This is a genomic window from Mycobacterium kansasii ATCC 12478 (assembly GCF_000157895.3).
In the GTDB taxonomy this organism is placed as follows: Bacteria; Actinomycetota; Actinomycetes; order Mycobacteriales; family Mycobacteriaceae; genus Mycobacterium; species Mycobacterium kansasii.
The window spans coordinates 3,914,777-3,971,102 of record NC_022663.1 but is presented as its reverse complement, the minus strand read 5'-3'; the positions used below and the strand labels follow the sequence as shown (position 1 = coordinate 3,971,102).

54 protein-coding genes, 2 pseudogenes and 1 riboswitch (2 of these 57 cut by a window edge) are annotated in these 56,326 nt (G+C 68.0%); of the genes and pseudogenes, 28 read left to right on the top strand and 28 right to left on the bottom strand.

Annotated elements, in window-relative coordinates; genetic code table 11:
* Window positions 1-360, top strand: the 3' portion of a protein-coding gene (locus tag MKAN_RS17285; RefSeq protein WP_036394777.1) for a sigma-70 family RNA polymerase sigma factor. The gene continues 204 nt to the left of window position 1, outside the view; the window shows 360 of its 564 coding nt (coding positions 205-564); its start codon lies off the left edge, out of view; the stop codon is at window positions 358-360.
* The gene (locus MKAN_RS17280; protein ID WP_023370322.1) at window positions 357-1,055 is read left to right on the top strand and encodes an anti-sigma factor; all 699 of its coding nucleotides are present in this window, start codon (window positions 357-359) and stop codon (window positions 1,053-1,055) included. Before MKAN_RS17285 ends, MKAN_RS17280 begins: the two co-directional genes overlap by 4 nt.
* Window positions 1,056-1,117: 62 nt before the next feature.
* Here the strand turns inward: MKAN_RS17280 and MKAN_RS17275 are convergent, their stop codons facing one another.
* Complete coding sequence (locus MKAN_RS17275; protein ID WP_023370320.1) at window positions 1,118-1,975, bottom strand: hypothetical protein; 858 nt, start codon at window positions 1,973-1,975, stop codon at window positions 1,118-1,120.
* A gap of 21 nt (window positions 1,976-1,996) precedes the next feature.
* Window positions 1,997-2,539: a mycothiol transferase gene (locus tag MKAN_RS17270; protein WP_036444070.1), complete on the bottom strand. Its 543-nt coding sequence runs from the start codon at window positions 2,537-2,539 to the stop codon at window positions 1,997-1,999.
* A gap of 65 nt (window positions 2,540-2,604) precedes the next feature.
* On the opposite strand from MKAN_RS17270, the gene MKAN_RS17265 reads away from it, so the two are divergent.
* The 3 genes from MKAN_RS17265 (at window position 2,605) to MKAN_RS17255 (ending at window position 6,341) form a co-directional block, all read left to right on the top strand.
* Entirely contained in the window at window positions 2,605-4,332 is a 1,728-nt protein-coding gene (locus tag MKAN_RS17265) for an N-acyl-D-amino-acid deacylase family protein (protein WP_023370316.1), read from the top strand.
* Window positions 4,333-4,427: 95 nt separating this feature from the next.
* Window positions 4,428-5,885 carry a PPE family protein gene (locus MKAN_RS17260; protein ID WP_023370314.1) on the top strand — a complete coding sequence of 486 codons (1,458 nt, stop codon included), beginning with the start codon at window positions 4,428-4,430 and terminating at the stop codon, window positions 5,883-5,885.
* Between the two features lie 60 nt (window positions 5,886-5,945).
* Window positions 5,946-6,341 carry a hypothetical protein gene (locus MKAN_RS17255; protein WP_023370312.1) on the top strand — a complete coding sequence of 132 codons (396 nt, stop codon included), beginning with the start codon at window positions 5,946-5,948 and terminating at the stop codon, window positions 6,339-6,341.
* Between the two features lie 151 nt (window positions 6,342-6,492).
* Here the strand turns inward: MKAN_RS17255 and groL are convergent, their stop codons facing one another.
* Complete coding sequence (gene groL / locus MKAN_RS17250) at window positions 6,493-8,115, bottom strand: chaperonin GroEL (protein WP_023370310.1); 1,623 nt, start codon at window positions 8,113-8,115, stop codon at window positions 6,493-6,495.
* 313 nt (window positions 8,116-8,428) lie between these two features.
* Here groL and MKAN_RS17245 point away from each other — a divergent pair, with 313 nt between their 5' ends.
* Entirely contained in the window at window positions 8,429-8,923 is a 495-nt protein-coding gene (locus MKAN_RS17245; protein ID WP_023370308.1) for a cupin domain-containing protein, read from the top strand.
* Here the strand turns inward: MKAN_RS17245 and MKAN_RS17240 are convergent.
* Both MKAN_RS17240 and MKAN_RS17235 read right to left on the bottom strand, forming a co-directional pair.
* Complete coding sequence (locus tag MKAN_RS17240; protein WP_023370306.1) at window positions 8,908-10,347, bottom strand: flavin-containing monooxygenase; 1,440 nt, start codon at window positions 10,345-10,347, stop codon at window positions 8,908-8,910. The two genes, MKAN_RS17245 and MKAN_RS17240, sit on opposite strands and share 16 nt — an antisense overlap.
* Entirely contained in the window at window positions 10,338-10,817 is a 480-nt protein-coding gene (locus tag MKAN_RS17235; protein ID WP_023370304.1) for a VOC family protein, read from the bottom strand. Before MKAN_RS17235 ends, MKAN_RS17240 begins: the two co-directional genes overlap by 10 nt.
* Window positions 10,818-10,885: 68 nt before the next feature.
* Here MKAN_RS17235 and MKAN_RS17230 point away from each other — a divergent pair, with 68 nt between their 5' ends.
* The 8 genes and pseudogenes from MKAN_RS17230 (at window position 10,886) to MKAN_RS17195 (ending at window position 18,217) form a co-directional block, all read left to right on the top strand.
* The gene (locus MKAN_RS17230; protein WP_023370302.1) at window positions 10,886-11,836 is read left to right on the top strand and encodes an SDR family NAD(P)-dependent oxidoreductase; all 951 of its coding nucleotides are present in this window, start codon (window positions 10,886-10,888) and stop codon (window positions 11,834-11,836) included.
* A 17-nt stretch (window positions 11,837-11,853) separates the two neighbouring features.
* Window positions 11,854-13,059, top strand: coding sequence for a molybdopterin molybdotransferase MoeA (gene moeA, locus MKAN_RS17225; RefSeq protein WP_023370300.1), 1,206 nt, complete (start codon window positions 11,854-11,856; stop codon window positions 13,057-13,059).
* Between the two features lie 301 nt (window positions 13,060-13,360).
* Window positions 13,361-13,610 (top strand): annotated as a pseudogene (locus tag MKAN_RS29790) (molybdopterin molybdotransferase MoeA); the annotation flags it as partial.
* A gap of 120 nt (window positions 13,611-13,730) precedes the next feature.
* A complete protein-coding gene (locus MKAN_RS17215; RefSeq protein ID WP_023370294.1) occupies window positions 13,731-14,426 on the top strand; it encodes a phosphatidylserine decarboxylase in 696 nt (231 codons plus the stop codon).
* Window positions 14,423-15,283, top strand: a complete 861-nt coding sequence (pssA, locus tag MKAN_RS17210) for a CDP-diacylglycerol--serine O-phosphatidyltransferase (RefSeq protein WP_023370292.1) — start codon at window positions 14,423-14,425, stop codon at window positions 15,281-15,283. Before MKAN_RS17215 ends, pssA begins: the two co-directional genes overlap by 4 nt.
* Window positions 15,280-17,484, top strand: coding sequence for an AAA family ATPase (locus tag MKAN_RS17205; RefSeq protein WP_023370290.1), 2,205 nt, complete (start codon window positions 15,280-15,282; stop codon window positions 17,482-17,484). The genes pssA and MKAN_RS17205 overlap by 4 nt, the downstream gene beginning before the upstream one ends.
* Window positions 17,485-17,528: 44 nt before the next feature.
* Window positions 17,529-17,789: a ribbon-helix-helix domain-containing protein gene (locus MKAN_RS17200; RefSeq protein ID WP_036394775.1), complete on the top strand. Its 261-nt coding sequence runs from the start codon at window positions 17,529-17,531 to the stop codon at window positions 17,787-17,789.
* Window positions 17,786-18,217: a type II toxin-antitoxin system VapC family toxin gene (locus MKAN_RS17195; protein ID WP_023370286.1), complete on the top strand. Its 432-nt coding sequence runs from the start codon at window positions 17,786-17,788 to the stop codon at window positions 18,215-18,217. The genes MKAN_RS17200 and MKAN_RS17195 overlap by 4 nt, the downstream gene beginning before the upstream one ends.
* An 8-nt stretch (window positions 18,218-18,225) precedes the next feature.
* Here MKAN_RS17195 and MKAN_RS17190 read toward each other — a convergent pair whose 3' ends face one another.
* The 7 genes from MKAN_RS17190 to MKAN_RS17160 form a co-directional block, all read right to left on the bottom strand.
* Complete coding sequence (locus tag MKAN_RS17190; RefSeq protein ID WP_023370284.1) at window positions 18,226-18,873, bottom strand: LON peptidase substrate-binding domain-containing protein; 648 nt, start codon at window positions 18,871-18,873, stop codon at window positions 18,226-18,228.
* Between the two features lie 196 nt (window positions 18,874-19,069).
* Window positions 19,070-19,309: a hypothetical protein gene (locus MKAN_RS30600; RefSeq protein WP_155254706.1), complete on the bottom strand. Its 240-nt coding sequence runs from the start codon at window positions 19,307-19,309 to the stop codon at window positions 19,070-19,072.
* A gap of 71 nt (window positions 19,310-19,380) precedes the next feature.
* On the bottom strand, window positions 19,381-19,782 hold the full coding sequence (locus MKAN_RS30595; RefSeq protein WP_103797769.1) for a hypothetical protein: 402 nt from the start codon (window positions 19,780-19,782) through the stop codon (window positions 19,381-19,383).
* A gap of 82 nt (window positions 19,783-19,864) precedes the next feature.
* The gene (locus MKAN_RS17175) at window positions 19,865-21,028 is read right to left on the bottom strand and encodes a glutamate--cysteine ligase (RefSeq protein ID WP_103797770.1); all 1,164 of its coding nucleotides are present in this window, start codon (window positions 21,026-21,028) and stop codon (window positions 19,865-19,867) included.
* Window positions 21,009-21,725, bottom strand: coding sequence for a superoxide dismutase[Cu-Zn] (gene sodC / locus MKAN_RS17170; RefSeq protein ID WP_023370276.1), 717 nt, complete (start codon window positions 21,723-21,725; stop codon window positions 21,009-21,011). Before sodC ends, MKAN_RS17175 begins: the two co-directional genes overlap by 20 nt.
* 118 nt (window positions 21,726-21,843) lie before the next feature.
* Window positions 21,844-22,314, bottom strand: coding sequence for a LytR C-terminal domain-containing protein (locus MKAN_RS17165; RefSeq protein ID WP_036394685.1), 471 nt, complete (start codon window positions 22,312-22,314; stop codon window positions 21,844-21,846).
* Between the two features lie 64 nt (window positions 22,315-22,378).
* Window positions 22,379-22,687: a DUF3263 domain-containing protein gene (locus tag MKAN_RS17160; protein ID WP_023370272.1), complete on the bottom strand. Its 309-nt coding sequence runs from the start codon at window positions 22,685-22,687 to the stop codon at window positions 22,379-22,381.
* Window positions 22,688-23,059: 372 nt separating this feature from the next.
* Between MKAN_RS17160 and MKAN_RS17155 the strand changes: the two genes are divergently transcribed.
* The 5 genes and pseudogenes from MKAN_RS17155 to MKAN_RS32775 all read left to right on the top strand — a co-directional run.
* Entirely contained in the window at window positions 23,060-23,653 is a 594-nt protein-coding gene (locus MKAN_RS17155; RefSeq protein WP_023370270.1) for a peptide deformylase, read from the top strand.
* Window positions 23,653-24,537 carry an N-acetylglutamate synthase, CG3035 family gene (locus MKAN_RS17150; RefSeq protein WP_023370268.1) on the top strand — a complete coding sequence of 295 codons (885 nt, stop codon included), beginning with the start codon at window positions 23,653-23,655 and terminating at the stop codon, window positions 24,535-24,537. The genes MKAN_RS17155 and MKAN_RS17150 overlap by 1 nt, the downstream gene beginning before the upstream one ends.
* Window positions 24,538-24,554: 17 nt before the next feature.
* Entirely contained in the window at window positions 24,555-25,370 is an 816-nt protein-coding gene (locus tag MKAN_RS17145; protein WP_172836714.1) for an exodeoxyribonuclease III, read from the top strand.
* A 127-nt stretch (window positions 25,371-25,497) separates the two neighbouring features.
* Window positions 25,498-25,944, top strand: coding sequence for a hypothetical protein (locus MKAN_RS17140; RefSeq protein ID WP_023370264.1), 447 nt, complete (start codon window positions 25,498-25,500; stop codon window positions 25,942-25,944).
* A 490-nt stretch (window positions 25,945-26,434) separates the two neighbouring features.
* Window positions 26,435-30,292, top strand: a pseudogene (locus MKAN_RS32775) (HAD-IC family P-type ATPase); the annotation flags it as partial.
* Here the strand turns inward: MKAN_RS32775 and MKAN_RS32095 are convergent.
* Window positions 30,255-30,569, bottom strand: a complete 315-nt coding sequence (locus tag MKAN_RS32095; RefSeq protein WP_236947445.1) for an Rv1535 domain-containing protein — start codon at window positions 30,567-30,569, stop codon at window positions 30,255-30,257. The pseudogene MKAN_RS32775 and the gene MKAN_RS32095 overlap by 38 nt on opposite strands.
* 63 nt (window positions 30,570-30,632) lie before the next feature.
* On the opposite strand from MKAN_RS32095, the gene MKAN_RS17130 reads away from it, so the two are divergent.
* Window positions 30,633-30,908 (top strand): hypothetical protein, encoded by a 276-nt coding sequence (locus MKAN_RS17130; RefSeq protein ID WP_089025118.1) that lies wholly within the window; start codon window positions 30,633-30,635, stop codon window positions 30,906-30,908.
* Window positions 30,909-30,930: 22 nt separating this feature from the next.
* On the opposite strand, the gene MKAN_RS17125 is transcribed toward MKAN_RS17130, so the two are convergent.
* The 3 genes from MKAN_RS17125 to MKAN_RS17115 form a co-directional block, all read right to left on the bottom strand.
* On the bottom strand, window positions 30,931-34,797 hold the full coding sequence (locus MKAN_RS17125; protein ID WP_023370258.1) for a SpoIIE family protein phosphatase: 3,867 nt from the start codon (window positions 34,795-34,797) through the stop codon (window positions 30,931-30,933).
* Complete coding sequence (locus MKAN_RS17120) at window positions 34,794-35,174, bottom strand: STAS domain-containing protein (RefSeq protein ID WP_023370256.1); 381 nt, start codon at window positions 35,172-35,174, stop codon at window positions 34,794-34,796. Before MKAN_RS17120 ends, MKAN_RS17125 begins: the two co-directional genes overlap by 4 nt.
* Window positions 35,175-35,267: 93 nt before the next feature.
* On the bottom strand, window positions 35,268-35,909 hold the full coding sequence (locus MKAN_RS17115) for a PAS and ANTAR domain-containing protein (RefSeq protein ID WP_036394771.1): 642 nt from the start codon (window positions 35,907-35,909) through the stop codon (window positions 35,268-35,270).
* A gap of 137 nt (window positions 35,910-36,046) precedes the next feature.
* Window positions 36,047-36,157, top strand: a riboswitch (TPP riboswitch).
* Between MKAN_RS17115 and thiC the strand changes: the two genes are divergently transcribed.
* From thiC to MKAN_RS17100, 3 genes are all read left to right on the top strand, one after another.
* Entirely contained in the window at window positions 36,142-37,794 is a 1,653-nt protein-coding gene (gene thiC / locus MKAN_RS17110) for a phosphomethylpyrimidine synthase ThiC (protein ID WP_371686006.1), read from the top strand. It overlaps the preceding riboswitch by 16 nt.
* Before the next feature lie 74 nt (window positions 37,795-37,868).
* Window positions 37,869-38,696, top strand: a complete 828-nt coding sequence (thiD, locus tag MKAN_RS17105) for a bifunctional hydroxymethylpyrimidine kinase/phosphomethylpyrimidine kinase (RefSeq protein ID WP_023370250.1) — start codon at window positions 37,869-37,871, stop codon at window positions 38,694-38,696.
* The gene (locus MKAN_RS17100) at window positions 38,693-39,313 is read left to right on the top strand and encodes an alpha/beta hydrolase family protein (protein ID WP_023370248.1); all 621 of its coding nucleotides are present in this window, start codon (window positions 38,693-38,695) and stop codon (window positions 39,311-39,313) included. The genes thiD and MKAN_RS17100 overlap by 4 nt, the downstream gene beginning before the upstream one ends.
* Window positions 39,314-39,337: 24 nt before the next feature.
* Here MKAN_RS17100 and MKAN_RS17095 read toward each other — a convergent pair whose 3' ends face one another.
* The 7 genes from MKAN_RS17095 to MKAN_RS17065 all read right to left on the bottom strand — a co-directional run bounded on the left by MKAN_RS17095 (window position 39,338) and on the right by MKAN_RS17065 (window position 47,474).
* A complete protein-coding gene (locus MKAN_RS17095; protein WP_023370245.1) occupies window positions 39,338-40,849 on the bottom strand; it encodes an HNH endonuclease signature motif containing protein in 1,512 nt (503 codons plus the stop codon).
* Between the two features lie 351 nt (window positions 40,850-41,200).
* On the bottom strand, window positions 41,201-41,671 hold the full coding sequence (locus tag MKAN_RS17090; RefSeq protein ID WP_023370243.1) for an Rv1419 family lectin: 471 nt from the start codon (window positions 41,669-41,671) through the stop codon (window positions 41,201-41,203).
* A 257-nt stretch (window positions 41,672-41,928) separates the two neighbouring features.
* Window positions 41,929-43,425: a neutral zinc metallopeptidase gene (locus MKAN_RS17085; RefSeq protein WP_023370241.1), complete on the bottom strand. Its 1,497-nt coding sequence runs from the start codon at window positions 43,423-43,425 to the stop codon at window positions 41,929-41,931.
* A 190-nt stretch (window positions 43,426-43,615) separates the two neighbouring features.
* Entirely contained in the window at window positions 43,616-45,076 is a 1,461-nt protein-coding gene (locus tag MKAN_RS17080) for a M28 family peptidase (RefSeq protein ID WP_023370239.1), read from the bottom strand.
* Complete coding sequence (locus tag MKAN_RS17075; RefSeq protein ID WP_036444064.1) at window positions 45,073-46,569, bottom strand: M28 family metallopeptidase; 1,497 nt, start codon at window positions 46,567-46,569, stop codon at window positions 45,073-45,075. Before MKAN_RS17075 ends, MKAN_RS17080 begins: the two co-directional genes overlap by 4 nt.
* Window positions 46,570-46,709: 140 nt before the next feature.
* Window positions 46,710-47,135, bottom strand: a complete 426-nt coding sequence (locus MKAN_RS17070; protein WP_023370235.1) for a DUF2752 domain-containing protein — start codon at window positions 47,133-47,135, stop codon at window positions 46,710-46,712.
* 9 nt (window positions 47,136-47,144) lie between these two features.
* Window positions 47,145-47,474 (bottom strand): CD225/dispanin family protein, encoded by a 330-nt coding sequence (locus tag MKAN_RS17065; RefSeq protein ID WP_023370233.1) that lies wholly within the window; start codon window positions 47,472-47,474, stop codon window positions 47,145-47,147.
* Window positions 47,475-47,976: 502 nt separating this feature from the next.
* Between MKAN_RS17065 and MKAN_RS17060 the strand changes: the two genes are divergently transcribed.
* Window positions 47,977-48,498 (top strand): hypothetical protein, encoded by a 522-nt coding sequence (locus MKAN_RS17060; RefSeq protein WP_023370231.1) that lies wholly within the window; start codon window positions 47,977-47,979, stop codon window positions 48,496-48,498.
* Between the two features lie 3 nt (window positions 48,499-48,501).
* On the opposite strand, the gene MKAN_RS17055 is transcribed toward MKAN_RS17060, so the two are convergent.
* Genes MKAN_RS17055 through thiO form a run of 4 tightly spaced genes read right to left on the bottom strand, consistent with a single transcriptional unit; the run spans window position 48,502 to window position 51,251 of the window.
* The gene (locus MKAN_RS17055) at window positions 48,502-49,281 is read right to left on the bottom strand and encodes an SGNH/GDSL hydrolase family protein (RefSeq protein ID WP_023370229.1); all 780 of its coding nucleotides are present in this window, start codon (window positions 49,279-49,281) and stop codon (window positions 48,502-48,504) included.
* Window positions 49,278-49,982, bottom strand: a complete 705-nt coding sequence (gene thiG, locus MKAN_RS17050; protein ID WP_230589188.1) for a thiazole synthase — start codon at window positions 49,980-49,982, stop codon at window positions 49,278-49,280. Before thiG ends, MKAN_RS17055 begins: the two co-directional genes overlap by 4 nt.
* Window positions 49,983-50,034: 52 nt before the next feature.
* Window positions 50,035-50,232 carry a sulfur carrier protein ThiS gene (thiS, locus tag MKAN_RS17045; RefSeq protein WP_023370225.1) on the bottom strand — a complete coding sequence of 66 codons (198 nt, stop codon included), beginning with the start codon at window positions 50,230-50,232 and terminating at the stop codon, window positions 50,035-50,037.
* Complete coding sequence (thiO, locus tag MKAN_RS17040; protein WP_023370223.1) at window positions 50,229-51,251, bottom strand: glycine oxidase ThiO; 1,023 nt, start codon at window positions 51,249-51,251, stop codon at window positions 50,229-50,231. Before thiO ends, thiS begins: the two co-directional genes overlap by 4 nt.
* A 217-nt stretch (window positions 51,252-51,468) precedes the next feature.
* Here thiO and thiE point away from each other — a divergent pair, with 217 nt between their 5' ends.
* Window positions 51,469-52,128 carry a thiamine phosphate synthase gene (thiE, locus tag MKAN_RS17035; RefSeq protein ID WP_103799443.1) on the top strand — a complete coding sequence of 220 codons (660 nt, stop codon included), beginning with the start codon at window positions 51,469-51,471 and terminating at the stop codon, window positions 52,126-52,128.
* On the opposite strand, the gene MKAN_RS17030 is transcribed toward thiE, so the two are convergent.
* Complete coding sequence (locus tag MKAN_RS17030) at window positions 52,100-52,723, bottom strand: NUDIX hydrolase (RefSeq protein ID WP_023370219.1); 624 nt, start codon at window positions 52,721-52,723, stop codon at window positions 52,100-52,102. The genes thiE and MKAN_RS17030 overlap by 29 nt on opposite strands.
* 184 nt (window positions 52,724-52,907) lie before the next feature.
* Between MKAN_RS17030 and glnX the strand changes: the two genes are divergently transcribed.
* The 3 genes in view from glnX to MKAN_RS17015 are tightly spaced (each overlapping or abutting the next) and all read left to right on the top strand, a layout consistent with a single transcriptional unit that may run on beyond the window.
* Window positions 52,908-54,227, top strand: a complete 1,320-nt coding sequence (gene glnX / locus MKAN_RS17025; RefSeq protein ID WP_023370217.1) for a protein kinase G-activating protein GlnX — start codon at window positions 52,908-52,910, stop codon at window positions 54,225-54,227.
* Window positions 54,227-55,213: a glutamate ABC transporter substrate-binding protein gene (locus MKAN_RS17020; protein WP_023370215.1), complete on the top strand. Its 987-nt coding sequence runs from the start codon at window positions 54,227-54,229 to the stop codon at window positions 55,211-55,213. The genes glnX and MKAN_RS17020 overlap by 1 nt, the downstream gene beginning before the upstream one ends.
* Window positions 55,213-56,326: the 5' end (the start) of a serine/threonine-protein kinase PknG gene (locus MKAN_RS17015; protein WP_023370213.1), read on the top strand. The gene runs 1,271 nt beyond the window's last position; only the first 1,114 of its 2,385 coding nucleotides appear in the window; the start codon lies at window positions 55,213-55,215; the stop codon falls past the right edge of the window. The genes MKAN_RS17020 and MKAN_RS17015 overlap by 1 nt, the downstream gene beginning before the upstream one ends.

Here is a 56,326-nt window from a genome sequence, read left to right as displayed (position 1 = left end):
TACGACGCCGTCAAAGGCTCGCCGCTGGCCTGGTTGCTGACCATGGCACACCGACGCGCCATCGACCGGGTACGAGCCGAGCAAGCCGGCAGCCAGCGGGAGTCACGCTACGGCGTGGCCAACATCGACCCGGCGAGCGACGTCGTCGCCGACTCCGCGATCGCCGGTGACGAACGGCGCCGGGTCGCCGCATGCCTGGGCGGGCTGACCGACGCGCAGCGGGAGTGCATCGAAATGGCCTACTACGGCGGCCTGACGTACGCCGAGGTGTCGCACCGGCTGGCCACCAACCTGTCGACGATCAAATCGCGCATGCGTGACGCACTGCGTGGTTTGCGGAACTGCCTGGGTATGTCATGACCGAGCCGACCGATTTCGGACTGCTGGAGCTGGCGATCCCGTATGCCCTGCACGCGATGTCCGACGAGGAACGAGTCGACATCGAGCGCATGGTCGCCGCTGCACCCTCGGCGGTGACGGCCGCCTTCAACGAAGAAGTTCGCGCGGTTCGCGAGACCATGGCGATAGTGTCGGCGACGACGGCCACCGAACCGCCGGAACGTCTGCGCACGGCCGTCCTGGGCAGCGTCAATCCAGCCACCGGCCGCCGCCAGTCACGTTGGCGCACAGCTGTTTTCGCGTCCGCAGCCGCTGTGGTGGTGGGATTGGGCGCGTTCGGCCTGGGCACCGTGCTGCGGCCATCGCCACCCACCACGGTCGCCGAGCAGGTGCTGGGCGCACCGGATGTACAGACCGTCTCGCGCCCGTTGGGCAACGGGACCGCCACGGTGATGTTCTCCCACGACCGCAACGCCGGCGTGCTGGTGATGAACAACGTGCCACCACCGTCTCCGGGCACCGTGTACCAGATGTGGCTGTTGGGCGCCAACGGCCCGACCTCGGCGGGGACCATGGGCCCGGCGGCGGTGGCGCCGTCGACGAAGGCCACGCTGACCAACCTCGGGAACTCGACCGCGCTGGCGTTCACCGTCGAACCCGGCACCGGTTCCACGCAACCGACCGGCGCGATCTTGGCCGAGCTGCCGCTGCGGTGAGCCCCGGGTTCACCGAGATTGCCGCCACGGCTGCGATGCCGGTGTTAAACACGAAGTCCCGGTCACTTCCACAGGCTGCCCAGCACCGCGGCCAGCACGCCGAGCACCACCAGTGCCACACCGGCGACCAGCGTCAGGTTCAACCAGAGGTGCAGGCTGCTCTCCGCGGTACCAACCATGACGTCGGCCATCCGCCGGATATCGCCGGCGGTCCGGTCGAGCGCGTCGTCGACATAGTGGCTGCCGATTTCGATTCCGGCCCAGCCGGCGCCGCCGACGAGCAGCGCCGACACCCCAAGGCTGGCCAGCGCCTTGCCCCGGCGACGCGCGGTGAGCAGCATCAGCAACGCGCAGCTCGCACTCGAGGCCGCGGCGCCGACACTGATCCACGGCCCCCACACCGCCAGCCGCCGCAGCTGTCCCTGGTGCACCGGCTGAGGCGGCGACACCGTCAGCGGAACCTCCAGCGTCGCCGGCACCGTGACGTGGTAGCCGCTCAATACCTGCTGCATCGAGCTGTCGTTCAGCATCGGGGCCAGATCGACCACCCAGTGGTCACCGGTGCCGCCGGACCGCGGCTCGCCGAACAACCAGCCGTGCGCGACCCGGTTCGCCCGGGCGAACAGCGGCGGAAACGCCGGGCCGGCGGTGAAAGCGGCCGCGGCAGCGTGCACGGTCGAGCTGTCGACCGGATAGCTCGGATAGCTCGACCCCCTGCGCTCGGCGATGAGCGCGGTTGCGCGGGTGGTCAGTTCGGCCGCCATGGCGGACTGCAGAACGGGATCGGCCGCGGCGGTCCGGGCCAGCTCGGCGTAGCCGTCCTCGTCGATGATCGTGGTCTGCGCCCACGCCGCCGGCACCGCTACCGCCAGCGCGACCGTGGTGGCCAGCCAGAACACCACCGTCGCAACGAATCGCACGCTTTGAAACCTACTGGGCAGCTACTGCGCCTGCGGCACGATCCCGCGTAGGTAGGCGGCCTGGCCCAGATGTTGCGCGCAGTCGTCGATGATGCTGACCAAGCGCATGCTGGCGGTCACGGGTGGGTCCCAGTTGGTGTCGACCACGCGCGACAGCTCAGCTGCGGTCACTGCGGCCACGTACTCCAGGGTGAGCTGGTGGACCGCGTGGTAGTAACCAGACAGCAGGTCGGCCGGCGCGCGTACCTTGCCCACCTCGGCGGCGCTGTGCCCGTAGCCGGTGTCGTCGCGGGGCAGGTCCAGACCGAAGCGGTCGACCCAGCCGTCGCGGGTCCACACCTGCTCCACGCCGGCGATGTGCGCCACCTGAACGTCCTGGACGCGGGCGCTGTGCCAGAGCAGCCACGCAATGCTGTTGGCCTCGGGGGTAGGCCGGTAGTTGGCGACTTCGTCGGCGAGGCCGTCGGTGAGGTCGTCGGCGTGTTCGATCAACCGGGTGAACGCGTCGCGCAGCAGCTCCCGGGCCGGGGCATGGTTGGCATGGTTGGCATCGGGGCTGGCCATACCGGCGACCTTACGGGCGGAGACGGCCATGGCACCACCCGCCGTCGCGGTCGTAGATTAATTAGATGACCTACGACCTGCTCATCCGCAACGGCACCATCGTCGACGGGCTCGGCGGCGAGCCGTACGTCGGCGACGTCGCGGTGCGAGACGGCGTCATCAAGGGTGTTGGTGTTGTCAACGGCGGCACCGCCAAGAGAGAGATCGACGCGACCGGTCTGCTGGTCACCCCGGGTTTCGTCGACCTGCATACCCACTACGACGGCCAGGCCATCTGGTCCGACCGGCTGACACCGTCGTCGGCGCACGGAGTGACCACGGTGGTGATGGGCAACTGCGGGGTCGGCTTCGCGCCCTGCCGCCAGGAGGACCACGACGTGCTTGTCGACGTGATGGCCGGCGTGGAGGACATTCCCGGCGTGGTCATGACCGACGGCCTGCCGTGGACCTGGGAAACGTTTCCCGACTACCTGAACGCGCTCGAGGCGGGCAGGCGTGATATCGATGTGGCCGTCTACCTGCCGCATTCTCCGTTGCGGGTTTACGTGATGGGCCAGCGCGGCGCCGACCGCGAACCGGCCACCCCGCAAGACCTGGCCGCGATGCGGGCGCTGGCCAAGGAGGCGATCGAGGCCGGCGCGCTGGGGTTTGCGTCGTCGCGGCTGACCATCCACAAGACCGAGAGCGGGTCACCGATTCCCAGCTATGACGCCGCGCGGGAGGAGATCGAGGAGATCGCGCGGGGTGTGGTGGACGGCGGCGGCGGGCTGCTGCAGTTCGTGCCCGACATTCCGGCCGGCGGCTATCAGCCGGTATTGCAGATGGTGTTCGACGTCGCCGAGGATGTCGGGCTGCCGGTGACCTTCACCCTGGTGGTCGCCAACGTGGGTGACCCGACGTGGCCCGACGCCATCACGATGATCGAGAAGGCCAACGGGGCTGGTGGAGACATCACCGCGCAGCTGCTGCCCCGCCCGATCGGGCTGATCATCGGGCTGCAACTGTCCGCCAACCCGTTCGTGCTGTACCCGAGCTACCGCGAGATCATGCACCTGCCGCTGGCCGAGCGGGTAGCCGAGATGCGCAAACCCGACGTCCGCGCCCGCATCCTGGCCGACAAGCCCGGCGTGGGGCATCCGATCCTGTATGTGGCCCAGGCCTGGGACTGGATCTTCCCGCTGGGCGACAACCCCGATTACGAGCCGGACCCGTCGGGCAGCATCGGGGCCCGCGCCCGGGCCCGGGGGGTGAACCCGATGGAGGAGGCATACGACCGGCTGCTCGACGACGACGGTCGCGCCATGCTGCTGGTCGCCACGAGCAACCTGGAGAACAACTCGCTGGACACCGTCGGCAAACTGCTGCACCGCGACGACGTGGTGCTCGGCCTCGGCGACGGCGGCGCCCATTACGGCATGATCTGCGACGCCAGCTACTCGACGTACTTCTTGGCGCACTGGGCGCGCGACCGGGCGTCCGGGCGGTTCACGGTGGCCGAGGCCGTGCGCGAACTCACCTCGGTACCGGCCCGGGTGGCCGGGCTGGCCGACCGCGGACGCATCGCCGTCGGCTACAAGGCCGACCTCAATGTCATCGACCACGACGCGCTGCGGCTGCACAAGCCGGTCATCCGATACGACCTGCCGGCCGGCGGACGGCGCCTGGACCAGACCGCCGAGGGCTACGTCGCAACCGTCGTCTCGGGCGAGGTGATCGCCGAGAACGGGGTGCCCACCGCCGCGCGACCCGGCAAGCTGGTCCGCGGACGGCGGTCCGCTCCGGTCCCCGCCTGAGCACTTAGGGGGTTCCTGTGCACGGGGTATGGGATATGGAGTTTTCCTGCGCCGATATGGCCACCTCGAGGGGCTCGGACGGGTAGTTTGGGCTGGTGACAAACCCGCATTTCGCGTGGTTGCCGCCAGAGATCAATTCGGCACTGATGTTCGCCGGTCCCGGCGCGGGACCGCTCCTTGCCGCGGCCGGGGCCTGGAGCGGCCTGGCCGAGGAATTGGCGTCGTCGATGTCGTCGTTCAGCTCGGTGGTCGCCGAGCTGACCAACGGCTCTTGGCTGGGTCCGTCGTCGGCGGCGATGATGGCCGTCGCGACCCAATACATGGCGTGGCTCAGCGCGGCCGCAACCCAGGCCGAGCAAGTCGCGGCTCAGGCCGCGGCCACGGCGACGGCTTTCGAGGCGGCGCTGGCGGCCACGGTGCAGCCCGCAGTAGTCGCGGCCAACCGTGGCCTGATGCAGGTACTGGCGGCCACGAACTGGTTGGGGTTCAACACCCCGGCCATCATGGACATCGAGGCCGCCTATGAGCAGATGTGGGCGATGGATGTGGTTGCGATGGCGACATACCACGCCGACGCCTCCGCGGCCGCCTCGCTGTTGGCGCCCTGGCAACAGGTGCTGCGCAACCTCGGCATCGACATCGGCAAGAACGGCGCGATCAACCTCGGCTTCGGCAACACCGGCAGCGGAAACATCGGTATCGGCAACACCGGCAGCGGCAACCTGGGCATCGGCAACACCGGCAGCAGCAACATCGGCGGCGGCAACACCGGCAACAACAACGTCGGCATGGGCAACCTGGGCAACAGCAACCTCGGCATCGGCAGCACCGGCAATCATGACGTCGGTGTTGGGCTGACCGGCAATAACAAATTCGGTTTCGGCGGCCTCAATTCCGGCAGCGGCAACATCGGCTTCGGCAACTCCGGCACCGGCAACGTCGGCTTCTTCAACTCCGGCAACGGAAACCTGGGAATCGGCAACTCAGGCCTGCTCAATAACGGGCTTGGGAACTCGGGAAACATCAACACCGGCTTCGGCAACGTCGGCGGCATGAGCGCGGGCCTGTGGCCGTCGGTGATGCAAAACAACCTGCCGGGCTCGGCCGGCTTGGACGCGGGGTTGGCCAATTCCGCGAGCTATGCAACCGGTGGCACGGCAACCTTGAGCTCGAGCATCCTCAGCTCGGCCCTCGGTCAGACAGGCGCCCTGCACCCGGGTCTGGCAAACGCGCTCAACCCGGCCCCGGCCACGCCCCCGGCCGCTACGCCGATCACCCCTCCTGCCGGAGTCGACTCCAGCGCGAACACCGGCAACGCCAATGCCGGCACCGGCTCCCCGGCCAATGCCGGACCGCGCGGCGCGGGCAGCGGGTACACCAGTTTCTACAACTCGGGCAACAACGATCCCGGTTTGCGCAACACCACTGTTCGCGAGCCGGTCAGCGGCGCTCCGGTCCTTCCCGGGTCGGGCATCCCCAAGTCGACCTTCTACCCCAGCCGCGAACCGGCCGACCCCGGCACCGGCATCAAACTGCCGGTTCGCTCGGACTAGCCCCGACTAGCATCGGCAGCGCACGTCGGCCCGTCCGTACCGGCGCCTATCCTCGACTGCATGGGCGCCAAAAAGGTAGACCTCACTCGGCTGGCCGCCGCCTTGGCCGACTATCCATTCGCCTACCTGATCACCGTCGATGACGACTACCGCGCGCACACCGTGACCGTCGAGCCGGTACTTCGCGGGGCAGTCCTCGACGTGGGGCTGATCGGCGGAGGGACCCGCAAGAACCTGGCGCAGCGCCGCGACGTGACGCTGCTGTGGCCCCCGCGTGAGCCGGGCGGCTATTCGCTGATTGTTGACGGCAGCGCCGAAGTAGCAGGAGCCGGTGAGGAGACCGTCCGTTTGGGGGTCGTGCCCACCCGCGCGCTGCTGCACCGCGAGGCCGACCCCGACTCCCCCGCGGCGGCCAAGGGATGCCGCCACGACTGCGTGGTGTTCTCGGCGCCGTAGCGTGCCTTGCGCGCGCGTCCAGACTGCGGCCATTGCGTCGAAACTGCGGTGAGCGTCTATGTTGCCGCGGTCCTATGGCCGTGTACGCAGTCTCGGCGCGCGAAAAAGCCCGGCCCCATGACAGGGACCGGGCTCTTTCGTGTAGGGCGGACTAGAAGTCCATGCCTCCCATGTCGCCGCCACCGGGCATGGCAGCCTTTTCCTTCTCCGGCTTGTCGGCGACCACGGCCTCGGTGGTCAGGAACAGCCCCGCGATGGACGCCGCGTTTTGCAGCGCCGAACGGGTCACCTTGACCGGGTCGGCAACGCCGGCCTTGAGCAGGTCCTCGTACACGCCGGTCGCGGCGTTGAGGCCGTGCCCCGCGGGCAGGTTACGCACCTTCTCCGCGACCACGCCGGGCTCCAGACCCGAGTTGAACGCGATCTGCTTGAGCGGAGCCTCCAGCGCCACTTTGACGATGTTGGCCCCGGTGGCCTCGTCGCCATCGAGCTTGAGCTCGTCCAGCGTGGGCGCGGCCTGCAGCAGCGTCACACCGCCGCCGGCGACGATGCCCTCCTCGACGGCCGCCTTGGCGTTGCGCACCGCGTCCTCGATGCGGTGCTTGCGCTCCTTGAGCTCCACCTCGGTGGCGGCACCGGCCTTGATCACCGCAACACCGCCGGCCAGCTTGGCCAGACGCTCCTGCAACTTCTCGCGGTCGTAGTCGGAGTCGCTGTTCTCGATCTCGGCGCGGATCTGCGCCACCCGCCCGGCAATGGCGTCGCTGTCGCCGGCGCCCTCGACGATGGTGGTCTCGTCCTTGGTGACGACGACCTTGCGAGCCTTACCGAGCAGGCTCAGGTCGGCGTTCTCCAGGGTGAGGCCGACCTCCTCGCTGATCACCTGACCACCGGTGAGGATCGCCATGTCCTGCAGCATCGCCTTGCGGCGGTCACCGAAGCCGGGCGCCTTGACCGCCACCGACTTGAAGGTGCCGCGGATCTTGTTGACGACCAGGGTGGACAGCGCCTCGCCCTCGACGTCCTCGGCGATGATCAGCAGCGGCTTGCCGGCCTGGATGACCTTCTCCAGCAGCGGCAGCAGGTCCTTGACCGTCGATACCTTCGAGCTGACCAGCAGGATGTAGGGGTCCTCCAGAACCGCTTCCTGACGCTCGGCGTCGGTGACGAAGTAGCCGGAGATGTAACCCTTGTCGAACCGCATGCCCTCGGTGAGCTCGAGTTGCAGGCCGAAGGTGTTGGACTCCTCGACGGTGATGACACCCTCGTTGCCGACCTTGTCCATCGCCTCGGCGATCAGGTCGCCGATCGACTGGTCGCCGGCGGAGATGGCCGCGGTCGCCGCGATCTGCTCCTTGGTCTCGACCTCCTTGGCGCCCTTGAGCAGCGTCTCGGTGACCTTCTCGACGGCCTTCTCGATGCCGCGCTTGAGGCCCAGCGGGTTGGCGCCGGCCGCGACGTTGCGCAGGCCCTCTTTGACCAGCGCCTGCGCAAGCACGGTGGCCGTGGTGGTGCCGTCGCCAGCGACGTCGTCGGTCTTCTTGGCGACTTCCTTGACCAGCTCGGCGCCGATCTTCTCGTACGGGTCCTCCAGTTCGATCTCCTTGGCGATGGAAACCCCATCGTTGGTGATCGTGGGGGCGCCCCACTTCTTCTCCAGGACGACGTTGCGGCCCTTGGGTCCCAACGTCACCTTTACCGCGTCGGCGAGGGCATTCAGGCCCCGCTCGAGGCCGCGACGGGCCTCTTCGTCGTACGCAATTGTCTTGGCCATTGCGAAGTGATTCCTCCGGATTGGGAATGAAACTGGGGCCGCCGGGTGACGACAACCCCGTTACTTACGCTGGCCGGGCGCAGTGCCCGCGACGGACGATCACAGCGCGTGCTGGACCTCACCGTCCCGACCTAGCACTCGCCGGTGGAGAGTGCCAACGTCATTCTTAGCACTCGCCCCTGCCGAGTGCAAGGAACGGGTCGGTGATCGATGCGCGGCGCGTCCCGCCATGAATGGAACGCCACGGCGAATTCCCGGGCAGATTTTCGCCGTGGCGTTACGCTCGACGACTCGGCGCGGGCAAGCTAGCGATATGTCGCTCGTACTGCCCTCGTATCCCCCGCCGCGGTACACCGGCGACAATGGGGAAGTCAGTGCCCGGCTCACGCGCTCCGACGTACCGCCCGATCTCGCGTTCGGCGGCACCACCTACCGCTACCTGGCCACCAAGGAGTCCACTGACGGCGATTTCGGCCTCTACCGGGTTGACATCGCGCCCGCCGGCGGTGGCCCCGGTCCGCATTTCCACAAGACGATGTCGGAGTCGTTCTTCGTGCTGTCGGGATCGATGCGCATGCACGACGGACGGGACTGGGTCGACGCGTCCGCCGGCGACTACCTCTATGTACCGCCCGGCGGCGTTCACGGCTTCCGCAACGAGTCTCAAGAGCCGGCGTCGATCCTGATCCTGTTCACCCCGGGTGCACCCCGCGAAGGCTATTTCGAAGGGCTGCCCGGCCTGGCCGACATGACCGACGAGCAACGCCGCGAGTTCTTCATCGGTCACGACAACTATTGGATCCAGTAGTCGCCGGGCACCAAGGCCCGGGTGCGCTCGAAGAACGTCCGCCCGCTGTAGGGCAGCTGGGTGACGACCTTTCCGCTGGGATGACGGAAGTAGTTCGTACAGGCGAGCCACACCTTGCCCTCCATGGCGGCCTGGATCTCGTCGTTGTAGCGGCGCTGTGCGTCGGGCGTCACCTCGACGGTGCGCGCGCCCCGACCAACCATCACGTCGAGGACGTGACGGACGAACGTCGTCTGTGCCTCGTGGATGTAGATGATCGAGTTGACCCCGTTGGTGTTGGGGCCATACAGCATGTAGAAATTCGGATATCCGGTGACCAGCGTGCCCAGATACGCCTCCGCGCCGTCGCGCCAGTCCTCGCGGAGCCGGCGGCGGCCGGTCCCGTACACGTCGATGCTGGCCAGGTAGTCGGCGGCCTTGAACCCGGTGCCGTAGATGACGGTGTCGACGCGATGCTCGACGCCATCCACGGTGCGCACGCCGTAGTCTGTCAGCTCGGCGATGGCGGTCGTTTCCAGGCTGACGTTCGGCAGCGAAAACGTCGGGTACCAGTCGCGCGACATCAGTGGCCGCTTACAGCCGACCGGGTAATCCGGCGTCAGCTTGGCGCGCAGCTCGGGGTCGGCCACCTTGCGCAGCAGGTAGCTGCGGGCCAGTTCGGTCGCCTCCCGGGTCTGCGCCGCATCGACGTCGAAGCTGGACGACTCGTAGGAATCGAAGGCCTCGTCGCGCAACTGCCGGGCGGCAGCGGGGTCGCGCTCGAACAGGTCCTGCTGCTCGGCGGTGAACGGGATGTCGAATCGCGGCGAAATCCAGATCGGGGTCCGCTGGAACACCGTCAGATGCGCGGTCTGCGGGGCGATCGCCGGAACGTATTGGATTGCGCTGGCGCCGGTGCCGATGGACGCCACCCGCTCCCCCGCCGTCGACTTACCGTGGTCCCAGCGCGCCGAATGGAACTGCCGACCGCGAAACCGCCGGGCGCCCGGGATGTCGGGAATGTTGGGCACGTCGAGCATCCCGACGGCACTGACCACGACGTCGAATTCATGCTGGCGGCCGCCGTCGGTGTGCAGCGTCCAGCGCCGCCGGCTATCCGACCACCGGGCCGTGGTGACCGCGGTGCCGGGCTGCAGGTGGCCGGTGAGCCGGTGCTCGGCGGCGACCTTCTCCAGATACGCCAGGATCTCCGGCTGGTTGGCATACGTCTTGCTCCAGCGCGGGTTGGGCGCGAACGAATAGGAGTACAGGTGTGAGGGCACATCACAGGCGGCTCCGGGGAACGTGTTGTGCCGCCAGGTGCCACCGAAGCCGTCGGCGCGTTCGAAGATGGTGAAGTCGTAACCGCCGTCGGCGAGCTGGATGCCCATCGCGATACCGCCGGCTCCGGCTCCGATCACCGCGACCCGCGGCTTCAGTCCCATTGCGCGAAATAGGGTCGTTCCGGCCGGCTTTTCTCCACGAGGATGAACACCACGCCCCACGGGTCGGCGAACCAGGTGGTGCGCACCCGCGCCACCTCCGCGATGCCGTCGACCAGGAAACGCACCCCTTTGCTTTCCAGCTCGGCGCGGGTGGCGTCGAGGTCGTCGCAGATCAACCCGACGTGCGTCAGGCCGTGATCGCTCAGCGCCGCTGCGGCCCGTTGACCGCAACCGTCGACGTTGAGGTATTCGATGACCTCGAGGACTCGGTCGCCGTCACCCCCGAATCCCACGATGGCCGCCTTCATCGTCGGGTCGGACACCAGCTCACCCATGTCGTCGCGAATGGCGTTACCGGCCATGACGAACGGCGGCGAGAGCACTTCCAGGCCTAATACGTCCCGATAGAACGCGACTGCGGCAGCGCAGTCCGGTACGCACACTCCGGTGTGAGCCAACCCGGTAATCACGTTCTCAACTTTACCCAGGTGGCGACGCGTCGCGATGGGCGCCGTCGGCGTGAGTATCTTTGGGCCCCATGACCTCTGACGTCTCGAAGAACGCCACTGAGAACCGCAAGTGGTCGCGGGCCGACATTCCCGACCAGAGCGGCCGCGTGGTCGTCGTCACGGGCGCCAACACCGGCCTCGGCTACCACACCGCTGCGGTGCTGGCATTCCGCGGCGCGCACGTGGTGCTGGCGGTGCGCAGCCCCGAGAAGGGCAACTCCGCCCTGGCCCGCATCGTCGCAGCCAAACCACAAGCCGACATCACGCTGCAGGAACTCGACCTGAGCTCGCTGGATTCGGTGCGCGCCGCCGCCGAAGCGCTGCGCTCGACTTACCCCCGCATCGACCTGCTGATCAACAACGCCGGGGTGATGTGGACACCGAAGCAGACCACCAAGGACGGCTTCGAGATGCAGTTCGGCACCAACCACCTCGGTCACTTCGCGCTGACCGGCCTGCTGCTCGACCGGCTGCTGCCGGTGCGCGGTTCGCGGGTCGTGACGGTCAGCAGCCTGGGCCACCGGATTCGCGCCGCCATCCACTTCGACGACCTGCAGTGGGAACGCGGGTACGACCGGATCGCCGCCTACGGCCAGTCCAAACTGGCCAACCTGCTGTTCACCTACGAGCTGCAGCGCCGCCTGGCGGCAGATCCGGACGCCGCCACCATCGCCGTGGCCGCCCACCCGGGCGGCTCCAACACCGAATTGGCCCGCCACCTGCCACGGATTGTGCGGCCGCTGTCGAACATCCTCGGCCCGGTGCTGTTCCAAAGCGCGGAGATGGGTGCGTTGCCGACGTTGCGGGCCGCCACCGATCCGTCGGTGGCGGGTGGGCAGTACTACGGCCCCGACGGTTTCCTCGAGCAACGTGGCCACCCGAAGCTGGTGCAGTCCAGCCCGGCGTCCCATGACGAAGAGCTGCAACGCCGGCTGTGGGCGGTCTCCGAGGAACTCACCGGCGTCCGCTTTCCGGTGTAGCGGACCATAATGGCCGGGTGCGCTCAGTTGAAGAACACCAGCGGGTCGTTACCGGGATGGTCCAGCCGCGAGCGGCGGCCACGGTCGCGCTGAGCGAGGCCCAGGGCTTGGTCCTGGCCGGCGACGTGGTCGCGCGGCTGTCGCTGCCGGTGTTCGACAACTCGGCGATGGACGGGTACGCCGTTCGCTCCGAGGACACCGCGAGCGCGACGGACGAGCATCCGGTGCTGCTGCCGGTGGCCGAGGACATCCCCGCCGGGCGCACCGACGAATTGCGGCTGGCACGCGGCACCGCGCACCGCATTATGACCGGCGCGCCGATGCCGTCCGGCGCCACGGCCGTCGTGCCGGTCGAAGCCACCGACGGCGGCGTGCAGACGGTAGGGATCCGGCAACCCGCCGCGCCCGGTAAGCACATCCGGCGGGCCGGTGAAGACGTCGCCGCCGGCACCACCGTGCTGCACGCCGGCCAACCGGTGACGCCGGCCGCGCTGGGTTTGGCCGCGGCACTGGGCCTGGCCGAGCTGACCGTGATCCCGCGCCAGCGGGTGCTGGTGGTTTCCACCGGGTCGGAGCTGGTGCCGCCGGGCAGCCCGCTGCAACCGGGGCAGATCTATGAGTCGAACTCGATCATGCTGGCCGCCGCGGTCCGCGACGCGGGAGCCGTCGTGGCGGCCACCGAAACCGCCGGCGACGACGTCGCGCAGTTCGCCGAGATCATCGAGCGCTGCGCCGGCGATGCCGATCTGATCATCACCAGCGGCGGTGTCAGCGCCGGAGCTTACGAGGTGGTCAAGGACGCCTTCGGCCGTGACGGCGACCAGGGCGTGGAGTTCGTCAAGGTGGCGATGCAGCCGGGAATGCCGCAGGGCGTCGGGCGGGTGGCGGGCACGCCGATCGTCACGCTGCCCGGCAACCCGGTCAGCGCGCTCGTGTCCTTCGAAGTGTTCATCCGCCCGGCGTTGCGCAACGCCATGGGCCTGCCCGACCCGTTCCGGCCGCGACGGACCGCGATGCTCACCGAATCGGTGACCTCGCCGCGCGGCAAACGGCAGTTCCGGCGGGCGGTGCTGGATGCCGGCAGCGGGCAGGTCACCAGTTACGGGCCGCCGGCATCGCACCATTTGCGCTGGCTGGCCTCGGCCAACGCGCTGCTGGACATACCGGAGGACGTCGTGGAGGTGTTCGCCGGAACCGAGGTCGAGGTCTGGGATCTGTCCTGATCTCAGTCGACGGGTTGCTCGGCGTCGGCGGCGGGGGCGGCAACGGCGCCGCCGGCGGGTCCGGCGGCAGGTTTGGCGCCGCGGGCGGGCTGACCGGCGCCGGCGGCAGCGGCGGCACCGGCGGCGCCGGCGGTCTATTGGACGGCAAGACGGGACCAACGGGTAGTAGGACAGCCCGTTCAGCCGGAGCACCGCTGCGCCGTCTTCGCGCATGGAGCCCGCCGGATCTCCGAGCTGAGCGTGGGCGCCCCTGCAATTGCGCTATCGCGCGTCAGCATTTTTCTTGTGCGACGCCCACGTCGGGGACACCCCGTTGCGGCAGCACCCGGTGCTGTTGCCGGTCGCCGAAGACATTCCCGCCGGCCGTACCGACGACGTGGCGCTGGCGCCGGGCACGGCGCGCCGGTGAAGATGTCGCCGCAGGTGCCCCGGTGTTGCATGCGGGTCAGCGGGTGGCGTCGGCGGCCTTGGGTTTGGTCGCGGCACTGGGATTGGCTGAGCTGAGCGTGGTTCCGCGCCGGCGGGTGTTGGTGGTGTCCACCGGCTCGGAGCGGCATCGGCGGGCCGGCGGCAGCGGCAGCTTCCCTGCCGGTGCCGGCGGGGACTTACACCCCGAGCACACCATTCGACATGCGCTCACCAGTGGCCGCGACTCTCCGTAAGATAACCGCGTGGCACGACGCCCCCGCCCCGACGGCCCCCAGCACTTGCTAGCCCTGGTGCGCTCCACGGTTCCACCGGTCCACCCCGCTGGCTTCCCGTTCATCGCGGCTGGGCTGGCCACCGCTGCCGTCGGGCACAACCGCCGGTGGCTGCGCCGGGCCGGCCTGCTGGCCGCGGGCGCGTGTGCGGGGTTTTTCCGGCACCCTCCCCGGGTGCCACCCACCAGGCCCGGCGCCATCGTCGCGCCGGCCGACGGCGTCATCTGCGTGATCGACTCCGCGGCCCCGCCCGCCGAACTCAGCATGGGCGCCGAACCCCGGCCCCGGGTCAGCATCTTCTTGTCGATTTTCGACGCCCACGTGCAGCGGTCGCCGGTGAGCGGCGAGGTGGTCGCCGTGCAACACCGGCCCGGTCGCTTCGGATCCGCCGACCTACCCTCGGCCAGCGTCGACAACGAACGCACCAGTGTGCGGATCCGTACGCCCGGCGGCGCCGAGGTGGTCGCCGTCCAGATCGCCGGGCTGGTGGCACGCCGCATCGTGTGCGACGCACATGTCGGGGACAAGCTGTCGATCGGTGACACCTACGGCCTGATCCGGTTCGGCTCGCGGTTGGACACCTACCTGCCGCCCGGCGCGGAACCCGTGGTCAGAGTGGGCCAGCGGGCGATCGCCGGCGAGACTGTACTGGCCGAACTGCCATGACCACCAAGCCTCGGATCAGACGTGGGGTGAACCTGCATCTGTTGCCCAGCGCGATGACGGTGCTGTCCATCTGCGCGGGCTTGACCTCGATCAAGTTTGCCCTCGACCACAAGCCGATACCCGCGATGGCGCTGATCGCCGTGGCCGCCATCCTCGACGCCCTGGACGGCCGGGTGGCCCGGATCCTGGACGTCCAGTCGCGGATGGGCGCCGAAATCGACTCGCTGGCCGATGCCGTCAACTTCGGCGTGACACCCGCCCTGGTGGTGTACGTGACGATGCTGTCGAAGTGGCCGGTCGGCTGGATGGTGGTGCTGCTGTACGCCGTGTGCGTCGTGTTACGGCTGGCGCGCTACAACGCTCAGCTAGACGACGGCACCTTGCCCCCCTACGCGAAGGAATTCTTCGTCGGGATGCCCGCGCCGGCGGGCGCGGTGTCCATGATCGGTCTGATCGGCCTCAAACTGCAGTTCGGCGAGGGCTGGTGGACGTCGGTGTATTTCCTGGCCTTCTGGATCACGGGCACATCGCTGCTGATGGTCAGCGCGATTCCGATGAAGAAGATTCACACCGTCGCGGTGCCGCCCAACCTGGCCGCCCCGCTGCTGGCGGTGCTGGCGATCGTGGCGGCCGCCGCGGTCCTGGCGCCCTACATCCTGATCTGGGTCATCATCATCTCCTACGTGTGCCACATCCCGTTCGCGGTGCGCAGCAAACGCTGGCTTGCCGAACATCCCGAGGTGTGGGGCGAAAAGCCCAAGCAACGACGTGCCGCCCGGCGCGCGATCCGCCGAGCACAGCCGCACCGGCGGTCGATGGCGCGGCTGGGGCTGCGTAAGCCGGGCGGGCGGTTGTGACGCGTCCCGGTGATCCGGTCCGGACTCGCCCCCTCGGGGCCCCGCAACTGACGCTGACCGCCCGGCTGAACACCTCGGCCGTCGACTCGCGCCGCGGTGTGGTGCGGTTGCACCCCAGCGCCATTGCCGCCCTGGGCATCCGGGAGTGGGATGCGGTGTCGCTGACCGGGTCCCGGACGACCGCGGCGGTGGCGGGCATGGCCGGTCCGCAGGTCCCGGTCGGCACCATCCTGCTGGACGACGTCACCCTGTCCAACGCGGGCGTACGGGAGGGCACCGCGGTGCTCGTCAACGCGGTCACCGTCTACGGCGCACGGACGGTGACGTTGAGCGGCTCGACGCTGGCCTCTCAGTCGATTTCGCCGCTCACCCTGCGCCAGGCGCTGCTCGGCAAGGTGCTCACCGTCGGCGACGCCGTGTCGCTGCTGCCCCGCGACCTGGGTCCCGGCACCTCGACGTCGGCGGCAACCCGGGCGTTGGCAGCGTCGGTCGGGATCAGCTGGACCTCGGAGCTGTTGACGGTGACCGGCGTCGATCCCGAAGGACCGGTCAGCGTGCAGCCGAACTCCCTGGTCACCTGGGGCGCCGGTGTACCCTACCGGGCGTCGACGGCCGCGGAGAAGGCCAGCATCGCCACCCCGGAGATCCAGGTCGAGGAGCTCAAGGGCACCCAGCCGCAGGCGGCCAAGCTCACCGAATGGCTCAAGCTTGCCCTCGACGAACCCCACCTGCTCAAGACCTTGGGGGCGGGCGCCAACCTGGGGGTGCTGGTGTCGGGTCCGGCCGGCGTCGGCAAGGTGACGCTGGTGCGCGCGGTATGTGCCGGCCGCAGGCTGGTGGAGCTGGACGGCCCGGAGATCGGCGCGCTGGCTGCCGAAGACCGGCTCGAGGCTGTCACCGCTGCCGTGCAGGCAGTCACGGCGGTGCGTGACGGCGGCGGGGTGCTGCTGATCATCGACGTCGACGCCTTGCTGCCGGCAACCGCCGAACCGGTGGCCTCGCTGATCCTGGCCGAGTTGCGCACCGCGGTGGCCACCGACGGCGTGGCCGTGATCGCCACCACCGCCAGGCCCGACCAGATCGATGCCCGGCTGCGCGCGCCCGAGCTGCTGGACCGAGAACTCGGCCTGCCACTGCCCGACGCCGGCACCCGAAGGGCGTTGCTGGAAGCGCTGCTCAAGCACGTCCCCGCCGGTGACCTTGATCTCGACGAAATTGCCAGCCGCACACCGGGTTTCGTCGTTGCCGATTTGGCGGCGCTGCTGCGTGAGGCGGCACTGCGGGCGGCCTCGCGGGCCAGCGCGGACGGTCAGTCACCGAAACTGAACCAGGACGACCTCGTCGGGGCGCTGAGCGTCATCCGGCCGCTGTCGCGCTCGGCCAGCGAAGAGGTGGCCGTCGGCAGCATCACGCTCGACGACGTCGGCGACATGGCGGAGGCCAAGCAGGCGCTGACCGAGTCGGTGTTGTGGCCGTTGCAGCACCCGGACACCTTCGCCCGGTTGGGTGTCGACCCGCCCCGCGGGGTGTTGCTCTACGGCCCGCCCGGGTGCGGCAAGACGTTCGTGGTGCGTGCGCTGGCCAGTACCGGGCAGCTGAGCGTGCACGCGGTCAAGGGCTCCGAGCTGATGGACAAATGGGTGGGCTCGTCGGAAAAGGCGGTGCGCGAGTTGTTTCGGCGCGCCCGCGACTCCGCGCCGTCCCTGGTGTTTCTCGACGAGGTCGACGCGCTGGCACCCCGGCGGGGCCAAAGCTTCGATTCCGGGGTCAGCGACCGGGTGGTGGCGGCGCTGCTGACCGAGCTCGACGGCATCAACCCGCTGCGCGACGTCGTCGTGCTGGGTGCCACCAACCGGCCCGACCTCGTCGACCCGGCCCTGCTGCGCCCGGGGCGGCTGGAGCGCCTGGTGTTCGTGGAACCCCCCGACGCGGCGGCGCGCCGCGAAATTCTGCGCACCGCCGGCAAGTCGGTCCCGCTCGCCGCGGACGTCGACCTGGACGAGGTGGCCGCCGGGCTCGACGGGTACAGCGCCGCCGACTGCGTGGCCCTGCTGCGGGAGGCCGCGCTGACCGCGATGCGGCGTTCGATCGATGCCGCCGACGTCACCGCCGCCGACCTGGCGGCGGCCCGCGAAACCGTGCGCCCCTCACTGGATCCGCTGCAGGTAGCGGCATTGCGCAGCTTTACCGAGGGCCGGTAGCCAGCATCTTGACGCGCGCCTCCATGGGCATCATGATGCTTGGCATGCGCACCACTTTGACGCTCGACGACGACGTCGTTCGCCTGATCGAAGAGGCTGTTCATCGCGAACGCCGCCCCATGAAGCACGTCATCAACGACGCGCTGCGCAAAGCGTTGGCGCAGCCGATGGAACGCCGGACGCCGTATCAGTTGAAGCCGCATCGCTCGGCAGTGCGGCCGGGATTCGATTTTGCCGGGTTCAACCGGCTGGCCGACGAGATGGAAGACCAAGCGATCCTGGACCAGAAGCGACCGACCCTGTGATCATCCCCGACGTCAATCTGCTGCTGTACGCGGTCATCACGGGCTTCCCACAGCATCGGCGCGCGTACGCCTGGTGGCACGACACCGTCAACAGCCAAGAGCGCATCGGGCTGACATACCCGGCCGTTTTCGGCTTTTTGCGTATCGTGACCAACGCACGCATCCTCACCGAGCCCCTGTCTGCGACCGAAGCAGTCGCATATGTGCGTGACTGGCTTACGCAGCCGAACGTGGACCTTCTTATCCCGTCTGCCCGCCATCTGGATCTGGCATTGGGGTTGCTTGAGCAGCTCGGCACGGCCAGCAACCTGACCACCGACGTCCAACTGGCCGCCTACGCGATCGAGCACAACGCCGAGATGCATTCCAGCGACGCTGATTTCGCCCGATTCGCCGGTCTCGCGTGGACCAACCCACTTGACCGATAACCGGCACGCTATTCGGACAGCTGGAACTCCACTATCGCGGCCACCGCGTCGACGGCCTCATTCAGCGCTGCCAGCCGGGCTGCTGCCGACGGCGCCGACAGTACCGCGTAGCGATCAGCAGTACCCATCGGAATCCGGGATGCCAACGCATACAGACGTTGCCCTGCTTCGGAGTCGGCACGGCCGTAGCCCAGCAGTTCGTCGCGACCCGGCAACTGCGCACCACGGGTCGAGGCGATCCGCTCGAACAACGCCATCACCCGATCCTCGAGTTGGAGCAATTGCGCTTCGGTCACCGGTTCTCCGGGTTCGTCGGGCCAGCTCTGCGCGATCGCCCGCGGGTAGGGATCGTCGGGCAGCCACTCGGCCACCCGAATGCGTTCGCCGGTGCGGCAACGCAACAGGTATCGGCCGAGGCCGAGCTCGGCGCATTCCTCGATATTGGCCAATGTCCCTACATCACAACGTGTTTCACCGCCACCGACCTCACGTCCGCGCGAGATCAGCACGACTCCGAACGGATCGCCGCTGCCGGTGCAGTGCCGCACCAACGCGGTGTACCGCGGCTCGAAGATGCGCAACGGCAGGTCCTGGCCGGGCAGTAGCGCCGTCTCGAGCGGAAACATGGGCAGCTCCACCGGTGCGAAAGGCGCCATCAGCTAAACCTAAGGCCACAGAGCCGGGAGTTGATAGCTCGATCCTTAACGGCAGAAATGGCGGCCGAAGCGGCGGACGGGACCGGCTGCCCGCAACGGGATCTCGATGCGGACTACCCGGCGGGGTCGGCGGCGGTGGCGCAGCTCAAAATCGGGCAGTTGCGCGCGGTCGGTGTTGCTGCGGGGCGTTGGCTGTTCATCCGTGCACGCCGGGGTTGCCGTCGGGGCCGTCGGTGCCGGGCAGACCGTCGGCACCGGGGTTGCCGTTTTGCGTCGTCCCGGTGCCAGCGGCACCGCCGGCGCCGCCGCCGCCACCAATACCACCGGCGCCGCCGCCACCAATACCACCGGCACCGCCGTTACCGGCCAACAGACCACCGTGCCCCCCGTCACCGCCCACACCACCGGCTCCACCGCTGCCACCGGCCACCCCCACGCCATCAGCACCATCACCCCCAGCGCCGCCGCCACGGCTAAATGCGGTATCAAAACCGGTGTGCTGCCCCTTTATGGTGAGGCCACCCGAGCGGCCGCCGGAGCCTCCGGAACTGCCCGCAGCCACTCCGTCAGAACCGAAACCTCCAGCCCCGCCGCCGGCGGCGCCTCCCCCGTGAACAATTGAGTGTTCGCATCGACTGTGCTGTTGCCGCCGTTGCCGCCGGCCCCGCCGGCAACAGCCACACCCCCAACACCATCACGACCGCCGATGGCTGTACCTTGGCCGGAGCCGACGGTGAGTTCGGCATTGCCGCCGTTGCCGCCGGTGCCGCCACTGGGGGTCGCGGTGCTGCCGGTCCCGCCGGGATCGCCAACACCACCCGCCTGGAAGCCGCTTCCTGACACATTTTTGCCGTCCGCGCCGGTGCCGGCTGGTTGTGCCGCAGCCTTTTTGAGGGCGCGGTCGGACAAGATCGATATCGCGGCGACGGCAGGTGATGAACGTACTGCGTGCGCAGTACCGGGGAGTGTCGGACCCCTCTCAAACAGGTTCTTAGATGTCGAGCTCGGCAACCAGCGCATCGACGACGGCGCGCAGGTCGCCGTCGTGGTCCTCGGCCACCCGCCGCTGCCGCTGGTACGAAGCGCCGACGCGGGGGATCTCGGCCACCGCGGCCAGCTCGTCGGCGCAATTCAGCGACTTGGCGACCGGCTCCAGCCGGGTCAGCAGGTCGTTGAGGTCCTCGGTGACCAGCCGCTCGTTACTGTCGGCGTCCAAGATGATCACCGCGTCCAGGCCGTAGCGGGCGGCACGCCACTTGTTTTCCTGGACATGCCAGGGAGGCATGGTGGGCAGCGTCTCACCGGCGTCGAGCCGGCGGTCCAGGTCGACCACCAGGCAGTGGGTGAAGGCGACCAGCGCGCCGAGCTCACGCAAGTTGGAGATGCCGTCGCACACCCGTATCTCGATGGTGCCGAGATGCGGCGAAGGCCTTATATCCCAACGGATTTCGTCCATGTGGTCGATGATGCCGGTCTTCTTCTGGTCATAGACGAAGCCTTCGAACTCGGCCCAGGTCTGGAACTGGAACGGCAACCCGGCGGTGGGCAGCTGCTGAAACATCATCGCCCGGTTGCTGGCGTAGCCGGTGTCCTCACCGCCCCACCAGGGTGAGGACGCCGACAGCGCCAGCAGATGCGGATAATAGTTGAGCAGCGACGAGATGATCGGCATCACCTTGTTGGCCGACGAGATCCCGACGTGGACGTGCACGCCCCAGATCAGCATCTGGCGGCCCCACCATTGGGTGCGTTTGATCAGCTCGGCGTAGCGCGGCGCGTCGGTGAGCTTCTGGGTGGACCACCGCGCGAACGGGTGGGTGCCGGCGCAGAACAGCTCCATGCCGCGGTCCCGGACGATCCGGCGCGCGGAGCCCAGGGTGTCACGCAGATCGTCCATCGCCTCAGCGGCACATTCACAGATGCCGCTGACCACCTCGACAGTGTTGCGCAGCAATTCCTTGTGGACGCGCGGGTTTTCGCCGATCTCGGCGATGACCGCGGTGGCTTCGTTGCTCAGATCTCGGGTCTGCGCGTCGACGAGCGCGAACTCCCATTCCACACCGACGGTCGGCCGGGGCGAGGGGGCGAAATCGATACGGACATCACCTTTTTTGGGTGTCCTGTTGACCGGCGAGCTAGCCGGAACCGATGACACCGCACGCCACCCGCTTGCCGGCGTCACCGGTGGTCAACGTGGTCTGATCAGGACCCGGTGTCCCGTTGGCCTGGTTGTAGCGGTCCGCTGGGATGTTGGCGAAGTTGTCCGCACCGGCGTGAATGATGATCGCGGTTTTTTCACCGCTCACCAGGTCGTCCATGGTGAAGGCATCGGTGGTGGTCACCAGCGTGCCGCTGCCGTCGCCACGCACCTGCAGCGACGTCAAGTCACCACTGGATTGTCCGGCCTTGGCACGCCCGGGCACCTGGAAGTGCCCGCCGGCGGACAGGAAGTCGCCGGGAGCCCCGCCGGACGGGGCGACCGAATTGGGCTCGCACTTGCCCGCCTGGTGAATGTGCACGCCGTGGAAACCGGGGGTGAGGTGCCCGGTGCCCGTGGTGACGATGGTGACGGTCGCGAATCCGTTGCCGAACTCGAACTTCGCGGTCGCAACCTCGGTACCGTCGGGTGCCCGCAGCTGGGTGGTCAAGCCCTGTGCGCCGGGCACTCCCTCCTGATGGCCGTTGCCCTCCGACGGCGCGGGTGATCCGGTCCAGATCGACGGCGTGGTACCCGGTGTCGTGGAGGCGTGTTGCGGCGACGAGCACGCGCTTACCAGAGCGACGCAAGCGGCCGCGGACAGGGCGGACAGGGTGGCGGCTACGACGGGGCGGTGACCGGCGGGCATAGACATAGCGGAGAGCCTAGCCTGGCGCCCGAGCGGGTCGACACGACCCGCTCGGAAGCCCGGCAAATAGACCTAGCCTGGCGCCCGAGCGGGTCGACACGACCCGCCCGAGTGACCTGTGGGCTCAACCCGTGACGAGGACGATGACGCCGGGCGGCTGGTCGGCGAGTTCGGCGATGCGCCGCTCGACGGGCGCTCCCAGTTTCTGTCCCACCGCATCCGCGGTGGCCCGCTCCCCCTCGGCGTCGCCGTAGTAAACGGTGGTGGCGGAGACATCCGACACCACGAGGTTTGTGACCTCGGTCACTTTGAAGCCGGCCGCTTTGAGTTGGTCCGCGGTACGTCCGGCGACTCCTTCTTTGCCGGAGATGTTGTATACCCGCACCTCGGCCTGGTTCGCCGGGGTTTTGGTGCTGGTCGAGGTGGGCGCCGTGGTGGTCGTCATGCTGGTCACCGGCGACGAGTCGTCGTCGGATTTCCCGGACGAACCCAGCGCTTGCCAGCCCAGCAGCAGGAAGATGACGCCCAAGAACAGCAGCACCATCACCATGGCCCGAAGGGGAAGCCCCGTGGAGTCGGGGACGCGCTCGTTCATCGAGCCCACTGTAGCCAGGAGTGGCCCGAAACCTGTAACGGCACGTCAAAAAGGTGGACGGGTGTCAGGTCACCTCGAAGCCAAGGCGCCGCGCCGCCCGCGCCTTCTGGCGGCTGGCACGCAGCCGTCGCAGCCGTTTCACGAGCATGGGGTCCGCGGCCAGTGCCTCGGGCCGGTCAACCAGCGCATTGAGCACTTGGTAATAGCGTGTCGCCGACATGGAGAACAGCTCTTTGATCGCTTCTTCCTTGGCACCGGCGAACTTCCACCATTGACGTTCGAAAGCCAGGATGTCGTGCTCGCGACGGGTCAGACCTTCGGCAATGTCAGAGTCGTCCCCCGCTCGATTTGCCCGCGCCATAGCGCCGTCCATATTGCTTCCCCTGGGCCCTTCCGGCGAATGCTCACTTAGCTCGAATGACTTGACCTACGAAGGCGCATGTTCCGGCGAATATTGAACCACGCTCGGAACTGTTGCCCGGTTACCCTGACCCGCGAGTCGGCCGATTGACTGCACGCAGTGCGGCGATCGGCCAAGGCCGGCAAGTCCATGCGACTGTGCATTGGAGGCTTCGAGAGTGCGAATGCGGCGGCCCACGGACGCCAGGCTCACCGTCCGTACCCACTCAAAGCCATCAATGCACAGTCGGCCGGTCTGGGCGCCCCGACGGGCCAACCCGACCGACCACGTTCTGCGCCCGCCGCCGCGCGGCGCGTATGGTCGGCCCGCCTAAGCTAGCCGACCATGGCAGTGGTACCTATTCGCATCGTGGGCGATCCGGTCTTGCACACTCCGACGAAGCCGATACCGGTGGGCGCCGATGGATCGCTGCCAGCCGATCTGCCGCAACTGATCACCGACATGTACGACACCATGGACGCCGCGTACGGCGTCGGCCTGGCCGCCAACCAGATCGGGCACGGACTACGGGTGTTCGTCTACGACTGCGCCGAGGACCGCGGCAAGACCGCACGCCGCCGGGGGGTGGTCATCAACCCGGTGCTGGAGACCTCCGAAATTCCCGAAACCATGCCCGACCCGGATAACGACGAGGAGGGCTGCCTGTCGGTTCCCGGCGAGTCGTTTCCCACCGGGCGGGCCAAGTGGGCGCGGGTCACCGGCCTCGGCGCCGACGGCGCGCCGGTCGACATCGAGGGCACGGGCCTGTTCGCGCGGATGCTGCAGCACGAAACCGGGCACCTGGATGGCTTCCTGTACCTGGACTGTCTCATCGGCCGGTATGCCCGCAGCGCCAAACGGGCGGTCAAGTCACATGGCTGGGGCGTACCCGGCCTGTCGTGGCTGCCGGGCGAGGGGCCCGACCCGTTCGGTCATTGATGGCGGTCTCCTGGCCGGACGCCGGGACGCGGGTGACGGTTCGCTACCGCCGGCCCGCCGGGTCGGTCCCGCCGCTGACCGACGCGGTTGGCCAGCTGCTGGCCCTAGCCCCGACGGTGCGGGTGCGGACGAAGACCGGTGCGACGGTCGAAATCGCGCCCGCCGACGTCGTGGCGGTACGGGTTCTCACCGATGCTCCGGTGCGCACCGCGGAGATCCGGGCCGTCGAGCACGCGGCCGCCAAGGCCTGGCCCGGTGTGGAACGCTGCTGGCTGGACGGCTGGTTGCTGCGAGCCGGCCACGGAGCCACTCCCGCCGATTCGGCAGTGCCGCTGGACATCTCGGCCCGGGCCGGTACCGTCCCCGCGATCGCCGACTGGTACCGGACCCGCGGCATCACGCCTCGGCTGGCCATCCCCGACCGGCTGCTGCCCCAGCCGACCGGATGGGTGCCCGAACGCACCGAACGACTTCTGGTGCGCGACGTCCGCGACGTGGAAGAAGGAGCCACCCGCCCAACCGACCGCTCGATCACCGTGTCCGCCCGTCCCGACGACACCTGGCTGCGGCTCGACGACCGCCGGATACCCGTTGACGTCCTTACCGCCGTCGTCGACGGTGAACTCGCTTTCGGCAGCTACCCCGGGGTGGCCGTCGCACGCGCGGCCGTCACCGACGCACCGGACGGCACTCGGTGGGTAGGGCTGTCGGCTACCGGCGACCAGTCCCGCGCCGCCCCACTGTACGAAGCACTGCTGGCCTGGGGCCGTCGGCGCGGCGCGACCCGCGCACACCTGACCATGCCGGACGCCGGCCCGGCCCAGCTACTGGGTTTCCGGCTGCACCATCGCCGCCGCTACCTACGGCCACCCGATAGCCTCTAACCATGCCCGAGGGCACCCTGCGGCTGGCCACCTGGAACGTGAATTCGATTCGCACCCGCCTGGACCGCGTCCTCGACTGGATTGCCCGCGCCGACGTCGACGTATTGGCCATGCAGGAGACCAAGTGCGCCGACGGCCAGTTCCCCGCGCTGCCACTGTTCGAACTCGGCTATGAGGTCGCGCATGTCGGTTTCGACCAATGGAACGGCGTGGCAATCGCATCCCGGGTCGGTATCGACGATGTCCAGGTCGGCTTCGACGGCCAACCCACCTGGAGCCGTAAACCGGAGGTGGCGGCCACGGCGGAGGCGCGCGCCCTGGGTGCCACCTGCGGCGGTGTCCGGGTGTGGAGCCTGTACGTGCCCAACGGTCGCGCACTGGGCGATCCGCACTACACCTACAAGTTGGATTGGCTTGCGGCGCTGAAGGATACCGCTGAAGGCTGGTTACGCGACGATCCCGCCGCCGCCATAGCGCTGGCCGGCGACTGGAACATCGCCCCGACCGACGACGACGTGTGGAGCACCGAGTTCTATGCCGGCGCCACGCATGTCTCGGAACCGGAACGCAAGGCGTTCAATGCCATTGTCGACGCCCAATTCGCCGATCTGGTAAGGCCTTTCGCCCCCGGGCCGGGGGTCTACACCTACTGGGACTACACCCAGCTGCGCTTTCCGAAGCGGCAGGGAATGCGTATCGACTTCATCCTCGGCTCGCCGGCGCTGGCGCGCCGTGTCGTCGACGCGCAGATCGTCCGCGAGGAGCGCAAGGGTAAGGCACCCAGTGACCACGCGCCGGTCTTCGTCGATGTACGCGACGACTCGACTGCATAACCGGCAGACACTCTCCAGTCACTCTTCGTTGTCCTGGCGTTGGTAACGTGGCAGGCTTTTAGTAGACATGCGTGCTGTGAAGTGTGCGGCCCGGAGTAGATAAACGATTACAAGCCAGGGAGTCATCATGGGAGTCGTCGGCGGAGCGGTCCGCAGCGTTGGTCGAACGGTGAGTCAGGCCGCCACGGTGACCACGGCGGCCGCGGGCGCCGTTGGCGGCGCGGCGGTCAATGGGGTTGTCGGCGGCGTAAAAGGGGCCGCGGAGGGCGTTCAGCGCGGACTCAGCACCGGCACCAAGTCGACACCGGCGGCCGCACTGGCCATCGGCGCGCTCGGCGTCACCGGAATTGTCGAGTGGCCGATCCTGTTGGCCGTCGGGGGCGGCGCGTTGTTGTTGCGCCGGATGAACAAGAAACCCGGGGACTCCGGGCCACCGGTGAAAGCGAAACTCACCTCGGTACCCAGCGAGTCCGAGCCGGAAAAAGCCCCACCGCAGAAGACAACCGCCAAAGCACCGGCCAAGAAGGCCAGCGGGCGTCGGGCAGGTAGCACCGAGTTGCGCAGTACCAACTGACGGCGGTGTTGAGCACCCGTTGAGCATTGCCAAGTCCATAACACTGTCTCTGCCGCTGCGCGCGCTCGCGACTGGCATTCAGGCGACCACCGCGCTTACCGTCGCATCGGTCACGGTCGCCGCGGACGTCGCCGAAACGCTGGGTAAGACGGCGGGTTCGGTCACCAAGTCGTGCTTCGAGGCGTGTTTCGAGGCCGGCACAGCGCCGCTGCGTGACGGAGCCAAGGCGGTTTCCGGCGAGCTGTCCCGCGAGACACTGGGCCGGCACTGCTGGCGCGGCGGCGACCGCGCCTGGATCGAGGTGCGAGGCCTTGGCGACGACGGCGAACTCGGCCGCCTCGTGCTCGAGTCGATACGGGCCCACCCCGGCGTGGCGTCGGCCAGCCTGAACTACCCGCTATCGCGCGTCGTCGTCGGCATCGATGAGCCGGCGACAACGCTGCGGGAGCTGTGCCGAGTCGTCGCGGACGCCGAAAAGCGTTATCGCTCAATGCAAGAAACGTACGTCCGCACACCCGCCCCTAGCCTGCCGGGCGATGGTCTGGTGCTGGCGACCCGGGCGGTGACCCTGGCCGCCAACGCCGCCGGGCTGGGCCTGGCGGTCAGTGGCCGCGCCCTGCGCTGGCCCCGATTGCCGAGCAGCGTGCTCGCGGGCGTGGTGGCGTTCGACTACCAGCCGCGACTACGCGGCCTGCTCGAAGACCGCATCGGCGCGGCGGCGACCGACACCGTCATGACCCTGGCCGTCGCCGCGGCAGAGACGCTCACGCAGGCGCCGGCGTCGTTGTCGGTAGGGCTGGTGATGCAGACGCTCAAAGCCGCCGAATCCCGTGCCGCAGCACGGGCCTGGCACTACCACGAACCACTGTTGGCGCGGCATGCGGACCAGGCCCCGATCGAGCCAGTCCGCCGGCCCGCGCCTACCGTCGAGCGCGCTACCGGTCGTTTTTCGCTCATCCAGGCGATCAGCGCCGGCCTGGTCGGCGCCAGCACCCGCAACCTGGAAATGGCCGCCACCGCCGCGCTGGTGGCCACCCCGAAGGCCAGCCGAACCGCACCTGAGGCATTCGCCGCCGCGCTCGGGCAAGGGCTGGCCGATCGGCATCGGGTTTTGCCGTTGCGCCCGGAGGGCCTGCGCCGCCTGAGCAAGGTCGACGCGATCGTCGTCGACCCTCGGGTGTTGTGCACCGAAAAACTGCGGGTAGCCCGCATCACCGGCGCTGAGCAGGACGAGCTGTCGGCGGCCTGGAACCGCGCGCAGCTCCTCCTGGAAAAAAACGACCTTCGTCCCGGCTGGCACCCGGTACCTGGAATATCCTCCGGCACAAGGGAATCCGGTGTCAGAGCACTTTTCCTGCCGGCCCACGACCCATTCGCCGCGGCCGTGGTGGCCGAGGCGCATCGCACCGGAGCGGAACTGGTCTCGGTGGACGACGGCTCGTTGGGCGAGCTGTGGCCGGCATTCGACGCTATCCGGCGGGTGCCGAAGGCGGCACAGAACGGCTCGATCGACGACGCCCTGGCCGGCGCGGTGGCCGATCTCCAAGAGGCCGGCCGGACCGTGGCGGTGTTGTCCTCGATTGGCGGGCGAGCGATTTCGTCGGCAGACGTGGCACTGGGGGTATTGCCGCACGGCGCGGCCGGCCCGACGTGGCATGCCGACGTGTTGCTGCCCGACCTCGCCGCCGCCTGGCGGATGATGAGCGCCATTCCCGCGGCCCGGGAAGCACGCCGACGCGGCATCGAAATCTCTGGCGGCGCATCAGCTTTGGGTGCATTGCTAATGCTGCCCGGGGTTCGCGGCCTGGGTCCCGGACCCGTAACCACCGGAGCGGCGGCGGGGATGCTGTCGGGATATCTGTTGGCACGCAAGATCGTCGGCGCGCAGGCGCCACGCCCGGCCGCCTTCCACGAGTGGCACGCGATGTCTGCCGAGCAGGTCCGTAAGCTGCTGCCGTCGCCGGATGACCCGCCGCAGTCGGCACCGGAGCACTCGACACTGGCCACCCGCGCCATTGCCGGTGGCATTCACACGGCAAAGCGCGGTGCCAGCCTCACCGCGGGGCCCGCGCAAGCAATCGGGCAGTTCCTCGGCGCGGTGCGTGCGGAGTTGTCCGACCCGCTGACGCCCATGCTGGCGCTGGGCGCCACCGCCAGCGCGGTGCTGGGGTCTCCCGTCGACGCGGTGATGGTCGGCTCGGTGCTGACCGGCAACTCGGTACTCGCCGCGACCCAGCGGTTGCGCGCCGAAAGCCGACTGAATCGCCTACTGGCGCTGCAGGTTCCGCCGGCCAGGAAGGTGGTGGCCGGTCCGGACGGGCAGCGGGTGTACCGCGACGTCATCGCCGAGCAATTGCAGCCGGGCGATGTCATCGAGGTGCGAACCCACGAGGTGGTCCCCGCCGACGCCCGGGTGATCGAGGAGGTCGACGTCGAGGTCGACGAATCCGCGCTCACCGGCGAATCGCTGTCGGTGACCAAACAGGTCGATGCTACCCCGGGTGCGGACCTGGCCGAGCGCCGCTGCATGTTGTACGCGGGCACCACCGTCGTCGCGGGTACCGCGGTCGCGGTGGTGACGGCCGTCGGCGCCGACACCCAGGAACGGCGCGCGGCCGAACTCGTTTCCAGCGACCTGTCCAACGTCGGTCTGCAATATCAGCTGAGCCAGCTCACCAACCGGGCCTGGCCGGTCAGCATGACCGGCGGCGCGTTGGTCACCGGGCTGGGGCTGCTGCGCCGCCAAGGCCTGCGCCAGGCGGTGGCCAGCGGCATCGCCGTCACCGTCGCCGCGGTTCCGGAAGGCATGCCACTGGTGGCGACGCTGGCACAGCAAGCCTCGGCGCGACGGCTGACGCAGTTCGGCGCGCTGGTGCGCATCCCGCGGTCGGTGGAGGCGCTCGGCCGGGTCGACATGGTCTGCTTCGACAAGACCGGGACACTGAGCGAGAACCGGCTACGCGTGGCCAAGGTGCGGCCGGCGCCGGGGTACAGCGCCGACGAGGTGCTGCGCTGCGCCGTGCACGCCGCTCCCGCCACCAACGGCGGCCCGCAGGTGCACGCCACCGATGTCGCCATCGTGGCGGCGGCGCCGTCCGAACTGGCCGGCAACGGGGACCCGCCGGATGCACACCTGCCGTTCCGCTCCGGGCGGGCGTTTTCGGCCTCGGTGTCGGGCACCGAGCTGACCGTCAAAGGTGCGCCCGAAGTGGTGTTGGCCGCCTGCGGCGCCGACGGCCCCGACATGGACCAGATGGTAGCCGGACTGGCAGCCGACGGGCTGCGGGTGATCGCCGTCGCGCGCCGTCAGCTCAACCCGCAGCAGGCCCGGTCGGTTCTCGACGACCCCGACGACATCGCCCACTTCTGTCACGACGGGTTGTCCCTGGTGGGCTTCCTCGGGCTGTCGGACACCCCCCGCGGCCCGGCCGCCCAACTGCTCGCGGACCTGCACGAGCACGGGCTCGACGTGCGGCTGATCACCGGCGATCACCCGATCACCGCCGCCGCGATCGCGCAAGAACTCGGTATGCCGGTGACCAGCGACCAGATCATCAGCGGTGCGCGGTGGGATGCCTTGTCACGCAAGGATCAAGAAAAGGCGGTGGGAGAGCGCACCATCTTCGCCCGGATGACCCCGGAGAACAAGGTGCAGATCGTGCAGACGCTGGAACGCAGCGGGCGGGTCTGCGCGATGGTCGGCGACGGCTCCAACGACGCCGCCGCGATCCGGGCCGCCACCGTGGGCATCGGTGTCGTCTCGCACGGTAGTGACCCCGCCCGGGTCGCCGCCGACATGGTGCTGATCGACGGCCGCATCGAATCGCTGCTTCCCGCCATCCTCGAGGGTCGTCAATTGTGGCAGCGGGTACAGGCGGCGGTGTCGGTGCTGCTGGGCGGCAACGCCGGCGAGGTGGCGTTCGCCATCATCGGCAGCGCCATCAGCGGCACCTCGCCGTTGAACACCCGACAGCTGCTGCTGGTGAACATGCTGACCGACGCGTTGCCCGCCGCGGCGCTGTCGGTCAGCAAGCCCCGCGACCCGACCAGCCTGGACGCCCGCGGCCCGGATCAGCGTGCGCTGTGGCAGGCGGTAGGTGTCCGCGGGGCGACCACCGCCGCCGCGGCCACCGCGGCGTGGACGATGGCGAGGTTCACCGGCCTGCCGCGCCGCGCATCGACCGTGGGGCTGGTCGCACTGGTCGCAGCGCAGCTGGGCCAAACCCTGCTGGACTCGCATGACTGGCTGGTGGTGCTCACCGCGTTGGGCTCACTGGCCGCGATGGGAACCCTGATCAGCATTCCCCTCGTCAGCCAGCTGCTCGGCTGTACCCCGCTCGGCCCGGTCGGCTGGGCACAGGGCCTGGGGTCGGCCGCCGCCGCGACCGCCGCAATGGCCGTTCTGAACCGCATTCTGGACAGTACGGATGCGGAACCGGATCCATCGGACCCGTCGGCACCCGAGCGCAGTACCCCGCCGGCACCGGGCGAGGGGCCGGCTTCCGCTCCACGATCTCCACGAACCCCACACGCCACAGCAGCGCATAAAGCTCCCGCAACGGCACGCTCAGCACCGCGGCAATCGACGAAACCAGCGGATCGGCCAGGGCGTCGGTCGTCGACATACTCTCGACGGTGACCCTACGACACTGCTCGGCGGCAAACCCTTCGTTACTGAAAGGCAAATGATGGTAGAAAAGAAGGCTCGTCGCGGAACATCGCAGCGTGAAGCCGTGAAGAAGATCAGAGAGGGCGAGACCTTCGTGGTTAATCTTCCGCTGGTAGGACAACTGGAAGTGCCCCGGCCCGAGCAGCTGGCCTACTACGGCGGCTTGGCCGCGCTGGCTGCCCTGGAACTCATCGACTGGCCGGTCGCGTTGGTGATCGCTACGGGCCACGTCCTGGCGAGCAACCACCACAACCGGCTCCTGGAAGAGCTCGGCGAGGCGATGGAAGAGGCCTAATCAGGGCCTGATCAGTTCCCGGTCAGCGCGCCGCCGCATCGTCGAACTGCAGCGCAACCCGGGTTCCGCCAGCAGTACGGACGGTGTCGACCCGGTCAGCGAGCCCGCTCATCAGGGTGAGCCCACGTCCGCGCCGCTGGCTGCGCAGGCTGGCCGAGGAATCACCTGCCCACCGGCCGGAGTCACTGACCGTGACCACGACCCGGTCCCGGTGCAGAAAAGCCTCGATGGAGACGGTTTTGCGGGCATCGCAGCCGCTGCCGTGTTCGATTGCGTTGGTCACCGCTTCTCCGGTGGCCAGCAGGATCTTGTCGCTACCGGCGGGTGCGATGTCGATGGTTGCCAGCCAGTCCCGCAGGCGCTGCCGAGCGCCCGGGATTTCCGCCGGCACGGCGCGCAACACAGTGACGAAACTGCGCGTCCCGACATGGCTGGGCCGAAGCGCCAGCACCACGACGTCGTCGCGGTAGCCGTCCGGGGGGCGCATGCGGTGCAGCAACTCGGCGCAGACCGCATCGACGGGCAGCCCGGCGCACGCTGCGGCCGCGGTTTGCAGACGTGCGAATCCCTGGTCGAGCGTCTCCCCGGCCCGCTCGATCAATCCGTCGGTATAGAGCAGGATCAAACTTCCCGCGGGTAGCTCAGCGTGGCCGGTGACCTCGGCTGAGTTTTCTCCGTACGTGGCCACCGGGGGACGCCGGCCCGACTGGAGATAGGCCGAGCGACCGTCCGCTGAGACCAACAGCGGATAGGGATGCCCGGCACAGATGTACCTCATGGCGCCGCCCCCGGCGCCGGGTCCGGTGTCCGGTCGGGCGTCTATGACGGCGTAGGCAACGGTGGCGCCGCGGGCGCCGGCGATGGTAGCCGCATATTTGTCCAGCGCCGCCAGCACATCGGACGGCTCGGCCGACGTGAGCGCGGAGGCAGCCACCGCCGCGCGCAGTCGGCTCATCACGATCGCGGCGGGCAGACCATGCCCGACGACATCCCCCACCGAAATCCCGATCGTGCCGTCGCCATCCAACGGCGTCACCAAATACCAGTCGCCGCCAACCCGCATCGCTTCACCCGCCGGTTGGTACACCGCGGCCACCGCCGCGGCCGCCGACCCGCGATTCAGGTCGAGAAGGTGCTCCTGGAATGAGACGGCGATCCGGTGTTCCTGGGCTCTGAGCAGGACCCGGTCCAGTGCGGATTGGGTGAATTCGGCTATCCGCGTGAACATGTCGAGTTCAGCGGCGTCGAACTGGCGCGGCGTGGGCCAGAGCAGGATCAGCACTCCGATGACACGGCCGGTGCGACCGCGCAACGGGTGGGCGACACATGCGCGAACACTGGTCGCGGTGTCCTGCACGGCGTGTTGATAGCGCGGCGGCAGCGCCAGGGTGTCGCTGACGACCATGGGTGTTCCGCGGCGGATGACGTCGGGTCCGACCAGGGGGCTGTTCAGCGAGACAACGTGATAACGGTCGCGCACTTCGGCGGGAAGACCGCCGGCGTATTCGAAGCGGGCGTAATCGCCGTCGACAATCCCGATTCCGACCGCGGCAGCGTCCGATCCGAACCGGGAGTCGAGCATCGCGGCCAGTATTCCGGCTACCGAGTCCCTGGCCTGCAGCGCGGCGTCAAGCTCGGCCAGATCCACCGCCAGCCCCTGCCGCCTGCGCTCCCGGTCGACGGCGGCCAGCCGGGACTTCACTCGCTCGACGAGTTCCTGGGACCGGAACGGCTTGGGCAGGTAGTCGTCGGCACCGCCGGCGAGGCCTTCGCTGACGGCTTCGGCGCCGGCCCGGGCGGACAGCATGATCACCGGCGTGGCCGCGAGGACCGGATCCTCGCGAATGGCCGCGACGAATTCGAATCCGTCCAGGGACGGCATCATGACGTCGGTCACGATCACATCCGGGTGCAGCCGGCGAGTCGCGTTCAGCGCCGCCTCGCCGTCGGCGACCAGAATGGTCTGCCAGTGCGGCGACAACACCCGGTCCAGGTAGGCCCGCATGTCGGCGTTGTCGTCGACGATCAGCACCACCCCACGCCCCGGGTCACGGCTGACGTCCGTGGGCAGCGTCGACGACCCCAACCACTGGCTGGCCTCCTCGACGTACGGATTGCTCCCGTCCTTGAGCCGGGCGGGCGACGGGTCGACGGCTGTGTCGCCTACTGACGACGGAAGGCGAATGGTCACCGTGGTACCGCGACCCGGTTCACTGTCGATCTGCACCGTGCCGCGCTGCAACTCGACCAGGCCGCGCACCAGGGACAGCCCGATGCCGGTGCCCTCCGCGCTGCGCCCGCTGACGTTTGCGGCCCGGTAGAAGCGCTCGAACAGGCGGCCCAGGTCGTGTCCGGCAATCCCGACCCCGGTGTCGCGCACGGCAAAGCGGCAGTGCGCGCCTTCGCTGCGCACCTCGACCGTGATCGATCCGGTCAGCGTGTACTTGACCGCGTTGGAGAGCAGGTTCAGCACGATCGTCTCCCACATGTCCGGATCGACATCGGCTAACACCGGATGACAGTCCAGCACCAGATCGAGACCTGCACGTGCACACAGCTCGCTGAACGACGAGGCGATATCCGAGGTCAACGCCCCCACGTCGGTGCATGCCAGCTTCGCGTTCGCGCGGCCGGCTTCGATGCGGGAGAAGTCCAGCAGCGAGTCCACCATCCGCTGCAAACGCCGCGCGTTACGTCGCGCGGTGCCCAGCCGTTCGGCCAGGAGTGTGTCGGACCCGGCGTCGGACCGCGCGTCGTCGAGCGGTCCGAGCAGCAGCGTCAGCGGAGTGCGGAACTCGTGGCTGACGTTGGTCAAGAAGGCTGTCTTCGCCCGATCCAGTTCGGCCAGCGCATCGGCTCGCCGCATTTGCTGCTCATAGGAGAGCGCGGCCGCGAACGCCGCGGACAGCTGGTCGGCGAGCAGCTGGCAGAAGCTCTGATATAGCGGGTCCAGCGGACGGCGCGGATTCGTCCCGACTACCAGCGCCCCCGGGGCCGGGTTCTCGCTGAGCGGCAGCACCAGCGCCTGCCTCGGACAGTCCTGGGTGAAAACGGTGTCGATGCCGGGCATCAGCTCGTCAAGGTGGTCGACGACGTGCGCCGTCTCCCGCGATCGCAATGCCGGATCCCGCCCTGTCAGCAACGCCAGGTCGGCGGGTAGCACCGACCGCATCGACGGCGTGGCGCCGCGCAGCGTGGCCCCGTCCGTATTGGTGTCGGGCCCGTCTCGCACATAGACCGCGATGAACGGCAGATCCTCGGGCTGGCTGGCACAGGCGGTGACGGCTGCGGTCACCGCGTCCTCGATGGTCCGGGTCTCCATGGTCGCCGATGCCACGGCATTGAGCAGGTGCAGGCGGCGCTCGCTCAGCACCCGCTGGGTGGTTTCGATGACGGCGCAGAAGACGGCCGTGACGGCACCCCGGCCGCCGATGATCGGGCTGTAGGTGAACGTGAAGTACCGCTCCTGCGGCATGCCCGCGGTCACCAGCGGCAACATCAGGTCGTCCGACCAGGTGGCCCTGCCGGTCGCCACGACCCCGGCCAGCATCGGCCCGATCGCTGTCCAGATCTCCGGCCACACCTGCCGGCCGGGAGCCCCCAGAGCCGCCGGATGCTTGTCACCCAGGATGTGCGCGTACGCGTCGTTGTACATCAGAAACAGCTCTGTCGGGTCCAACCACAAGACGATGGGAAACCGCGACGTCAAAGCCACCGCCACCGCCGTCCGAATCTCGGGCGACCAGTCGGCGGGCGGCCCGAGCGGATGTGCTGCCCAATCGAACTCAGCGAAACACCGGCCCATTTCGCCGCCCAACGGGACCGCGGCCGCCAAGTCATCGGGTAGCTGTCGCCTACCGGATGTGCTGGGCGGGGTCGGCTCGCTCATCGCGCCTGTTCAGAATCCTTGGGTGGGCACGTCCGCAGGGCTTGCGACAGCGTGGGGTAGATCTCGAGTATGCGGTCCAGCTCGGTCACCTTGATCGGCTGGGTGACCTGACCGTGGCCTGCGACCAGCCGGACCGACGTCCCGGCGGCGATCCCCTGCTCGTGGCAATCCAGCACCGCGTTCAATCCGGCGCTTCCGAAGAAGGTCACCGGCTGCAAATCGATGATGACCAGGCGGGCGGGGTGGGTGGCGGCCAGCTGCAGGGCCGCGGTCAGGTGGGCGGTGAGTTCGTCGACGGTGGTCGAGTCGATATCTCCCTCGGCACGCACTACAACGGCGTCCTGGCAAACCTCATGTCCGACCGCCAGCAGGTCCATTGCCTTCACTCCGCCCGCGAATATGTCGAAATTCCGGTACTAACTGGGGCGGGGCGCCCGACCCACGCCTGCGCCGTCCTAGATTGCTACAGCCTAACCCGCTCCGGCCGGGATACGTTCATGCACCGTCAGCAACAGATGGTCGAACTGGCTTTGGACGGTCGCCGAGGGCGACGGCAAGGTGGCGACTTCGGCGATCAACTGCTTTGCCAGCGCGCGCACTTTGGTGTTGGTCTCCTGCGACCGCCACTGCAGGACACGGAATGCCTGCTCGGGGCTGACCCGGTACACGGCCATCAGTACACCCTTGGCCTGCTCGATCGCCGCGCGGTTCTCGAACAGGTCGGGCAGAGCCTCGTCGAGCACTTCCTGCCGGGTTTCGTCGAAGGTGTCGGTGAGGTCGATGTAATAGCCGGCGGTGCCCAGTACGGCACCCGAATCGTCGAGCATGCGATCGGCCACGACGATCGCGTCGTGCACCTTGCCCCCGGTGTCGACGAATCGATGACGGCTCGAAAACGAGCCTCCCGAGCGCAACGCGTAGTCGAGCAAGTCCTGGACATGGGCGCGGTCGTCGGGATGTTTGTGCGACAGCAGCAGCTTCGTCGTCGGCACAACCGATCCGGGTTCGTAGCCATGCATTCGTGCTACTTCGTCGGACCACTCCCAACGTTGACCGACGAACCAGAATCGAAAAGCGCCGACATTCAAGTACTTACTGAGCCCGGCGGACATTTCGCCGCCGGTCGGATGGTCACGGCAGTCGGGCAGGTGCACGTCTGAAATCATCCCACTTCGCGAGCCGACCGGCCAGCACGCTCCAGACGCCCCTGCACAGCGGTGCCGCGCTGCGCTAGCGTTGGGTACATCCACCTAATCCACACGGGAGCGCACACCCAGTGCGCTGAGAGGACGGCTCGGGGCCGTCGACCGTACGAACCTGACCGGGTAATGCCGGCGTAGGGAGATGACAATGACCCTGACCACCGAACCGTCGGCACCTTCGGTGACCACTGGACCCATCGCGGGCAGCAGCAAGGCTTATCGCACGCTGGATGGGGTGCCCGGCGCTCGCGTGCCGTTCCGGCGGGTGCACCTTTCCACCGGGGATCACTTCGACCTCTACGACACGTCCGGCCCCTACACCGACCCCGACACCGTCATCGATCTGACCGCCGGCCTGCCCGCGCGGCCCGCGGTGGTCCGCGATCGCGGCACCCAGCTGCAGCGCGCCCGCGCCGGCGAGATCACCGCCGAGATGGCGTTCATCGCCTCGCGCGAAGGGATGCCGGCCGAGCTGGTGCGCGACGAGGTCGCCCGTGGGCGGGCGGTGATCCCGGCCAACCACAACCATCCCGAGAGCGAGCCGATGATCATCGGCAAGGCGTTCGCGGTCAAGGTCAACGCGAACATCGGCAATTCGGCGGTGACGTCCTCGATCGCCGAGGAGGTCGACAAGATGGTGTGGGCCACCCGGTGGGGCGCCGACACCATCATGGACCTGTCAACCGGTAAGAACATCCACGAAACCCGCGAGTGGATCCTGCGCAATTCTCCCGTGCCGGTCGGCACGGTACCGATCTACCAGGCGCTGGAGAAGGTCAAGGGCGACCCCACCGAGCTGACCTGGGAGATCTACCGCGACACCGTGATCGAGCAGTGCGAGCAGGGCGTCGACTACATGACCGTGCACGCCGGGGTGCTGCTGCGGTATGTGCCGCTGACCGCCAAACGCGTCACCGGGATCGTGTCGCGCGGCGGATCGATCATGGCCGCCTGGTGCCTGGCCCATCACCGAGAGTCGTTCCTCTACACGCATTTCGACGAACTTTGCGACATATTCGCACGCTACGACGTCACGTTCTCGCTGGGTGACGGGTTGCGGCCGGGTTCGATCGCCGACGCCAACGACGCCGCCCAGTTCGCCGAGCTGCGCACCCTGGGCGAGCTGACCAAGATCGCGAAAGCCCATGGTTCACAGGTGATGATCGAAGGACCGGGCCACATACCCATGCACAAGATCGTCGAGAACGTGCGCCTGGAAGAGGAGCTGTGCGAGGAGGCCCCTTTCTACACGCTGGGTCCCCTGGCCACCGACATCGCGCCGGCCTACGACCACATCACGTCCGCGATCGGCGCGGCCATCATCGCCCAGGCCGGCACCGCGATGTTGTGCTACGTCACGCCGAAGGAACACCTTGGCCTGCCGGACCGCAAGGACGTCAAGGACGGCGTGATCGCCTACAAGATCGCCGCCCACTCGGCCGACCTCGCCAAGGGTCACCCCCGCGCCCAGGAGCGCGATGACGCGCTGTCCACGGCCCGATTTGAATTCCGATGGAATGACCAGTTCGCCTTGTCGCTGGATCCCGACACCGCACGGGAATTCCACGACGAGACGCTGCCCGCCGAACCGGCTAAGACCGCACACTTCTGCTCGATGTGCGGGCCCAAGTTCTGCTCCATGCGCATCACGCAGGACGTGCGCGACTTTGCCGCCAAACACGGGCTGGAGACCGAAGAGGACATCGAAGCCATGCTGGCCGAAGGGATGGCCGAGAAGTCCCGCGAGTTCGCCGAGCACGGCAACCGGGTGTATCTGCCGATCACACAGCGGTGATCGCAAGCGCGGCGGAGCCGGGCGCTGGGGGCACCTCCCGCTTGCAGGGGCCGGGTCACCCCTCGTCCGACACAGTGAATTATCTGCCCGTGCCGCCGCCGGGGACGACCCCGCTGCGGGTGCTGACGATCGCCGGGTCGGACTCCGGCGGGGGCGCCGGTATCCAGGCCGATATGCGGACCATGGCGTTGCTCGGCGTGCATGCGTGCGTCGCCGTCACCGCCGTTACCGTGCAGAACACGTTGGGCGTCAAGAGCTTTCACGAGGTGCCCGCCGATGTTGTCGTCGGCCAGGTCGAGGCCGTGGTCAACGACATCGGTATCCAGGCCGCCAAGACGGGGATGCTGGCGTCGTCGCGCATCATTTCGGCGGTGGCCGCAACGTGGCGCCGGCTCGAGTTGGGCGTCCCGCTCGTCGTCGACCCGGTCTGCGTATCCATGCACGGCAACCCGCTGCTGGCCGCGTCGGACCTGGATTCGCTTCGCGCTGAACTGTTTCCGCTGGCCACGCTGGTGACGCCGAATCTGGACGAGGTGCGCCTGCTGGTGGATATCGACGTGGTGGACGGCGAATCGCAGCGCGCGGCGGCCAAAGCCCTGCATGCCCTGGGTCCGCGCTGGGCGCTGGTCAAGGGCGGGCATCTGCGGTCGTCGGAGCGCAGCTGCGATCTGCTCTACGGTGGGGCCGACTTTCACGAGTTCGACGCGGCGCGAGTGAGTACGGGCAACGACCACGGCGGCGGCGACACCCTGGCCGCCGCGGTCGCTTGTGCGCTGGCGCACGGGTTCACCGTGCCCGATGCGGTGGCCTTCGGAAAGCGTTGGGTCACCGAATGTTTGCGCGCCGCCTACCCGCTGGGGGCCGGTCATGGCCCGGTCTCGCCATTGTTTCGGCTGTCATGAACCTCGACCGGATTTCGGGCATCGCACATGAACCCGACGGCCGCGCGAACGGCGTCGCGGTGCTGACTCACGGTGCTGGTGGCAGCCGTGACTCTGTTTTGCTGCAACAGCTTTGCGACGAATGGGCTCGTCGTGGCTGGCTGGCCGTCCGGTATAACCTGCCCTACCGTCGCCGCCGACCGAAAGGCCCACCGTCGGGCGCGGCAGAATCCGACCGAGCGGGCATCGTCGAAGCGATCGAGTGGTGCCGCGGGCTGGTCGACGGCCCGTTGATTGCGGGTGGACATTCCTACGGAGGCCGGCAGACGTCGATGGTGGTGGCTGCCGGTGGCGCAGCGGTGGACGTCCTGACGCTGTTCTCCTATCCGGTGCACCCGCCCGGCAAACCGGATCGCGCCCGCACCGAGCATCTGCCGAGCATCACCGTGCCCACGGTTTTCACCCACGGCAGCTCCGACCCCTTCGGCACCATCACAGAGCTGCGCGATGCCGCGGCGCTGATCAACGCGCCCACCGAGATCGTCGAGATCACCGGCGCCCGACACGATTTGGGCTCGAAGACCGTCGACGTCGCCGCGCTGGCGGTCGACGCGGCGCTAAGTCTCTTGTCCGGCTGACCGAGTCGCCGGCTTGCGGCCCCGCTAAAAGGGCGGAGGTTCGTCGTCTACGACGACCGGGATGTCCTCCGACTGCTGCTGGGCGGCGACTCGCTCGCGGATCTGGTGGTTTTTTCGCCTTTCGGCGGCGATGTAGCGAGCACGGTTCTGCGCCCGGCTGGTGGCCCGCAGCGGGATCTTCGCAGTACGGTCGCCACAGCGCGCGCTGGCTTGCGAGGCTTGCCGGGGTGCCTCGCCGGTAGGCGCACACAAGCTGGGAAACAGCAGCGCGCTGCCCGGGGTGGTGACGTAGGTATCTCCGGACGGGGAGGTCCAGATCACCGTGCCGTCGGGCAGCTGTTTGTCGCGCCATCCCCAAAAAGTCTTGACCAAATGATGTTGGCGGCAAAGGCATTTCAAGTTTGAGGCATGGGTAGCACCGCCGTCGCCATAGGGAATGGTGTGGTCGATGTCGGTGTGCATTGCCGGGCGGTCGCAGCCGGGAAACCGGCACGTCAAATCCCGGCAGCGGACAAAATCAGCCAACGCCTGCGACGGGGTGTAGCCGCCCTCGGGAGCCGCATCGATCGGGTGCACGACCGGACGCAGGCGCGCCGACTCGGCCAGCTCTGCGAGCAATTCTGCCGGGATGAGGCCCTCGGCGCCGACCAATGCGCCGGGAGTTGTCGAGGTGCCAGCCGCGCTGGCCCGGTCGGCGACCACGTGGATGACCACCGGCCGCGGCGCCGGCGTCGTCCCGGTAGGGCAGGCCGACTGCCCGCAGCGACACACCAGCCGCTCGGCCCCGACCGCCAACGCCCCCAGTGCGTCGGCGCGGCGCTGGGCGCGGGTACGCGGGTCATCAGCGCATACCGCGGCGGCCAACGCATCCAGCCGCGCATCGAGCGCCATTGCATCGCTGGTGACCATCCTGCCGCCGACTTCGGTGAGACCGTTGTCGCTGCCCCAGATCGAGAACTCCCGCTCCGCCTGCCGCTCCCGGGCGCGCCGCACGGCATCACGATCCGCACGCGCAACGACCCGGTCGATATAGGCCGACAGGCGCGAGCGTGTCAGCGACGGCCATCGGCTCGCCTTCACGGCAAGCTCGGCGTCCACTGCGGCCATTACCTCGGGATCTTCGATCAGCTCGGTGCGATACACCATCGTCTGGAACATCGCGTAGGTGATGTCGCCGGCCAGTAGCGCCGCGCCGGACTTCGGCAGCCGGTTGCGCATGGCGCGTGAATAGTGCAGATAGCTCGACGCCAACGCCTGGCTGATCCGCAATGCCGCCGCGACCTCCGCACTCACCGCATCCCAGGTATCGGTCCCCCACGACTCGCAGTCGCCAGAAGCCCTCAGCCGCAACACATCCAGCTCGCCGATGGCGGCCAGCCGCTCACCAGCGGACCGGTTTTCCGCCCGCGACGCCGTGCAAAGCCGGTCCACGATGGCGGCAGATGCCGGTGTGGTCGGCGGATGGCACCGCTCGAACATGGCAGTGAACCTCTCGATCACCTCAGGGTGCGAAACGGCGCCGCTGGTATCGAACATACTTTCGATCCTACACGGCTGCACTGACATGCGCGCATCGACGGCGATCCGAGCCGGTCGGCACCGGCCCGCCCGGGTGGGGGGGTCAACGACTCGGGCGGAGATACGCGGCACCGAGGGCGTACCTGCTCCGCCCCCAGCAGCAAGTCCGCGCACCGAGCCCGGCCCCAGTGACGGCGCTACTGTCGAGGATTGGCGAATCGGCAATGCCCGCAATCACATTCGTGACCACGCGAGGTCATCGCCGGTAGGCGCACGACGCCAGGACCGAGCAGCGCAGTCACCGCTGCTGAGTCGCCGGAATACATCGACCGACTACTGCCCTTGCCCGGCCCAGGCCAACAAGCGCAATCACGGAACGCTATCCCACTGCTGTTCGGGTGCATCGGCGTTGCACCAGCGGGTGGACACCCAAGCCCCGGGACCAGGGCCGCCGAGAACGGCGAGGCAGCCGCCAAGGTCATTGCTGATCTGGCCGTTGGGCTGGATTGTCCAATGCTGGCTGATCCAATTGGTACAGGGATTGAGCTTTGCCCACAGACTCTCCCCCGGTTGTTGCAGGCACTCCCCGGGAAAGGCCACGCTCTCGATCTCTCGGTCACCGTTGACATTCCAGCGCTGGAAGTCCGTGCCATTGCAGGGGTTGATCACCACAGGAGTGAACCAGCTGCCACTCGGGGCGTCCAGACAGAAGTCGCCCAGTCGGCTTTTCAACTGGACCGGACCGTCGGCGCTCGCCGTGCCGGCGCACAGCACCGCGACGCCGAACACCGCGCCAACAACGGCAAGGACACGGGTCCGGCACACACTGGCCGTCAACACGGTTCACACATCCCGACTCCTTTATCACCTTGGCGCAGCTTCACCGACCGCGCGGCGCAGTCCGCACCGAAACCACCGCCGCCGCAGCCGGTTTGCCACGGATAACGAGATCCTCACTTTAGCCTGCGTCAAACCACTTCGCATCTGGTGACGCGTTCCCCGCCGGGACTCCCGCATGACGTGCGCGCCCACACCGCCGAGTATCACCGGCCAATCCTGCTCCGGACAACGGCCTTCCGGGTGAGCTAACGAGTGCGCTACAGCGCGTAGCGCGAATAGCAGGCCTCCATATCGCCGCCCACGCCGGCACGGAATGCCGCGATCCGGGTGAACCCGGCCGGCACGCTGATCCCGTCGGCGTCGCTGGCCACCATGTGGTTGGTCAGCAGTCCGGAAACGGCTTCGTCGAGATCACCAGCGGTCAGAATGAGTTGCTGACCGGAAGGCAGGTCGATCGGCTCGGCCATTTTCCGGTGCGCAACGCCGGTCAGGCAGGCCGTTCGCAGGGCGGTCCACGGACTCTGCATCGCCAGCCCGCGTTCATGCTGGACCGCCAGTGCATATCTCGACATCACGATCGACAACGCGGTGTCATCGCCTTGCGGCAACGACTGTTCATCGGTGCCGGCGACCTTTCCCATGGTCGCCAACGCCGCCAGGTCGACGACGATCGTGTTGCTGGCCGGGCAGTATGACGCCGGCGGGCTGGGCTTGGCGTCTCGGCAGCCGGTCGCCCGGTAGGACAGCGTGGGCGGATTCTTGGGCGAAAAGATCTTGCCCATCAGCTCCATCAGGGTCTTCAGTGTGTCTTCGTTGATCGTGACCTCACCGGTCTCCTGGTTCCCGCTGCTGTCGACCCGCAGGCCGGTCGGCAGGTCACCACGGCGCCGCTCGATCTCGGACTTGTTGATCGCCGCACAAGCCTCGGTCCCACTGAGGAAGCCCATCTGGAAGGCGCTGACGCGGTCCAGCGCGGACCCGTGTTCGTCGTCGTTTTCCGCATCCGCGTCCATGACCGGGTCGCGGGTGGTGATGATCCCGGCGAGCACGTGGTCGAGCCCGTCCGCGGTGCTCAACGTGAAGCGTGGCGACTTACCCGCGGCCACCCAGTACAGATAGACGCCGGCGAAGCAATCCGCTTGTTGCTCACGGACAATGGTGGCGTCGTTGCGGGTCACCAACTTCGCCATCACCTGAAGGGCATGCCCGAACTCGTGTGCTAACACCCCGGTGACGGATATCTCGCCGAAATACTTCTCGGCGACCGGCATGAATACTCCTCGGTCCCAGGCGATCATGTTGCAGCGCGAGGTGAAGAACGCGTTGACCAGCTGGTAGGTCTCGTTGTGGCAGACCATCGGGCTGCTGGGGTCGTCGGAGTCGTAAGACACCAGTTTGTCGACGGGCTTGAACGTGCCCTTGAGGGCTTCGCTGTAGACCGCTTTCCAGTAATCCTGGATGTCGTTGACCGACAGCAACGACAACTTGTCGATCGGTCCGTTGTTGGTGTTGATCACCGTGCCCGTCGCAGCGGGCCCGTCGGGACGGGGGCCGCTGGGACCGTTTGTCGCGGGCAGACCTCCGACCCGGAACGGGTCGTTGAGGATCGACAGCGCACGTCCGTCCACCAGGGTGGTACAACCGGCCACCACCAACATGGCACCCAGGCCGGCTGCCGCGGCGCGTAGCGATGCAGTCAGCCCGCGTGTGCGTCGCCGCCCCAATTGACCTCTTGCCCGACCGCAGTTATCCATGTAATCGACCCCGATCCCGACCGGCCTGCACCCAAGGGTCCCAGTTTAGATCGGTTGATTGGAAGTCAGTGCGCAAACCAAGCAGCGACGCCGCAAAAAGTCCGGGTGCCGCATACGGTCCGAGCAGGCCGGTGCCACAACGGTTTCTATACTCGTCGGACCTGCCGGATCCCGGCCGGCGCGGCAGCCGCTACGACACCGGCGCACGATGGCGCTTGTCGTGTGGGGTGACGCCGTTGACGCCCGCGATGGACTGCGCATAGCTGCCCGCCGCGAACGCCACTCCCGAGCCCATCACGGCCAATGCTTCCCTGTTGACATTGTCGGCGGTGTCCCGGGCGCTCAGGTAGTTGGGATCGAATGCGACACCGGCCTGACCTCCCCAAAGGCGTGCCTGCACAGTGGTTTTCGTCTGAGACGCGCCGGTGGTCAGGCCGCCGATCGGCACCCCGGCGACCAGGAAAGGATGGTAGTCGGCACTGGCGGTCAGCGGCATGTCAGCGGGCCGCTTACCCGCCAGGTTCACATAGCCGGCAAGGGTGCGTTCGATGCCGGCCGAACCTTCCGGCACATCGGCTGACGCCACACCGGGACCCGGTGGGCCGGACTGGTCGCCGTCGTCGGTGAAGAAGCCCGCGTTGGGCGAGCCCAGCATGTCGAAATTCAGGTACATCGCGATGTTGTTGAGCTGTTCGCCATTCAGACCGAAGACGTAGTCCATCGCACCGGTGAGCCCGGCGCCCCAGAAGGCGAACCGCACCGCATTGTTCACCGGCGGCAGCGGCCCCAACTGCAGCGCCGTTTCCAGCACCGCAGCCACCCCGGACCCGCCGTCGTTGATGCCCGGGCCCCCGGCTGGGCTGTCGAGATGTGCGCCGAGCATGATCACCTCGGTCGGTGTCCCGGTTTTGGTCTGCGCCAGCACATTCCGCGATGTGATCTTGACGTTCTCGGTGTCCAGCACCAACCGCACCGGGACGGTTGCGCGTCCCAGGGCAGCGGCGACGTTGGCGTCGACCACCGCGACGGGCACGGTGAGCTGGTTGTAGTAGCCGGGGCTGAAGAGGGTCGGCGGGCTCCCCTGTCTCGTGGGCTCACTCACCACGATCAGCCCGATAGCGCCTTTGGCGAGCGCGCTGTTCTGCTTGTCGACGATCGAACAGCGCGTATCGTCCACCACCGCGATCGCGCTCTTCGGCAGGACGGACGGGTAGTCGCCGACGGCGCAGCCGGCCGGTTGGGTGGGACGTACCGGCTGGGCGGTCAGGCCACCGGGTGGCGTCCGAACCAGCAGCGAGGCCTGGTCGACGGGATAACTGCGGCCGGCGACCGTCAGCGTCGGTTTACCCTGCGACGCGGTGTACACCCGCTCGAACTGTGGGGTCGACACCTCAAATCCCTTGGTACGCAGGGAATTCGCAACATAGTCGACGCTGGCGTCGTAGCCACGCGTACCCGTCGCCCGGTTGCCGTTGTTCGCGTCGGCGATGGCCTGCAGCGCACGTAGGTGGCTGAACATCCCGTCGGCGGTGACCTTGCCGGCCAACATGCGACCCAGGTCGGGCGCCGCGGCCGGCGGCGGCGGCTTGGGCGCCGAGCACGCGGCCAGCAAACAGGCCAGCAGCAGTGTCGCGGTCAGGCCCCGCATCATGGCTTGACGAGCACGTGACGGGTGCGATCCTCTATCGGGGGAACACCGTTACGGCCGGTCAGGTCCTGCGCGTACAGGCCCACGGCGTAGGCGACACCGGCGCCCTGAATGCCCAGCGCCGTGCGGTCAATGTGCTCTAAGGTGTCCCCCTTTTGGTGATAGTTGGGATCAAAAGGCTCGTTTGCGGTGCCGCCCCAGAGCTTTGCCTGCTCGTCGGTCTTCTTGACCTCCGCGCCGGCGAAGAGCCCGCCCGACGGGATCCCCGCCAAGGTGAATCCGTCATAGTCGGAACGACCGTCGAACGCCGTGTCCTGCGCGGTCTTGCCGGCCAACTTCAAATACGCGACGAGCAGCCGTTCGATTCCGGCCGAGCCTTCCGGCACTACTGGCTGGCCACGGCTGTCCAGTGGCAGCGACTGGTCTCCGTCATAGGTGAAGTAGCCCGGATTGGGGGAGGCCAGCATGTCGAAGTTCAGATAGAGCGCGATGTTCTTCAGCGCGTCGATATTGAGCGACTCGACATAATTGCGGGAACCGATCAGCCCCAGCTCCTCGGCACCCCAGAATCCGAACCGCACCGCGTTGTGCACCTGTGGCGAGTTGCCCAGTTGCACTGCGGTTTCCAGAACTGCGGCCACCCCGGAGCCGTTGTCGTTGATACCGGGACCCTCGGCCACGCTGTCCAAATGGGCGCCTGCCATCACCACATCGGTGGTGGACCCGGTTTTCGTCTGCGCGATGACGTTGCGCGCCTTGAAACTCTGGGTGCTCGCAGTGAGTTTGACGGTTGTCGGCCCGGACTTCCCGCGCAGCTGCATGCCCACCGACTTGGTGACACCGACGACCGGGATCTTGACGTCGGTGTTGACCCCCAGTGTGCCGCCCATCGACTGCTCGTCGACGTTGTCGACGATGATCAGCGCAGCGACGCCCTGCTGGGCCGCGACGTCCTCTTTCTGGGCGAACTCGCAGCTGCCACGGTCCACCAGCGCCACCGCACCCCTTGCGGGCAGTTTGTCGTAGTCGGCTGCGGTGCAGCCCGGGCTGTCGTCGGTAGGAACCGACAGCAACGGTCCGCTGACCCCGTCCGGGGCGGTGCCGAGACTGTACTCCAGCGCGTGTGCCTCCACGGTCAGGCCACCGACGGTCACCGACCCCTTCTCAGCGTGGAACACGCGGGCCGAAAACTCGGGTGTCTGCACGTCAAAACCGCTGTTGCGCAAGGTGTTGACGACGTAGTCGACGCTGGCCTCGTAGCCCGGGGTGCCTACCGCCCGGGTGCCGTTGTTGGCGTTGGCGATGTCCTGCAGTTTGGCCAGATGCGCCATCATCGCTTCGGTATGCACCCGGTTGTGCAACGCGTCGGCGAACTCGGCCGCGGCCGGATTGCCGGTAAAGGCCTGGGGACAGCCCGACGAATGAACACAACCGACCACCAGCAGGGCAATGACCACTACCACGGATATTGCCGGGGTCCTTGATTTGTTCGCCATCGCGCCCAGATTAGACCGCGGCCCAGCCATGGCGCCGCTTGACACCCATCCGGCGGGCGATCGATCCGGACTCAGTGAATGCGGGTGAACCCAGACGAACCCAGACGAACCCAGACGAACCCAGACGAACTCAGACGAACTCAGACGAACAAAGCGCTGAACGGCGCAACCGGGATGTTGCGCACCACGAACCAGACCAGCACCAGCGACAGCGTCACCAGGGCTGCCCAGCGACTGCGCTGCCACCCGCGTATTCGCCGGCCTACCAGGCGACCATAAGTCCACGCCAGGTAGGCCCACACCAAGAGCACCACCGCCGCCAGGCCGAGAGCGTTGAATCTGGCGGCGGCCAACAGATTGCCGTGCAGCAGGCTGTACAACATTCGCAGGCTGCCACAACCGGGGCAATCTATTCCCAGCAATGCCTTGGTGGGGCATACCGGCAGCGGACCGTTCGGCGTTGTCGGGTCACCCACCCAGATAACGGCGCACACCGACATGGTGGCCGCGGCCACCAGCAGTGGCGCACCCAACCGCAACGGCACCGACCCTTGGTGGGTCACCATGTACTCGCCTTAAAACATCCCCACGAGCATGGCCGCGCTCGAGGTCCCGGTGTTCAGCGCGCCGACCGCCATCAAGATGCCGTAGATGACGATCACGACCACACCTGCGATAGCCGACCACATCACGAACTTCTTGGCACTGTCGGCGGCCGCCTGGGCCTCTGCATAGCGCCCCTGTGCCCACAGCCCACTGACCTGCGTGGACTTGACGATCGCAACGATCCCAAGCGGAAGACAGCAGAACAACGTCACCAGAATGGACCACACCAAGTAGTTGTCAGGTTGTTGCCCGGCAGGTGGCTGCTGCGGCGGGTAACCAGGCGGTGGTGGTTGTGTCATGAAAACTCCAGATCAAGAGAAGTTAGCTGGCCTAAAGCGGTGCCTACCATACCCGAGAGCCGTCCTGACGGCACCATCAAAGCGGAAAAATCCGTGCGGCGTCGGGCAGTCGCTGAACCATTTCGGTGCCGCAATGCGGCGCCTTTGTCCGAATCGGCTCGACCCGGATTACCCCCGGGGGCAATCGTTTACCGCTGCAACAGGGTCAGGCGGAGCCACAACCCGCGGCCTGTCTCGGGCGAAACGTATTGTCCAACTGATGATTTCACCAATCATTGACACAGCGCCCAGACGTGCCGGCAGTTTGATCAATGTCCGCCGCACACCGAAATTAATGTCACGACAGACAATTTCCCACAGAATATGTGTAGGGCGCAGACACAGCCCTATAACGGCCCTCCCATACCGATCGGCAAAGCCCTGTTTTCCGACCAGCGACACCAATACACTCACCGATGTCAACGCAGCCGCATCGTCGGTCCGACACACCAAGGAGTCAAGGATGTCTCACTTCACCACCGCGCTGCGAGCCGCGACGGCTGCAGCACTCATGGCTAGCCTCGCCTGCCTGGGTACTGCCACCGCGAATGCGGACCCCACCGGCACTGCGTCCGATGTCAACACACTCGCCGGTTCGGTGTCGAAGGGTTACGGCCTCAACAACTGCGCGGCCCAGACGATCACCAGTGGCGAACTCGCCGCGCTTTCCTGCGGGCAAAACCCCGACGCCGCGGGACCCGCCCTGGCCAAGTACATCCTCTTCGCCACCCCCGACGATATGAACGGATCATTCAAGGCCAGCATCAAGGACGAAACCCTCACCGCGTGCGGGGACAGCGGCCAGTCGCCGACTACCTGGCGCCAGGGCAGCGCGGGCGCCACGGCCGGACAGGTGGCCTGCGGCACCTACCAGGGTGCCGCCGAGATCATCTGGACCACCGACGCCAAGAACGTGCTCAGCTACATCCGTGCCGGCAACTCGGATGTCCCTGCGCTTTACCAGTGGTGGCGGACCAACGGCTGACGCTTACAGTTGGGCCGCAACGAGTTTCGCCACCGCGCGCATCCCGGCGGCATTGGGGTGCAGCGGCGCCGGCCGCGCCGGTAGCGGCACCCCGAACCGCGCAGGCTTTTCCGTCCACGGCTCGGGCGACCATGCGTGGTGGTCGCGGCTGGCCGCCGCGGCGCGCACGACCTCACAACCGGTGAGCGCGGCGGCGTCGGCGGTAAGCCGTTCCAGTGTTGCGGCGACGTGGCGGCCGAGTTCGCTGTGCGCCGCGGACAGCGGCGGAGCCGGCACGCCCGCCGGGGGCAACAGCGTGAGGTAGTCGACGAAGAGTACCCGCGACCGCGGCGCCCGCCGCCGTAACGAACGACCGACCTCGCACAGCGAATCGAATACCTGGGCCAGGGCCTGATCGCGGGAGTTACGGTCCAGCAGTTCGGCTATCCACGCGCCGAGCAGCGGCAGGCGCCGCGCCGGTCGCGGTAACGCCGCGGCCATCAGTAGCGGAATGTAGCCGACGTCGTTGCCGCCGATGGTGACCGTGACCAACGACTCCGAGCCGTCCAGCGCAGTTATCTGGGGTGGCGCGCCGTGCTGGTGATCACCGAGCACATTGGCGGTGGTGGCGCCGGAGTAGGTGACGTCCACCAACTTCAGGCGTTGTTGTTCGGCGACCAGGTGCGGGTAGTTGCGGGCCGATCGGCCGGATCGCCACGGCGCGCCGTCCGCGCGGGGCCGGATGCCTGGACCGGCAGCCATCGAACTGCCAAGCGCCACATAACGTTTGTCGCGTCCGGTCATAGCTCGGGGCTGGAGGCCTGTGCCCAAAAGCGTTTCGGGATCCTGCCGGCACGACGCGCCAGATGGCCGGCGGTGACGGCCGCGGCCATCGCGGCGGCCATCGCCGGGGGATCTGCGGCCCGGGTCACGGCGGTGGCCAACAACACCGCGTCGCACCCCAATTCCATTGCCAGCGCCGCATCGCTGGCGGTGCCGATGCCCGCGTCGAGGACCACCGGAACACCGGCCTGCGCCACGATCATCTCGATGTTGTGCGGGTTGGTGATGCCGAGGCCGGTGCCGATCGGTGAGCCCAGCGGCATCACCGCCGCGCATCCGGCGTCCTCGAGGCGGCGGGCCAGCACCGGGTCGTCATTGGTGTAGGGCAGCACCACAAACCCGTCGTCCACCAATTGCTCTGCGGCCCTGACTAATTCGATGGCGTCGGGTAGCAGGGTGCGCTCGTCGGCGATCACCTCCAGCTTGACCCAGTTGGTGTCCAGCGCCTCGCGGGCGAGCTGCGCGGTCAGCACCGCCTCGGCGGCACTTCGGCACCCCGCGGTGTTGGGCAGCGGCGTAATGCCCAGCCGGTTGAGCAGGTCGAGCAGACCGGTTCCGCCCTCGGCGTCGACCCGGCGTATCGCCACGGTGGTCAGCTCGGTGCCCGAGGCGACCAACGCCTCTTGCAGCACCGCCAGATTCGACGCTCCCCCGGTGCCCATGATCAGCCGCGACGCGAAACTGCGGTCGCCGATCGTCAGCTTGTCACCCACGTCAACCACCCTGCACCGCCGTCACCACCTCGAGCCGATCACCTTCGGAAAGCATTGTCGCCCAGTCAGATCGAGGAAGCAGCGCGCAGTCCAGGGCCACCGCAACGCCGCGGTCCGGGAAACCCAGCGACTGCAGCAGCGCGGCAACGGTGGTCTGCTCGTCGACCTCCACCTGCTGCTCGTTGACGACGACGATCATGCGCTCGCTCCGACCGCAGCGAGTTCGCACATAATCTGCTCGGCCGTCCACGGCGCCAACAGGAATCCCGATCGCCCATGGCCGGCGGCGACCAGCGTCCGCGCGTCGAGGCGCTGCACGATCGGCAGGTTGTCGGGGGTCATCGGCCGCAGTCCCGCCGAGCACTCGGCCAATTCGTACTCACCCAGGACCGGCAGCACCGCGCACGCGTCGTCGAGCAGGTCACGCACGCCCGACACCACCGGCGCGGTGTCGCGGCCGTGTTCGTACTGGGTGGCGCCCACCACCACCCCGTCCGCCCGCGGCACCAGATACACCTGACGGCCATGGACCCGGGCGCGAATCACTCTGCGCGGCAACGGCATACAGCCTTTCCGCCAGCGCAGCCGCAACACCTCGCCCTTCACCGGGCGCACCGGCAGCCCGGGCCACAACGCGGGAGCGTCGATGCCGTTGGCGATGACCACCACGTCACCCTCGGCGTCGGACAAGCCGGTCACCGGAGCAGCCCAGGCGACGCCGAGTCGCTCACAGTCCACGGTCAGCGCGTCGAGCAATGCGCGGTTGTCCACCGCCAGTTCGGTGGGAGCCCGGAAGCCGTGCCGGATGCCCTGTGCCAGCAGGGGTTCGACGTCGCGTGCGGCCGACTCCCACACCACCGGGTGCCCCTGCTGCGACAACCAGTCCGCGACGGTACGCAGGTCGGCGACGTCGGCCCGGTCGACGGCCACCACCAGCGACTCGCGGGCGGTGACCACGTGTGACGGCAGCCCGTCCAGGAAACCGCCGTCGTGCCACAGCCGCAGCGACTCCAGCCCGAGCCGCAACAACCGCTCCTCGCCGGGCCAGCCTTCACTGTGCGGGGCGATCATGCCGCCGGCGACCCACGATGCGCCGTGCTCGCCGCCGCGATGCACCCGCACCGACCATCCGGCCCGGGCCGCCCGGCGCGCCACCGACAACCCGATGACGCCGCCGCCGATTACGGCCAATGACCCCGCGGGTGTGGGTGCTGACATCCTTGCTCCCTTCGCCGGCATGACCCGGATCAGGTGTGACGGTCAGGACAGGTCCAAGGTGCAAGCTGGCTTGCAGATCGGCTGGCAAGTTGGCTTGCACAATGGCGGTGTCCACTCTCAGTCCCGCTGGTTACCCGGGACTCCCGTGCCTACAGGGGTTCTTCTGGGTTCCAAACTAGCGCGCTAGCGTCGCAGTGTGCAGTCCCGTCTGGCCCGTCTGGCTCGTCTAGCCGAGGCGAGGCTCTATTTGTGTACCGACGCCCGTCGGGAGCGCGGCGACTTGGCCGAGTTCGCCGACGCCGCGCTGGCCGGCGGCGTCGACATCATCCAGCTGCGGGACAAGGGCTCGGCCGCAGAACAGCGGCTCGGCCCGCTGGAGGCACTCGACGAGCTGGCCGCCTGCGAAATCCTCGTCGACGCGGCCCGCCGGCACGGCGCCCTGTTCGCGGTCAACGACCGGGCCGACATCGCTGCGGCCGCCGGCGCCGACGTGCTGCACCTGGGCCAGCGCGACCTGCCGTCGAGCATCGCGCGGGAGATCGTCGGGCCCGGCGTGCTGATCGGCCGGTCCACCCACGACCGCGACCAGGTTGCCGCGGCCGCCGTCGGGGATGCCGACTACTTCTGCGCCGGACCTTGCTGGCCCACCCCGACCAAGCCGGGGCGTCCGGCACCGGGGCTGGACCTGGTGCGGGCCGCCGCCGCGATCGGTGGCGACAAACCGTGGTTTGCGATCGGCGGCATCGATGCGCCACGCCTGCCCGAAGTCATTGCTGCCGGTGCCCGCCGGATCGTGGTGGTGCGCGCCATCACGGCGGCCGACGACCCGAAGGCCGCCGCCCAGCAGCTCAGGTCAGCGCTTCCAGCAGCGAGCTGACCCGAGGGCTCAGCTGCGACGGCGCCAGGTCCGCGTCGCCCGGCATGCACCACACGAAAACTCCGTCCTCGATTACCACCGTGCACGGCAGGCGTCGCCGGCGTTCGTCGCCCCGGTGCAGCGGCACGGTGACCGGGGCGGTGCGCAGCAGCTGCCAGCTGGCGGCGAATCCGGGATGCAGCGGCAGGTCGGTCACGTCGTCCTCGGCAACCCAACGCAGCTCGGCGCTTTCCCGGTTGGGCACGGTGTGCAGCAACTCGTCGGTGTCGGCGACGACCGTCGTATACGTCCAGGCCGTGCCCCGGGGACGGGCCGTCACCAGCACCGACCGCACGACAAGGCGCTGGGCTGCCAGGCCCGCCTCTTCCCGAGCTTCGCGGACCGCGGTCTGTTCCGGAGTCTCATGGCTGTCTCGGGCGCCGCCCGGCAAGCCCCAGGTGCCACCCTGATGGCTCCACACCGCCCGATGCTGCAGCAGCACCGCGGGGCCGCCGTCGGGTAACGGGGCGCGCAGCAGCAGCCCGGCCGAGCCGAATCGGCCCCAGTAGTGGGCGCCGTCGTCGGATACCACCCATCCGTCCCCGTCGCCCTGCACCAATTCAGGATATGCAGGCGAAGCCGCCGGGGACTCCTGGGTATTCGGGGGTGATTAGGGTAATTGGGTCTGCCTCCCCACATCTGTCGGCGCATTCTCTTAGAATTCGCTTATCCGGGTTGGTGACTTCGCCGAACAAGCCGAACAAGCCGAACAGATATCGAAAGCTGAGGTCGGAGCAGACGTGACGGTTGAGCTGGCGCACCCGTCGACCGAGCCGCTGGGTTTGCGGTCGCCCGCCGAACCGGCCCATCCGCGCTGGTGGTTCGTCTCGACCACACCCGGACGGATCCTGACCATCGGCATCGTGCTGGCAGCTCTGGGCGTGTCCAGCGCGTTCGCCACGTCGACGACGATCAACCACCGCCAGCAAGTGCTGACCACCGTGCTGGAACATACCGAGCCGCTGTCGTTTGCGGCCGGACGGCTCTACACCACGCTGTCGGTGGCCGACGCCGCGGCAGCCACCGCGTTCATCGCCCAGGCCGAACCCCGCGCCGTCCGGCTGCGCTACGAGCAGGCCATCACCGACGCGGCGGTGGCGGTGACCCGCGCATCGAGTGGGCTCACCGATGAGTCGTTGGTGCAATTGCTGGGCCGGATCAACGCTGAACTGGCGGTCTATACCGGCCTCATCGAGATCGCACGCACCAACAACCGGGCGGGTAACCCGGTCGGATCGTCGTACCTGTCGGAGGCATCGGGGCTGATGCAGACGACGATCCTGCCCGATGCACAACAGCTGTACCAGGCGACGTCGGAACGGGTCGACACGGAAACCACCGCATCCACCCAGATCCCGGCACCGGTGATCCTGGTCGTCACCACCACGGTGGTCTTCGGCGCCTTCTCGCATCGCTGGCTGGCCCGGCGCACCCGCAGACGGATCAATCCGGGTCTGATCGTCGGTGCGCTCGGTATTCTTGTCATGGTGGTCTGGGTCGGAACCGCGTTGACAATCTCTACGGCCGCCAGCCGTAGCGCCAAAGACACGGCGGCGGAGTCGCTCAAGACCGTCACCAACCTGGCGATCACCGCCCAGCAGGCGCGAGCCGACGAGACGCTGTCCCTGATCCGGCGCGGCGACGAAGAGATCCGCAAGCAGTCGTTCTATCAGCGCATCGAGGCCATGCACCACCAGCTCGACGACTACATGGCCCGCCGCGACGCCGTCGACAAACCCGATCTGCAGGGCGCCGATCAGCTGCTGGTCCGCTGGCAGCAGGCCAACGACCGGATCAACTCCTACATTTCGGTCGGCAACTATCGCGCCGCCATCCAGGTTGCGTTGGGCAAGGGCGAGGACGACGCCACGCCCGCGTTCGACAAGCTCGATGAAGCCCTGACCAAAGCAATGGAGCAAAGCCGTAACCGCCTGCGCAACGACGTCCTCAATGCGCGTCGGGGACTGGCCGGGGCCCAGGTGGGCGGGGTGGTGCTCAGTGTGGGCGCAGCCATTGCGGTCGCACTCGGACTGTGGCCCAGGCTGAAAGAATACCGGTGATGAAGGGCCTGCCCAGTTTCTCGAGGGCAGCATCGCCTCTCGCGCTCCTCGCCGCAGCGGTCCTGCTCGCCGGTTGCGGCCACTCCGAATCGCTGAAAGTGGAGACGACGCCGACGCTCCCGTATCCCACGCCGGTCGGGATGGAGGTGATGCCGCCCGAGCCGCCGCTACCGCCGGACACGGCGAGCCAGGACTGCAACCCGACGGCCAGCCTGCGCCCATTCCGCACCAAAGCCGAGGCCGATGCCGCGGTGGCCAATATCCACGAGCGGGGCCGGTTGATCGTCGGGCTCGACATCGGCAGCAACCTGTTCAGCTTCCGCGACCCGATCACCGGGGATATCACCGGCTTTGACGTCGACATCGCCGGGGAGGTGGCGCGCGACATCTTCGGCAGCCCGTCACACGTCGAGTACCGGATCCTGTCGGCCGCGGAGCGCATCACCGCGCTGCAGACTTCCCAGGTCGACGTCGTCGTCAAGACCATGACCATCACCTGTGAGCGACGCAAGCTGGTGAACTTCTCCACCGTCTACCTCGATGCCAACCAGCGCATCCTGGCCCCCCGCGACTCGTCCATCTCGAAGGTGTCGGACCTGTCCGGCAAGCGGGTTTGCGTGGCCCGGGGCACCACGTCGTTGCGCCGTATCCGCGAGATCGCGCCGCCGCCGGTCATCGTGTCGGTGGTGAACTGGGCCGACTGCCTGGTGGCGATGCAGCAGCGGCAGATCGATGCCGTCAGCACCGACGACTCGATTCTGGCCGGGCTGGTGGAAGAGGACCCCTATCTGCACATCGTCGGGCCCGACATGGCCAACCAGCCCTATGGCATCGGGATCAACCTGGACAACACCGGGCTGGTCCGGTTCGTCAATGGCACACTCGAACGAATCCGCACCGACGGCACTTGGAATACGTTGTACCGCAAGTGGTTATCGGTCCTCGGTCCGGCACCGGTACCACCCCAGCCGAGGTATCTGGATTGATGTCGCCGAAGCCCGCGCACAACGACTCAGCCGCCGACGATCAGGAAGGCCGGCAAGATCTGGCTCCCGGTACGCAGTCGGCCGACGTGCAGACCGGCGCGGCCCCGGGCAGCCGGCCGCTGCAGTCGGCCGACGTGCAGACCGGCGCGGCCCCCGGCAGCCGGCCGCTGCAGTCGGCCGACGTGCAGACCGGCGCGGCCGCCGGCAGCCGGCCCCCGGCGACTCAGGCGATTTTCCGTCCCGATTTCGACGATGACGACGACGACTTGCCCATCTCGCTGGGCGCCATGGATACCCAGCCGCAGGAGCGAATGTCGGCCGCGACGCGGGCACTGCCGCCGATCAGGAAGCTCGGCGGCGGCCTGGTGGAGATTCCGCGGGTACCGGATATCGATCCGCTCAAGGCCCTGATGACCGACCCGGTGGTTCCCGAGTCGAAGCGGTTCTGCTGGAACTGTGGACGCCCGGTCGGTCGCAGCGACGCCGAGGGCACGGGCGCCTCGGAGGGCTGGTGCCCGTACTGCGGCAGCCCGTACTCATTTCTGCCGCAGCTGTGCGCCGGCGACATCATCGCCGGTCAGTACGAGGTCAAGGGCTGCATCGCGCACGGTGGCATGGGCTGGGTTTATCTGGCCCTCGACCACAACGTCAACGACCGTCCGGTGGTGCTCAAAGGCCTGGTGCATTCCGGGGACGCCGAGGCACAGGCGATCGCGATGGCTGAACGAAAGTTCCTCGCCGAAGTGGTGCACCCGTCGATCGTCCAGATCTTCAACTTCGTCGAGCACACCGACCGGCAGGGGGATCCGGTCGGCTACATCGTCATGGAGTACATCGGCGGGCAGTCGCTGCGGCGCGGCCGCGGCGAGAAACTGCCGGTCGCCGAGGCGATCGCCTACATCCTGGAAATCCTGCCGGCGCTGAGTTATCTGCATTCGATCGGCCTGGTCTACAACGACCTGAAGCCGGAAAACATCATGCTCACCGAGGAGCAGCTCAAGCTGATCGATCTGGGTGCGGTGTCGCGGATCAACTCGTTCGGATATCTCTACGGCACTCCCGGCTTCCAGGCGCCCGAGATCGTGCGGACCGGTCCGACCGTGGCAACCGACA

What these genes read in the sequence shown, in the direction of transcription:
- MKAN_RS17240 (WP_023370306.1), bottom strand. Translation starts at nt 10,347, where the DNA reads ATGGGACTGAAGCCGCGGGTCGCGGTGATCGGAGCCGGAGCCGGCGGT.
- MKAN_RS17070 (WP_023370235.1), bottom strand. Translation starts at nt 47,135, where the DNA reads ATGGTGACCCACCAAGGGTCGGTGCCGTTGCGGTTGGGTGCGCCACTG.
- thiS (WP_023370225.1), bottom strand. Translation starts at nt 50,232, where the DNA reads ATGATCGTCGTCGTCAACGAGCAGCAGGTGGAGGTCGACGAGCAGACC.
- MKAN_RS17055 (WP_023370229.1), bottom strand. Translation starts at nt 49,281, where the DNA reads ATGACCGGACGCGACAAACGTTATGTGGCGCTTGGCAGTTCGATGGCT.
- MKAN_RS17155 (WP_023370270.1), top strand. Translation starts at nt 23,060, where the DNA reads ATGGCAGTGGTACCTATTCGCATCGTGGGCGATCCGGTCTTGCACACT.
- MKAN_RS17115 (WP_036394771.1), bottom strand. Translation starts at nt 35,909, where the DNA reads ATGTCCGCCGGGCTCAGTAAGTACTTGAATGTCGGCGCTTTTCGATTC.
- MKAN_RS17085 (WP_023370241.1), bottom strand. Translation starts at nt 43,425, where the DNA reads ATGGATAACTGCGGTCGGGCAAGAGGTCAATTGGGGCGGCGACGCACA.
- MKAN_RS32095 (WP_236947445.1), bottom strand. Translation starts at nt 30,569, where the DNA reads ATGTCGACGACCGACGCCCTGGCCGATCCGCTGGTTTCGTCGATTGCC.
- MKAN_RS17120 (WP_023370256.1), bottom strand. Translation starts at nt 35,174, where the DNA reads ATGGACCTGCTGGCGGTCGGACATGAGGTTTGCCAGGACGCCGTTGTA.
- MKAN_RS17065 (WP_023370233.1), bottom strand. Translation starts at nt 47,474, where the DNA reads ATGACACAACCACCACCGCCTGGTTACCCGCCGCAGCAGCCACCTGCC.
- MKAN_RS17160 (WP_023370272.1), bottom strand. Translation starts at nt 22,687, where the DNA reads ATGGACGGCGCTATGGCGCGGGCAAATCGAGCGGGGGACGACTCTGAC.
- MKAN_RS17060 (WP_023370231.1), top strand. Translation starts at nt 47,977, where the DNA reads ATGTCTCACTTCACCACCGCGCTGCGAGCCGCGACGGCTGCAGCACTC.
- MKAN_RS17075 (WP_036444064.1), bottom strand. Translation starts at nt 46,569, where the DNA reads ATGGCGAACAAATCAAGGACCCCGGCAATATCCGTGGTAGTGGTCATT.
- thiO (WP_023370223.1), bottom strand. Translation starts at nt 51,251, where the DNA reads ATGTCAGCACCCACACCCGCGGGGTCATTGGCCGTAATCGGCGGCGGC.
- MKAN_RS17230 (WP_023370302.1), top strand. Translation starts at nt 10,886, where the DNA reads ATGACCTCTGACGTCTCGAAGAACGCCACTGAGAACCGCAAGTGGTCG.
- MKAN_RS17200 (WP_036394775.1), top strand. Translation starts at nt 17,529, where the DNA reads ATGCGCACCACTTTGACGCTCGACGACGACGTCGTTCGCCTGATCGAA.
- MKAN_RS17080 (WP_023370239.1), bottom strand. Translation starts at nt 45,076, where the DNA reads ATGATGCGGGGCCTGACCGCGACACTGCTGCTGGCCTGTTTGCTGGCC.
- MKAN_RS17100 (WP_023370248.1), top strand. Translation starts at nt 38,693, where the DNA reads ATGAACCTCGACCGGATTTCGGGCATCGCACATGAACCCGACGGCCGC.
- pssA (WP_023370292.1), top strand. Translation starts at nt 14,423, where the DNA reads ATGACCACCAAGCCTCGGATCAGACGTGGGGTGAACCTGCATCTGTTG.
- MKAN_RS17095 (WP_023370245.1), bottom strand. Translation starts at nt 40,849, where the DNA reads ATGTTCGATACCAGCGGCGCCGTTTCGCACCCTGAGGTGATCGAGAGG.
- MKAN_RS17125 (WP_023370258.1), bottom strand. Translation starts at nt 34,797, where the DNA reads ATGAGCGAGCCGACCCCGCCCAGCACATCCGGTAGGCGACAGCTACCC.
- MKAN_RS17245 (WP_023370308.1), top strand. Translation starts at nt 8,429, where the DNA reads ATGTCGCTCGTACTGCCCTCGTATCCCCCGCCGCGGTACACCGGCGAC.
- MKAN_RS17190 (WP_023370284.1), bottom strand. Translation starts at nt 18,873, where the DNA reads ATGGCGCCTTTCGCACCGGTGGAGCTGCCCATGTTTCCGCTCGAGACG.
- MKAN_RS17165 (WP_036394685.1), bottom strand. Translation starts at nt 22,314, where the DNA reads ATGAACGAGCGCGTCCCCGACTCCACGGGGCTTCCCCTTCGGGCCATG.
- thiG (WP_230589188.1), bottom strand. Translation starts at nt 49,982, where the DNA reads ATGGGCACCGGGGGAGCGTCGAATCTGGCGGTGCTGCAAGAGGCGTTG.
- MKAN_RS17280 (WP_023370322.1), top strand. Translation starts at nt 357, where the DNA reads ATGACCGAGCCGACCGATTTCGGACTGCTGGAGCTGGCGATCCCGTAT.
- MKAN_RS17255 (WP_023370312.1), top strand. Translation starts at nt 5,946, where the DNA reads ATGGGCGCCAAAAAGGTAGACCTCACTCGGCTGGCCGCCGCCTTGGCC.
- MKAN_RS17150 (WP_023370268.1), top strand. Translation starts at nt 23,653, where the DNA reads ATGGCGGTCTCCTGGCCGGACGCCGGGACGCGGGTGACGGTTCGCTAC.
- MKAN_RS17130 (WP_089025118.1), top strand. Translation starts at nt 30,633, where the DNA reads ATGGTAGAAAAGAAGGCTCGTCGCGGAACATCGCAGCGTGAAGCCGTG.
- thiC (WP_371686006.1), top strand. Translation starts at nt 36,142, where the DNA reads ATGACAATGACCCTGACCACCGAACCGTCGGCACCTTCGGTGACCACT.
- MKAN_RS17020 (WP_023370215.1), top strand. Translation starts at nt 54,227, where the DNA reads ATGAAGGGCCTGCCCAGTTTCTCGAGGGCAGCATCGCCTCTCGCGCTC.
- MKAN_RS17265 (WP_023370316.1), top strand. Translation starts at nt 2,605, where the DNA reads ATGACCTACGACCTGCTCATCCGCAACGGCACCATCGTCGACGGGCTC.
- MKAN_RS17270 (WP_036444070.1), bottom strand. Translation starts at nt 2,539, where the DNA reads ATGGCCAGCCCCGATGCCAACCATGCCAACCATGCCCCGGCCCGGGAG.
- sodC (WP_023370276.1), bottom strand. Translation starts at nt 21,725, where the DNA reads ATGTCTATGCCCGCCGGTCACCGCCCCGTCGTAGCCGCCACCCTGTCC.
- groL (WP_023370310.1), bottom strand. Translation starts at nt 8,115, where the DNA reads ATGGCCAAGACAATTGCGTACGACGAAGAGGCCCGTCGCGGCCTCGAG.
- MKAN_RS17140 (WP_023370264.1), top strand. Translation starts at nt 25,498, where the DNA reads ATGGGAGTCGTCGGCGGAGCGGTCCGCAGCGTTGGTCGAACGGTGAGT.